This is a genomic window from Paraburkholderia sp. BGA-UO-ETr-F12, from assembly GCF_059567945.1.
Genome location: NZ_JCAQOZ010000063.1, coordinates 1 through 57,336, shown reverse-complemented (window position 1 = coordinate 57,336; position 57,336 = coordinate 1). Strand labels below are relative to the sequence as shown.

The 57,336-nt window shown below is 60.3% G+C and carries 52 protein-coding genes and 3 tRNA genes (1 of these 55 only partly in view); 27 read left to right on the top strand and 28 right to left on the bottom strand.

Going from position 1 to position 57,336, the window contains the following annotated elements; all coding sequences use genetic code 11:
* The 6 genes from gsiB to poxB all read left to right on the top strand — a co-directional run.
* Positions 1-1,045, top strand: the 3' portion of a protein-coding gene (gene gsiB, locus AC57B6_RS31045) for a glutathione ABC transporter substrate-binding protein GsiB (protein WP_496422762.1). Its footprint begins 518 nt before the window's first position; 1,045 of the gene's 1,563 nt are visible here — the last part of the coding sequence; the start codon falls outside the window, past its left edge; the stop codon is at positions 1,043-1,045.
* Positions 1,046-1,146: 101 nt separating this feature from the next.
* Positions 1,147-2,067 carry a glutathione ABC transporter permease GsiC gene (gene gsiC, locus AC57B6_RS31040; protein WP_030101158.1) on the top strand — a complete coding sequence of 307 codons (921 nt, stop codon included), beginning with the start codon at positions 1,147-1,149 and terminating at the stop codon, positions 2,065-2,067.
* A 7-nt stretch (positions 2,068-2,074) separates the two neighbouring features.
* Positions 2,075-2,980, top strand: coding sequence for a glutathione ABC transporter permease GsiD (gene gsiD, locus AC57B6_RS31035; RefSeq protein ID WP_496422761.1), 906 nt, complete (start codon positions 2,075-2,077; stop codon positions 2,978-2,980).
* The gene (locus AC57B6_RS31030; protein WP_496422760.1) at positions 2,977-4,038 is read left to right on the top strand and encodes a DmpA family aminopeptidase; all 1,062 of its coding nucleotides are present in this window, start codon (positions 2,977-2,979) and stop codon (positions 4,036-4,038) included. Before gsiD ends, AC57B6_RS31030 begins: the two co-directional genes overlap by 4 nt.
* Positions 4,039-4,047: 9 nt before the next feature.
* Positions 4,048-4,881 carry a M55 family metallopeptidase gene (locus AC57B6_RS31025; RefSeq protein ID WP_028197866.1) on the top strand — a complete coding sequence of 278 codons (834 nt, stop codon included), beginning with the start codon at positions 4,048-4,050 and terminating at the stop codon, positions 4,879-4,881.
* A 151-nt stretch (positions 4,882-5,032) separates the two neighbouring features.
* Positions 5,033-6,757 (top strand): ubiquinone-dependent pyruvate dehydrogenase, encoded by a 1,725-nt coding sequence (gene poxB, locus AC57B6_RS31020; protein WP_491563550.1) that lies wholly within the window; start codon positions 5,033-5,035, stop codon positions 6,755-6,757.
* Positions 6,758-6,800: 43 nt separating this feature from the next.
* Here poxB and AC57B6_RS31015 read toward each other — a convergent pair whose 3' ends face one another.
* Positions 6,801-7,787 (bottom strand): alpha/beta fold hydrolase, encoded by a 987-nt coding sequence (locus AC57B6_RS31015; protein ID WP_030101162.1) that lies wholly within the window; start codon positions 7,785-7,787, stop codon positions 6,801-6,803.
* A 214-nt stretch (positions 7,788-8,001) separates the two neighbouring features.
* Here AC57B6_RS31015 and AC57B6_RS31010 point away from each other — a divergent pair, with 214 nt between their 5' ends.
* Positions 8,002-9,387, top strand: a complete 1,386-nt coding sequence (locus AC57B6_RS31010; protein WP_028197863.1) for an amino acid permease — start codon at positions 8,002-8,004, stop codon at positions 9,385-9,387.
* Between the two features lie 234 nt (positions 9,388-9,621).
* Here AC57B6_RS31010 and AC57B6_RS31005 read toward each other — a convergent pair.
* Positions 9,622-9,714, bottom strand: a tRNA-Leu gene (locus AC57B6_RS31005).
* Positions 9,715-9,748: 34 nt separating this feature from the next.
* Between AC57B6_RS31005 and AC57B6_RS31000 the strand changes: the two genes are divergently transcribed.
* The 9 genes from AC57B6_RS31000 (at position 9,749) to AC57B6_RS30960 (ending at position 22,947) form a co-directional block, all read left to right on the top strand.
* Positions 9,749-10,846: a site-specific integrase gene (locus tag AC57B6_RS31000; protein ID WP_496422759.1), complete on the top strand. Its 1,098-nt coding sequence runs from the start codon at positions 9,749-9,751 to the stop codon at positions 10,844-10,846.
* 495 nt (positions 10,847-11,341) lie between these two features.
* Positions 11,342-12,319: a hypothetical protein gene (locus tag AC57B6_RS30995; protein WP_496422758.1), complete on the top strand. Its 978-nt coding sequence runs from the start codon at positions 11,342-11,344 to the stop codon at positions 12,317-12,319.
* 607 nt (positions 12,320-12,926) lie between these two features.
* Positions 12,927-14,420 (top strand): DUF3696 domain-containing protein, encoded by a 1,494-nt coding sequence (locus AC57B6_RS30990; RefSeq protein ID WP_496422757.1) that lies wholly within the window; start codon positions 12,927-12,929, stop codon positions 14,418-14,420.
* Between the two features lie 9 nt (positions 14,421-14,429).
* Positions 14,430-15,416: a hypothetical protein gene (locus AC57B6_RS30985; protein ID WP_496422756.1), complete on the top strand. Its 987-nt coding sequence runs from the start codon at positions 14,430-14,432 to the stop codon at positions 15,414-15,416.
* A gap of 638 nt (positions 15,417-16,054) precedes the next feature.
* On the top strand, positions 16,055-17,413 hold the full coding sequence (locus AC57B6_RS30980) for a metallophosphoesterase (RefSeq protein ID WP_496422755.1): 1,359 nt from the start codon (positions 16,055-16,057) through the stop codon (positions 17,411-17,413).
* The gene (locus AC57B6_RS30975; RefSeq protein ID WP_496422754.1) at positions 17,410-18,444 is read left to right on the top strand and encodes a GTPase-associated system all-helical protein GASH; all 1,035 of its coding nucleotides are present in this window, start codon (positions 17,410-17,412) and stop codon (positions 18,442-18,444) included. The genes AC57B6_RS30980 and AC57B6_RS30975 overlap by 4 nt, the downstream gene beginning before the upstream one ends.
* Positions 18,441-19,460, top strand: coding sequence for a TRAFAC clade GTPase domain-containing protein (locus AC57B6_RS30970; protein WP_496422753.1), 1,020 nt, complete (start codon positions 18,441-18,443; stop codon positions 19,458-19,460). The genes AC57B6_RS30975 and AC57B6_RS30970 overlap by 4 nt, the downstream gene beginning before the upstream one ends.
* Complete coding sequence (locus AC57B6_RS30965; protein ID WP_496422752.1) at positions 19,457-20,308, top strand: TRAFAC clade GTPase domain-containing protein; 852 nt, start codon at positions 19,457-19,459, stop codon at positions 20,306-20,308. Before AC57B6_RS30970 ends, AC57B6_RS30965 begins: the two co-directional genes overlap by 4 nt.
* Complete coding sequence (locus tag AC57B6_RS30960; protein ID WP_496422751.1) at positions 20,248-22,947, top strand: GAP1-N1 domain-containing protein; 2,700 nt, start codon at positions 20,248-20,250, stop codon at positions 22,945-22,947. The genes AC57B6_RS30965 and AC57B6_RS30960 overlap by 61 nt, the downstream gene beginning before the upstream one ends.
* 200 nt (positions 22,948-23,147) lie before the next feature.
* On the opposite strand, the gene AC57B6_RS30955 is transcribed toward AC57B6_RS30960, so the two are convergent.
* Together AC57B6_RS30955 and AC57B6_RS30950 are read right to left on the bottom strand one after the other, a co-directional pair.
* Complete coding sequence (locus AC57B6_RS30955; protein WP_496422750.1) at positions 23,148-23,675, bottom strand: DUF4411 family protein; 528 nt, start codon at positions 23,673-23,675, stop codon at positions 23,148-23,150.
* Positions 23,647-24,792, bottom strand: coding sequence for an ImmA/IrrE family metallo-endopeptidase (locus AC57B6_RS30950; protein WP_496422749.1), 1,146 nt, complete (start codon positions 24,790-24,792; stop codon positions 23,647-23,649). Before AC57B6_RS30950 ends, AC57B6_RS30955 begins: the two co-directional genes overlap by 29 nt.
* Before the next feature lie 197 nt (positions 24,793-24,989).
* Between AC57B6_RS30950 and AC57B6_RS30945 the strand changes: the two genes are divergently transcribed.
* Positions 24,990-25,235, top strand: coding sequence for a DUF29 family protein (locus AC57B6_RS30945; RefSeq protein ID WP_496422748.1), 246 nt, complete (start codon positions 24,990-24,992; stop codon positions 25,233-25,235).
* A 106-nt stretch (positions 25,236-25,341) separates the two neighbouring features.
* On the opposite strand, the gene AC57B6_RS30940 is transcribed toward AC57B6_RS30945, so the two are convergent.
* Positions 25,342-25,812 (bottom strand): helix-turn-helix domain-containing protein, encoded by a 471-nt coding sequence (locus AC57B6_RS30940; protein ID WP_496422747.1) that lies wholly within the window; start codon positions 25,810-25,812, stop codon positions 25,342-25,344.
* A gap of 369 nt (positions 25,813-26,181) precedes the next feature.
* Between AC57B6_RS30940 and AC57B6_RS30935 the strand changes: the two genes are divergently transcribed.
* Both AC57B6_RS30935 and AC57B6_RS30930 read left to right on the top strand, forming a co-directional pair.
* Positions 26,182-26,454 carry a hypothetical protein gene (locus AC57B6_RS30935; RefSeq protein ID WP_496422746.1) on the top strand — a complete coding sequence of 91 codons (273 nt, stop codon included), beginning with the start codon at positions 26,182-26,184 and terminating at the stop codon, positions 26,452-26,454.
* A 54-nt stretch (positions 26,455-26,508) separates the two neighbouring features.
* Entirely contained in the window at positions 26,509-26,850 is a 342-nt protein-coding gene (locus tag AC57B6_RS30930) for a hypothetical protein (protein WP_496422745.1), read from the top strand.
* A gap of 46 nt (positions 26,851-26,896) precedes the next feature.
* Here AC57B6_RS30930 and AC57B6_RS30925 read toward each other — a convergent pair whose 3' ends face one another.
* From AC57B6_RS30925 to hemN, 7 genes are all read right to left on the bottom strand, one after another.
* On the bottom strand, positions 26,897-29,164 hold the full coding sequence (locus AC57B6_RS30925) for a DotA/TraY family protein (protein WP_496422744.1): 2,268 nt from the start codon (positions 29,162-29,164) through the stop codon (positions 26,897-26,899).
* A gap of 1,279 nt (positions 29,165-30,443) precedes the next feature.
* Positions 30,444-31,415, bottom strand: a complete 972-nt coding sequence (locus AC57B6_RS30920; RefSeq protein ID WP_496422743.1) for a site-specific integrase — start codon at positions 31,413-31,415, stop codon at positions 30,444-30,446.
* Between the two features lie 377 nt (positions 31,416-31,792).
* Positions 31,793-33,277, bottom strand: a complete 1,485-nt coding sequence (gene pilV / locus AC57B6_RS30915; protein ID WP_496422742.1) for a shufflon system plasmid conjugative transfer pilus tip adhesin PilV — start codon at positions 33,275-33,277, stop codon at positions 31,793-31,795.
* A gap of 616 nt (positions 33,278-33,893) precedes the next feature.
* Complete coding sequence (locus AC57B6_RS30910; protein WP_496422741.1) at positions 33,894-34,748, bottom strand: TrfA; 855 nt, start codon at positions 34,746-34,748, stop codon at positions 33,894-33,896.
* A gap of 65 nt (positions 34,749-34,813) precedes the next feature.
* On the bottom strand, positions 34,814-34,957 hold the full coding sequence (locus tag AC57B6_RS30905) for a hypothetical protein (protein ID WP_496422740.1): 144 nt from the start codon (positions 34,955-34,957) through the stop codon (positions 34,814-34,816).
* Between the two features lie 570 nt (positions 34,958-35,527).
* Positions 35,528-35,612 (bottom strand) — tRNA-Leu (locus tag AC57B6_RS30900).
* Between the two features lie 106 nt (positions 35,613-35,718).
* Positions 35,719-37,110 carry an oxygen-independent coproporphyrinogen III oxidase gene (hemN, locus tag AC57B6_RS30895; RefSeq protein WP_496422739.1) on the bottom strand — a complete coding sequence of 464 codons (1,392 nt, stop codon included), beginning with the start codon at positions 37,108-37,110 and terminating at the stop codon, positions 35,719-35,721.
* Between the two features lie 233 nt (positions 37,111-37,343).
* On the opposite strand from hemN, the gene AC57B6_RS30890 reads away from it, so the two are divergent.
* The 3 genes from AC57B6_RS30890 to AC57B6_RS30880 all read left to right on the top strand — a co-directional run bounded on the left by AC57B6_RS30890 (position 37,344) and on the right by AC57B6_RS30880 (position 39,279).
* Positions 37,344-37,667 (top strand): YkgJ family cysteine cluster protein, encoded by a 324-nt coding sequence (locus AC57B6_RS30890; protein ID WP_406867475.1) that lies wholly within the window; start codon positions 37,344-37,346, stop codon positions 37,665-37,667.
* A gap of 100 nt (positions 37,668-37,767) precedes the next feature.
* The gene (locus AC57B6_RS30885; protein WP_030101177.1) at positions 37,768-38,361 is read left to right on the top strand and encodes a DUF1439 domain-containing protein; all 594 of its coding nucleotides are present in this window, start codon (positions 37,768-37,770) and stop codon (positions 38,359-38,361) included.
* Positions 38,362-38,442: 81 nt separating this feature from the next.
* Entirely contained in the window at positions 38,443-39,279 is an 837-nt protein-coding gene (locus AC57B6_RS30880) for an undecaprenyl-diphosphate phosphatase (RefSeq protein ID WP_030101178.1), read from the top strand.
* An 84-nt stretch (positions 39,280-39,363) separates the two neighbouring features.
* Here AC57B6_RS30880 and trmB read toward each other — a convergent pair whose 3' ends face one another.
* Positions 39,364-40,158: a tRNA (guanosine(46)-N7)-methyltransferase TrmB gene (trmB, locus tag AC57B6_RS30875; protein ID WP_406867474.1), complete on the bottom strand. Its 795-nt coding sequence runs from the start codon at positions 40,156-40,158 to the stop codon at positions 39,364-39,366.
* Positions 40,159-40,527: 369 nt separating this feature from the next.
* Between trmB and AC57B6_RS30870 the strand changes: the two genes are divergently transcribed.
* The gene (locus tag AC57B6_RS30870) at positions 40,528-40,911 is read left to right on the top strand and encodes a hypothetical protein (RefSeq protein WP_496422738.1); all 384 of its coding nucleotides are present in this window, start codon (positions 40,528-40,530) and stop codon (positions 40,909-40,911) included.
* A gap of 130 nt (positions 40,912-41,041) precedes the next feature.
* Here the strand turns inward: AC57B6_RS30870 and AC57B6_RS30865 are convergent.
* The 5 genes from AC57B6_RS30865 to AC57B6_RS30845 form a co-directional block, all read right to left on the bottom strand.
* A tRNA-Gly gene (locus tag AC57B6_RS30865) sits at positions 41,042-41,115 on the bottom strand.
* Between the two features lie 85 nt (positions 41,116-41,200).
* The gene (locus AC57B6_RS30860) at positions 41,201-41,764 is read right to left on the bottom strand and encodes a YggT family protein (RefSeq protein WP_030101189.1); all 564 of its coding nucleotides are present in this window, start codon (positions 41,762-41,764) and stop codon (positions 41,201-41,203) included.
* 217 nt (positions 41,765-41,981) lie between these two features.
* Positions 41,982-42,302 (bottom strand): EthD family reductase, encoded by a 321-nt coding sequence (locus AC57B6_RS30855; RefSeq protein WP_028197816.1) that lies wholly within the window; start codon positions 42,300-42,302, stop codon positions 41,982-41,984.
* A gap of 77 nt (positions 42,303-42,379) precedes the next feature.
* Positions 42,380-43,318 (bottom strand): Rossmann-like and DUF2520 domain-containing protein, encoded by a 939-nt coding sequence (locus AC57B6_RS30850; protein ID WP_406867472.1) that lies wholly within the window; start codon positions 43,316-43,318, stop codon positions 42,380-42,382.
* Positions 43,319-43,374: 56 nt separating this feature from the next.
* Entirely contained in the window at positions 43,375-43,605 is a 231-nt protein-coding gene (locus tag AC57B6_RS30845; RefSeq protein ID WP_496422812.1) for a hypothetical protein, read from the bottom strand.
* 504 nt (positions 43,606-44,109) lie between these two features.
* Between AC57B6_RS30845 and AC57B6_RS30840 the strand changes: the two genes are divergently transcribed.
* Positions 44,110-44,412, top strand: coding sequence for a hypothetical protein (locus tag AC57B6_RS30840; protein ID WP_030101191.1), 303 nt, complete (start codon positions 44,110-44,112; stop codon positions 44,410-44,412).
* A gap of 145 nt (positions 44,413-44,557) precedes the next feature.
* On the top strand, positions 44,558-45,523 hold the full coding sequence (locus AC57B6_RS30835) for a threo-3-hydroxy-L-aspartate ammonia-lyase (RefSeq protein WP_028197813.1): 966 nt from the start codon (positions 44,558-44,560) through the stop codon (positions 45,521-45,523).
* Positions 45,524-45,614: 91 nt separating this feature from the next.
* Here AC57B6_RS30835 and AC57B6_RS30830 read toward each other — a convergent pair whose 3' ends face one another.
* The 3 genes from AC57B6_RS30830 to AC57B6_RS30820 form a co-directional block, all read right to left on the bottom strand.
* A complete protein-coding gene (locus tag AC57B6_RS30830; RefSeq protein ID WP_030101193.1) occupies positions 45,615-46,292 on the bottom strand; it encodes a LysE family translocator in 678 nt (225 codons plus the stop codon).
* Positions 46,293-46,414: 122 nt separating this feature from the next.
* Positions 46,415-47,983, bottom strand: coding sequence for a UbiD family decarboxylase (locus tag AC57B6_RS30825; protein ID WP_496422737.1), 1,569 nt, complete (start codon positions 47,981-47,983; stop codon positions 46,415-46,417).
* 21 nt (positions 47,984-48,004) lie between these two features.
* Positions 48,005-48,097 (bottom strand): hypothetical protein, encoded by a 93-nt coding sequence (locus AC57B6_RS30820; protein WP_127837939.1) that lies wholly within the window; start codon positions 48,095-48,097, stop codon positions 48,005-48,007.
* Between the two features lie 494 nt (positions 48,098-48,591).
* Here AC57B6_RS30820 and AC57B6_RS30815 point away from each other — a divergent pair, with 494 nt between their 5' ends.
* Positions 48,592-49,770, top strand: coding sequence for a transglycosylase SLT domain-containing protein (locus AC57B6_RS30815; RefSeq protein ID WP_496422736.1), 1,179 nt, complete (start codon positions 48,592-48,594; stop codon positions 49,768-49,770).
* A 130-nt stretch (positions 49,771-49,900) separates the two neighbouring features.
* Here the strand turns inward: AC57B6_RS30815 and AC57B6_RS30810 are convergent, their stop codons facing one another.
* The 4 genes from AC57B6_RS30810 to ribBA all read right to left on the bottom strand — a co-directional run bounded on the left by AC57B6_RS30810 (position 49,901) and on the right by ribBA (position 53,368).
* Positions 49,901-51,097, bottom strand: a complete 1,197-nt coding sequence (locus AC57B6_RS30810; RefSeq protein ID WP_028197809.1) for a pyridoxal phosphate-dependent aminotransferase — start codon at positions 51,095-51,097, stop codon at positions 49,901-49,903.
* Positions 51,098-51,243: 146 nt separating this feature from the next.
* On the bottom strand, positions 51,244-51,678 hold the full coding sequence (gene nusB / locus AC57B6_RS30805) for a transcription antitermination factor NusB (RefSeq protein ID WP_028197808.1): 435 nt from the start codon (positions 51,676-51,678) through the stop codon (positions 51,244-51,246).
* The gene (gene ribH, locus AC57B6_RS30800; RefSeq protein ID WP_006050161.1) at positions 51,675-52,181 is read right to left on the bottom strand and encodes a 6,7-dimethyl-8-ribityllumazine synthase; all 507 of its coding nucleotides are present in this window, start codon (positions 52,179-52,181) and stop codon (positions 51,675-51,677) included. Before ribH ends, nusB begins: the two co-directional genes overlap by 4 nt.
* Positions 52,182-52,231: 50 nt before the next feature.
* Positions 52,232-53,368: a bifunctional 3,4-dihydroxy-2-butanone-4-phosphate synthase/GTP cyclohydrolase II gene (ribBA, locus tag AC57B6_RS30795; protein WP_028197807.1), complete on the bottom strand. Its 1,137-nt coding sequence runs from the start codon at positions 53,366-53,368 to the stop codon at positions 52,232-52,234.
* Positions 53,369-53,483: 115 nt separating this feature from the next.
* Here ribBA and AC57B6_RS30790 point away from each other — a divergent pair, with 115 nt between their 5' ends.
* On the top strand, positions 53,484-53,696 hold the full coding sequence (locus AC57B6_RS30790) for a hypothetical protein (RefSeq protein ID WP_496422735.1): 213 nt from the start codon (positions 53,484-53,486) through the stop codon (positions 53,694-53,696).
* Positions 53,697-53,705: 9 nt separating this feature from the next.
* Here AC57B6_RS30790 and AC57B6_RS30785 read toward each other — a convergent pair whose 3' ends face one another.
* The 3 genes from AC57B6_RS30785 to hemL all read right to left on the bottom strand — a co-directional run bounded on the left by AC57B6_RS30785 (position 53,706) and on the right by hemL (position 56,888).
* A complete protein-coding gene (locus tag AC57B6_RS30785) occupies positions 53,706-54,341 on the bottom strand; it encodes a riboflavin synthase (protein ID WP_496422734.1) in 636 nt (211 codons plus the stop codon).
* 15 nt (positions 54,342-54,356) lie between these two features.
* A complete protein-coding gene (gene ribD / locus AC57B6_RS30780) occupies positions 54,357-55,526 on the bottom strand; it encodes a bifunctional diaminohydroxyphosphoribosylaminopyrimidine deaminase/5-amino-6-(5-phosphoribosylamino)uracil reductase RibD (protein WP_106352541.1) in 1,170 nt (389 codons plus the stop codon).
* Positions 55,527-55,604: 78 nt separating this feature from the next.
* The gene (hemL, locus tag AC57B6_RS30775; protein WP_106352542.1) at positions 55,605-56,888 is read right to left on the bottom strand and encodes a glutamate-1-semialdehyde 2,1-aminomutase; all 1,284 of its coding nucleotides are present in this window, start codon (positions 56,886-56,888) and stop codon (positions 55,605-55,607) included.
* Positions 56,889-57,336 lie beyond the last annotated feature (448 nt).

Below are 57,336 nucleotides of genomic sequence, written 5' to 3'. Positions count from 1 at the left end.
TTCGCCTGATGCGCTGAAGAAATACGGCAAGGACATCGCGTTTCATCCGGTGGGCACGGGTCCGTTCGAGTTCGTGAAGTGGGACCCGGCAGGCGACCTGACAGTGAAGAAATTCGCCGGCTACTGGAAGAAGGGTTATCCGAAGATCGATGCGATCGACTGGAAACCGGTGGTCGACAACAACACGCGCGCTGCGTTGATGCGCACCGGCGAAGCGGATTTCGCGTTTCAGGTGCCGTTCGAGCAGGCCGCGCAATTGCAGTCGAGCCCGAAGGTGGATCTGATCGCGTCGCCGTCGATCATCCAGCGCTATATCAGCCTGAACGTCAACCAGAAGCCGTTCGACAATCCGAAGGTGCGTGAAGCGCTGAACTATGCGGTCAATAAGGACGCGCTGACCAAGGTCGCGTTTGCCGGTTACGCAACGCCGGCCGACGGCGTCGTGCCGCAAGGCGTCGACTACGCGGTGAAGCTCGGCCCATGGCCGTACGATCCGGCGAAGGCGCGCGAACTGCTGAAGGAAGCAGGCTATCCGAACGGTTTCGAAACGACGCTGTGGTCTGCCTATAACTACTCGACCGCACAGAAGGTGATTCAGTTCGTGCAGCAGCAACTGGCGCAAGTCGGCATCAAGGCGCAGGTCGAAGCACTTGAAGCAGGCCAGCGCGTCGCGAAGGTGGAAAGCGCGCAGGACCCGGCAACCGCGCCGGTGCGGATGTATTACGCCGGCTGGTCGTCGTCGACGGGCGAAGCGGACTGGGCGATTACGCCGCTGCTCGGCTCGGTCTCGTTCCCGCCGAAGATGGTCAACACCGCGTACTACAAGAACGATACGGTCGACAGCGACCTGAAGCAGGCGCTCGAAACGACCGACCGCACCAAAAAGGCGGCGCTCTATAACGATGCGCAAAAACGCATCTGGGCCGACGCCCCGTGGATTTTCCTCGTCAAGGAGAAGGTGGTGTACGCGCGCAGCAAGCGTCTGTCTGGTGCGTATGTCGCGCCGGACGGCTCGTTCAATTTCGACGAGATCGCGATCAAGTGATGGGTTGACCGCCCGGCGTCGCGTGTTCCAGACACACACGCGGCCCGGGCGGCTGCTTTTCGACGAATCTTCGTTGCCTGCCTCATTGCCGGATTGGTTTCATGCTGAACTTCCTCGTCAAACGTATCTTCGGCCTGCTGCCGACGCTCTTTATCGTCGCCGTGCTGGTGTTCCTGTTCGTGCATCTGCTGCCCGGCGATCCTGCGCGTCTCGCGGCAGGTCCCGAAGCGGACGAAGCAACCGTCGCGCTGGTGCGTGCCGATCTTGGCCTCAATAAACCGATGCCGGAGCAATTCGTCAACTTCTTCGTGAAGATCGCTCACGGGGACTTCGGCACGTCCACGCGCAGCAAGCGGCCGGTCAGCCAGGAAATCGGCGAGCGTTTCATGCCGACGCTGCTGCTCACGCTCGCGAGCATGGTGTGGGCGGTGGTGCTCGGCATGGGCATCGGCATCGTCTCGGCGGTGTGGCGCAATCGCTGGCCGGACCGGCTCGGCATGACGCTCGCGGTGTCGGGTATTTCGTTTCCCGCGTTCGCGCTCGGCATGCTGCTGATGGAAATCTTTTCGGTGAAGCTCGGCTGGCTGCCTATCGTCGGCGACGGTTCCTGGCAGAGCTACGTACTGCCCTCGCTCACGCTTGGCGCAGCAGTAGCGGCGGTGATGGCGCGCTTCACACGCGCTTCGTTCGTCGAAGTGATGAATGAAGATTTCGTGCGCACCGCACGCGCCAAGGGTGTGCCCGAACGGCTTGTGATCGTCAAACACTGCCTGCGTAACGCAATGATTCCTGTCGTCACGATGATGGGGCTGCAGTTCGGCTTTTTGCTGGGCGGCTCAATCGTGGTCGAAGTGGTATTCAACTGGCCAGGGCTTGGACGTCTGCTGGTGGACGCCGTGGCCATGCGCGACTATCCGGTGATTCAGGCTGAAGTGCTGTTGTTCTCGCTCGAATTCATCATCATCAACCTGGTTGTCGACGTGCTGTACGCCGTCATCAACCCGACTATCCGTTTCAAGTGAGGCCCGCATGAGCATCTCAGCTACCGAGGCGAATGCGGCCAAGGCCGCTCTTGTAGAAAGCGCGATCCGCACGCCGTGGAGTGAATTCTGGCGCAAATTCCGTAAGCAGCATGTGGCGCTCGCCGCCGGCATTTTCGTGCTGCTGCTGATCGTGGTCGCGATCGTCGCGCCGCATGTCGTACCGTACGATCCGGAAAATTTCTTCGACTACGACGCGTTGAACGCAGGGCCGTCAGCCGCGCACTGGTTCGGCGTCGATTCGCTGGGCCGCGATATTTTCAGCCGCATTCTGGCGGGTTCGCGCATCTCGCTCGCGGCCGGTTTCCTGTCGGTGGCGATCGGCGCGGTGATCGGCACGTTTTTCGGTTTGCTGGCCGGTTACTACGAAGGCTGGTGGGACCGCATCACCATGCGCGTCGCCGACGTGCTGTTCGCGTTTCCCGGCATTCTGCTGGCGATCGGCGTGGTCGCGATTCTCGGCAACGGCATGATCAATGTGATCTGCGCGGTGGCAATTTTCAGCATCCCGGCGTTTGCGCGGCTCGTGCGCGGCAACACGCTGATGCTCAAGCAACTTACGTATATCGAAGCAGCGCGCAGCATCGGCGCATCGGACTGGACCATCATCGTGCGGCATATTCTGCCGGGGACGATTTCGTCGATCGTGGTGTACTTCACCATGCGCATCGGTACCTCGATCATCACGGCGGCGAGCTTGTCGTTTCTCGGACTCGGCGCGCAACCGCCGACGCCGGAGTGGGGCGCGATGCTCAACGAGGCGCGCGCCGATATGGTGACCGCGCCGCATATCGCGCTGTTTCCGAGCCTGGCGATTTTTCTCACCGTGCTGGCTTTCAATCTGCTCGGCGACGGTTTGCGCGATGCGCTCGATCCGAAGCTCGACCGCCCATGAGTTCGGCTGAAGCTTCACGCGAAGGCGCGCCGCATATCGGTGTGCTGCAGCGCGGCCCGCTTGGATCGATTGCCGATGTGAAGGGCGTGACGGTCGGACATTGCACGCTCGATGACGGAGCGGTGCAAACCGGCGTCACCGTGATCCGCCCACACCCTGGCGATCCTTTTCTCGCGAAGGTGCCCGCGGCTGCTTCGGTGATCAACGGTTTCGGCAAAAGCATCGGGCTCGTGCAGGTTGAAGAACTTGGCGTGCTGGAGACGCCGATTGCGTTGACCAATACCTTTGGTGTTGCCGCGCTCGCGCAAGCGCAGATTCGCGCTGCCATTCATGCCAATCCGCCAATCGGCCGCGAATGGTCGACCGTCAATCCGCTGGTGTTCGAATGCAATGACGGCTACCTGAACGATATTCAGGCTTTGGCGGTAAGCGAGCAGCATTACAACGACGCCTATGAGGCGGCGACCACAGACGTCGCGAGCGGTTCGGTCGGCGCGGGCCGCGGCATGTCGTGCTTCGACCTGAAGGGCGGAATCGGCAACGCATCGCGGATCGTCGACGTAGCAGGTCAGCGTTATACGGTCGGCGCGCTGGTGTTGGCGAACTTCGGCCGCCTGCCGATGTTGACGATCGACGGCACGCCGCTGGGTCGCGTACTCGCCGAACGCGCAACCCGAGCCGCCTCGAAACCCGAGCAAGGCTCGATCATCATGATCGTCGCCACCGACGCGCCGCTCGACGCCCGCCAGCTCAGGCGTCTGTCATTGCGCGCCGCAGCGGGTCTTGCCCGAACCGGTTCGGTATACGGCCACGGCAGCGGCGATATTGCGCTGGCGTTTTCAACGGCCTACACCGTGCCGCACGAATCCGATTTCGTCGCGTTGCCGCCCATGCTTGCCGATGCACGCCTCGATCCGCTATTCCGCGCCTGCGCGGACAGCGTCGAGCAGGCGATCGTCGATGCGCTATGGTGCGCGACTTCGGTCACGGGGCGCGACGGCCATCGTCGCCTGTCGCTGCACGACACGGCCCCAGACCTCGCTCAACTTCTCAACTGAACCTTGCTGATGAAAGTCCTGATTTCCGCCGACATCGAAGGTGTGGCCGGCGTGTTCCACCCCGAGCAAACGCGCGCGGGTAATGGCGAATACGAAGCTGCGCGCCGCTGGATGACGCTCGAAGCCAACGCCGCGATCGAAGGCGCATTCGCAGGCGGCGCGACTCACGTGTGGGTCAACGACTCGCATGGCGGTTTCCGCAATCTGCTACCCGATCTACTCGATGCGCGCGCCCAGGTCGTGCTCGGCAAACCGCGTACGCTCGGCATGATGGCGGGCCTCGAGTACGGCGCGGCGCTGGTGTTCATGATCGGCTATCACGCCCGCTCTCAAACGCACGGGATTCTTTCGCATACGATCAACAGCTTCGCGTTCGCGCGTGTCTCGTTGAACGGTGTCGAAGTCGGCGAGGCCGGATTGTATGGTGCGCTGGCTGAAGAATACGGTGCACGGGTCGCGCTTTTATCCGGCGACGATGTATTCGCCGAGGAAACCGCACCGCGCTTTCCAGGCGCGCGTTTCGTGATTACCAAAAGCGCGACGGGGCATGCAAGCGGCGTGACGCAGACGCCGGCGAGCGCCCGTGCTGCGATTGAAAACGCCGCGCGCGAAGTGGTGCGGCATCACATCGACGAGGGCCATGCGCCGCAAGCCACGCGCGCTGCCGTAAAACCTGTCGAATGCGACTTGCGTGTGCAGACCACCGCGCTTGCCGACCTGTTCTGCCAATGGCCGACGCTCACGCGCGTCGATGCCGTCACATTGCGCTTTGGCGCGGAGTCGGTCGAACATGCGGTGCGCATGCTGAACTGCCTGTCGGCCATGTCGTTCATGCTGCGTTGAGCCGTATGACGAAGCGGGACACCAGGCAAACTCGGCCATTACCAAGCTTACGTTTCCGTAAAACGCTAGCGGCGCGGTGACACGTTTCGCGAGGAAGCGGTACGCTCTGGCATTCCAGAGGTACCGTCTCTCTCACTTAGCGGAGCACAGCATGGGTAAGCAGACTATCGCGGATTATCTGGCCAGAACCCTGGCGGCAGCAGACGTCGAACGGATTTGGGGCGTGACGGGCGACAGCCTGAACGGCCTGTCCGACAGCTTGCAACGGCTTGGCTCGATTCGCTGGATGCATACGCGCCACGAGGAGGTCGCGGCCTTCGCCGCCGGTGCCGAAGCCGCCGCCACAGGCAAGCTCGCCGTCTGCGCGGGCAGTTGCGGCCCAGGCAATCTGCATCTGATCAACGGCCTGTACGACTGTCACCGCAATCACCAGCCGGTGCTTGCCATCGCCGCGCACATTCCCTCGTCGGAGATCGGTCTCGGTTACTTCCAGGAAACGCATCCGCAAGAGTTGTTCAAGGAATGCAGCCACTACGTCGAACTGGTGACGAACCCGTCGCAGTTTCCGCGCGTGCTGGCGCGCGCGATGCATACGGCGATCGAAGAACGTGGCGTCGCGGTGATCGTGCTGCCGGGCGATGTTGCGCTCAGCGAAGCACCCGACGAAACACCGGCATGGACCGGCACGCTCGAACGCTCGAGCGTGGTGCCCTCCGGCGCGGATCTCGACCGGCTTGCCGATCTGCTCAATCAGGCCGGCGGCGTGACGCTGCTATGCGGCAGCGGCTGCGCCGGCGCGCACGACGAAGTGGTGGCCTTCGCCGATCAGCTCGCTGCGCCCACCGTGCATGCATTACGCGGCAAACAATACGTGGAGTGGGATAACCCGTTCGACGTCGGCATGACGGGTCTGATCGGTTTCAGTTCCGGCTATCACGCGATGATGTCGTGCGACACGCTCGTGATGCTCGGCACCGATTTTCCGTATCGCAACTTTTATCCGTCGCATGGCAACGTGGTGCAGATCGATCGGCGCGGCTCCGCGCTCGGCAAGCGCGCGCCATTGAAGCTGGGTCTTGTCGGCGACGTCAAGGCGACCTTGCAGGCACTGCTGCCGCTGATCAAACGCAAGACCGATCGGCGCTTTCTTGAGAACGCCCGCAAGCACTACGCCGATACACGCAAGGACCTCGACGATCTTGCCCGGCCGTCTGATCCAGGGCGCGCGATTCATCCGCAATATCTGACCAGCATCGTCGACAAGGTGGCGAACGAAGACGCCGTGTTTGCCGCCGACGTCGGCACGCCGACGCTTTGGGCCGCGCGTTATCTGACGATGAACGGCAAGCGCAGTCTGCATGGCTCGTTCAACCACGGTTCGATGGCCAACGCGATGCCGCAGGCGCTGGGCGCACAGGCGGCCGAACCGGGGCGCCAGGTGATTTCGCTATCGGGCGACGGCGGTTTGTCGATGCTGCTCGGCGATCTGCTCACCGCGCGTCAACTGGATCTGCCCATCAAGGTGGTCGTGTTCAACAACAGCACGCTCGGCTTCGTTGCGATGGAGATGAAGGCCGGCGGCTACCTTGAAAGCGGCACCGATCTCGCCGCCACCGACTTCGCGGCGATCGCGCGCGGCGCGGGCATTTATGGCGCGCGGATCGAACTGTCGGAGAATATCGAGCCGGCCTTGCGCGAGGCCTTCGCGCATCCCGGGCCCGCGGTGATCGATGTGGTGACGGCCAAGCACGAACTCGCACTGCCGCCGAAGATCCAGTGGGCGCAGGCGAAGGGTTTCAGCCTGTACATGCTGCGGGCGGTGCTCAATGGCCGCGGTGACGAAGTGGTCGAACTGGCGACGACGAATCTACGCTAACGGACGTTGGAGCCGGCCGCGCGCGGTTTACTGTTTTGCTGTCTTACTGTTGCCGGCTCAACTCGCGCGCGGCGCGATCGATCACATCCGCCACAGCACCCGCGTGCGACACCGACACGAGATGGCTCGATGCGATCGGCACGATCTTCGCCCCCATCCGGTCGGCCATGAATTTTTCGACGGCGGGCGACACCGCGCGGTCCCGTGTGGTCAGTACGTACCACGACGGTTTCTCTCTCCACGCGACCTGGCTGACTGTTTCACTGAACGCTGTCGCGGCGATTGGGACTTGCGCCGTGGCCAGTACGCGTGTGAGATTTTCGGGTACGTCGGCGGCGAAGTCGGCATGGTATTTCGTGCGGTCGAGCCACAGGAAGCCCGCCGGGTCCGCGACGATGCTTTGACCCGCGGGCATCGGCGCCGCGCGCTTCAGCAGGTCCGTGGTCGATTCATGCAGGTCGGGCGCAATCGCCGCCACATAGACGAGACCCGCGACGTTCGGTGCGTTCGCGCCGGCTTGCGTGATCACGACGCCGCCCCATGAGTGGCCCACCAGAATGGTTGGGCCATCCTGGCGCGCGAGCACACGGCGCGTGGCCGCGACATCGTCGGCGAGCGACGTGAGCGGGTTTTGCACCGAACTCACGTGATATCCCTTCTGCTGCAACTTCGCGATCACGCCGTTCCAGCTCGATCCATCGACGAACGCACCGTGAACCAGCACGACGTTGTGCACAGGGCCGGTCATTGGCGCGGCGGGTGGTGCGGGAGCGGCGGCTCCTCGCGTGGCGGGTGCGGCGGGCGTGGGGACGGTCGCAGCAGGCGGCGCGGGCGCCGCAGGGATTGCGGGCACCACGGCTGGCGCGGCGGATGGCGGGACCGGGACCTCCGGTGCGCTCGCCTCCATCCCGGGCATGTCGGCCGGTTCGGCGGCGGGTTCTGCCGCAGGCGCGGCGGTTTGCGCGAGCGCGGCGCCCCCGGCGAAGCAGAGACACAAAACAGCGGCGCAAAGCAGACGTTTGGGCGACATGTTGAATCTCCGCAGGCTGAGACCTCGACTAGGGCAACATACCGAAGCGCTTCGCCAGTGACAATCACTATCCTCGCCGTTAAGTGCGGCGCAGAACCAAGCGCGGGTTGGCCCCAGTATTGAGCAAATATCGGCCGCGGTAAAATTTCAGGTTCTGCCGGGGCGGGCCATAAGTCTGATCGGGCGATTGATATCCATACACTGGGGCGCAATTTTGAATAGTGCACAGCAGCAAGACGGCCTGAAGCGCGGGCTTAAGAATCGCCACATCCAGCTGATCGCGCTGGGCGGGGCAATCGGCACCGGCTTGTTTCTCGGCTCCGCCAGCGTATTGAAGGCAGCCGGCCCGTCGATGATTCTCGGTTACGCGATCGGCGGCATTATTGCCTTCATGATCATGCGCCAGCTTGGCGAAATGGTCGCGCAGGAACCGGTTGCCGGTTCGTTCAGCCACTTCGCATACAAGTACTGGGGCGACTTCCCCGGTTTTCTGTCCGGCTGGAATTATTGGGTGCTGTACGTGCTCGTGAGCATGGCCGAGCTGACCGCGGTCGGCACGTATGTGCATTTCTGGTGGCCAGGGGTGCCCACATGGGTCTCCGCGCTGGTGTGCTTCGCGGTAATCAACGCGATCAATCTTGCCAACGTCAAAGCGTACGGCGAAACGGAATTCTGGTTTGCGATCATCAAGGTGGTAGCGGTGATCGGCATGATCCTGTTCGGCGGCTATCTGCTGATCAGCGGCCACGGTGGCCCGCAAGCGTCGATTACCAATCTCTGGGCCGACGGCGGCTTTTTCCCGCACGGTTTTCATGGCCTCTTCATGATGCTCGCAGTCATCATGTTTTCGTTCGGTGGCCTCGAATTGATCGGCATTACGGCGGCTGAAGCGGCCGATCCGCAGAAGAGCATTCCGAAGGCGGTGAATCAGGTGATTTACCGGATTCTGATTTTCTACATCTGCTCGCTAACGGTGCTGCTCTCGCTGTACCCGTGGAATCAGGTGGCGGCTGGCGGCAGCCCGTTCGTCATGATCTTCTCGCAGATCGGCTCGACGCTCACCGCGAATGTGCTCAACGTGGTGGTGCTGACTGCGGCGCTGTCGGTGTACAACAGCGGCGTGTACGCGAATAGCCGCATGCTCTACGGTCTCGCGGAACAGGGCAACGCACCGCGTGCGCTGATGAAGGTCGACCGGCGCGGCGTGCCGTACATGGCGATCGGTTTGTCGGCGCTCGCCACGTTCACCTGCGTGATCATCAACTATCTGATTCCCGCCGAAGCACTCGGTTTGCTGATGGCGCTGGTGGTTGCCGCGCTCGTGCTGAACTGGGCGCTGATCAGCCTGACGCATCTGAAGTCGCGCAAGGCGATGGTGGCGGCGGGCGAGACGCTCGTGTTCAAGTCGTTATGGTTCCCGGTCAGCAACTGGATCTGCCTCGCGTTCATGGCGCTGATTCTCGTGATTCTGGCGATGACGCCGGGCCTCTCGGTTTCGGTGTGGCTCGTGCCCGCATGGCTCGTTGTGATGTGGGCAGGCTATGTGTTCAAGCGCCGGCGTGCGGCGCTGCATGGCGGCGCGCGGGTGGCCGGGCAGTAAGGCATGCGGGTGGCGTGAGCGGCGGAGGTTGCGCGCTCACGCCGTTTGCGTTTTCCGTGCAGCGCGCGGTCAGCAGGATCGATTCAGATTCTGTGGTGCGCTGACGATTTATCCCGCCTGATGTTTCTGGAGCGCAATCGGGACGCCAGAAACAACAAACCCCGCAGACAGCAGGCGCTGGCGGGGTTTGAGAATAAAGCCGAATAGCGGTCAATCGGGATTAAGCAAATTCTTTGGTGCCCAGGGCCGGAATCGAACCGGCACGCCTTGCGGCGGGGGATTTTGAGTCCCCTGACTTTGATGGCGGAGAGGCCCACTGTACAATCTGTTTCCAATATTCCGGCCGAATTACTGGGACAAATTGAGAAAAAACAAGACAATCGAACGGGGAATCTACCAGCGCGGCTCGTTCTCATTCCAGGTCAAGCTGATGGTCGACGGACACCGGATCGTCGGGACGTTCGACTCGCTCGACGAGGCGAGGGCGTTTCGGGACTCAAAGCGCGCTGCGTTGACGTTGGATCCGGACGCGAAGCGTTTGCTCGAAACACGTGCGAAGCGCAACGATGTGAAAGCAGCGACGCTGTCGACGATCCTCGACCGATACAAGAAGGAGATCTCGACGAAAAAAAAGTCGTCGGAATCCGAGGCGCATAAGATCGCCCGGATTCAACGCAGCGCACTTGCGAAAAAGAGCCTTTACCGCATCACTCCGGAGGACGTTGTTGCCTTCCTCAATGGCCTGCACCGAGAACAGCGCGGGCCGATGAACGGAGCGGCGCTATCCGATTCCACCAAACGTAAGCTCGCTGCGCTTCTGTCGCACGTCTTTATGATCGCGCGGAAGCGCTGGCGGATGGACGTCAAGAATCCTGTAGGGGAGATCGAGCTGCCGCGTTCTGGGCGGTCCCGAAACCGCCGACTGGAAGAAGGGGAGGAACTGCGCTTGTTCGCCGAGCTCGCGAAGGCTCGTAAAGCTGCCGTGGTGCTACCGATGGTTAAGCTGGCGATCGAGACGGCCATGCGGCAGGGTGAACTTCTCGGGCTGACCTGGTCGGACTTGCGGATAATGGGTGACCATGGGACAGCTATTCTTCACGATACGAAAAACGGTGAGGCGCGGATAGTTCCTTTGACGGCTACCGCTTGCGAAATCCTCGGCAACATGCCGCGACCGCTGAAAGGTGGCCCGATTTTCCCGATAAAGACGTCTGAGTTGCGTTCAGCTTGGGAGAAAGCATGCGAACGCGCCGATATCGAAGGGCTTCGATTTCACGATCTAAGGCACGAGGCTACAAGCCGGCTGTTCGAATTGGGGTTGGATCGAATCGAGGCAGCCTCGATTACCGGCCACAAGACGCTACAGATGTTGAAGGATTACACCCATCTACGTGCCGAAGGGCTGGCGCGAAAGCTAAACAAGGCGAAGTTGCCGCCGGAGCCGGGCAATGCGAGCTGATGGAAGTCCTTCGGGTTGAAGATGCAAATTCGTTCTTACGGCCGCCGGCCGCGGCAGATGTTAAAACGTGGCCCGATTATGCCGCCGGCGCCAGCGTCACGGTCGCAACGATCCGGTACCTTAAGGTTCTGGACCGTGCGATTAGTAGCCAGATCTTGTGTTGACTCTGGCCAATTGATTAGCCACCGTCCTCCTGCAGAGCTTTAGCCTACAAGCGGTTGCGTAGGCTCGCACGCAATTCTCCCCTGTAACGCCGCTGACTAGATCGTTTGGTTTGTAGATATGACGATCACGATGGACGCTTAACAGACATCTCACTGGGAATAACCGCGATCTGCCTTCGTTTGCAGTTATGCAGCGTCTCGCCATAATTGTTAATCAGAATGCATTTTTCGACGCGGTCTGCGTGCTCGTGATCAGGTCCGTCATCACAATCACTTAAGAAGTGTCGACGACAAGCCGTAAAAGCGTTATCCGCCACAACCGCAACAATCAATGCAATACACTAGCCAAGATCAATATTTTCCTGTTTGGCCTCGTGAGGGCGAACCGTTCGACGCCGTCTCTGCTCGCATCAAAGCCCAAAAATTCACTATCGATGACGACCTTCTTTACGCGTCGTTGATGTGGACCACGGACATCGGAAATGATCAAAGAATGAATGGGGTATGGCAATCAAAGCACTCCACGGGTTACGTGCTCCTTACGTTCCTCGTTCGACAAGCGCTGGGTTTGTATCGATTCCCATACTGCGAAGACCGAATCCTGTCGGGGTATATGCCCGACGAGCGGCGGGTCAACTTCGCAACTTTGATTCAAACCTTGTCGCCTGAACGGGTTGCTGCGCTAGTCGCGGAGATCCGCGCGCTTTATTCGCATACTCAGAAATGTCTTGCGGGCGCCGGACTCAAAGCCGTGACGCTGGGGCGCAGACTTTATTGCCAGTCGGGAGGCAATATGGCCCGAGCTGATTACGGGCACACATTTGTCGCGCTTTGGCGATCCGCCAAAACTCTAGGCTTGAGGGAAATCTCTGTCGAGATGGACTCCCTGAACGCGTTTGGTGACGATGGTGCATACCAGCACTTCCCAATCGCTTTACGCGTAGAAGTGCCCGCTACCGATATCCTATATTGCACGAATCTGGTTGCGAACCGCGAAGAACCAGAAGGAAGTTTCCATAAGCGAGGCGCTGGTGAGTCAGGGGAGTGGCAAGTCATCAACCGTTCTCCCACGGGCGTTGTGGCGCTTCCAGTTGACGCGATTCATGTTGATGAAGACAAGCTTCAACCGTGGAAGCGGTACACGAATCCGGACCACGCCCGAAAGTTCTTGGAAGAATATATGCCCGTGCATGTCGAGCCGACCAGAGGGCGATTGACAGCACATCGTTACACCGGAAGGGGCTACACGCATACAACTTGGGGCAAAATCGCGGGTGCGTGGGGCATGCTTCGAGGACATTTCGACTAGCATCTAGTGCAGCGCGGAACTCATCAGGTGTATAAGCCAGGACGTCATCGGTCAGACACCGTCAGATCCGGCGACGGCTGCTCAACCATGCAGGTGGTGAAAGGCGGCATCCGACCCACTTCGGCCCGTCGACCCAGGACGATCTCAACGGCGGCTCCCAAGGTACAACGGCCGCGCGTCGATCTGCATAAGGAGGTGGGCGCAATCACGAATCTTGGGGCATGCGCCAGCGTTCGCTGCTTATCTCTGCGGACACGGATCGAATCACCATCGCTGTCTCGAAACGTATTTTCCTTCCTGCGAGCAAGTGGATCGTCAACAAAATGTGTCGAATCAGATTCACCCCGACCCAGAGTTGGCCGCCTCTCCTCTATCTCCCACGAGCCTAAATTTCTCGAAAGATCTAAAGTAGCATTCCAACAGGCCGTTAACCCTTTGATGGGACGGTATGTGCCCGACGCTGGATGCATCTAGAGTAGGTGCCGAACATTTGGTCGCGAAAGGCCGTGGCAGAAAGACGATCCGGCTCTGTGCGGCAGATCGTGTGCTCGGTGATTAGTGGTGACCGTTCCACAAAATTCAAGCGTCCCTCGCTAGTTGAATAAATATGATAAGTGAACTCAGGATTCGAAATTTCAAGGTTTTTGGTGCAAAGCAGCATTTAAAGCTGGCACCGATTACTCTAATTTTTGGCCCAAACTCAGGCGGAAAAAGTACCGTTATTCAGTCACTCCTCCTTCTTAAGCAGTCAATTGAAGCTTCGCAGGGGGTAGCCCAGCGATTCCTCACGCCCAACGGGCGCTGGGTAGATTTGGGCCAATCGAAATCCATGCATCATCTTCATCGGCTTGAGGATGGAATTGAGCTTGGGGTAACCTACACCAATAGAAACCTCAGCTCTCCATTCCTGAAGCCAAGCGACACATATTCGCTGGATACCTTGTTTCGAGATTCCGGAAATGCACACTCTCGACCGCTTCCAGAGCTGGTCGAAGCGCAGTTCTCGCTGCTTAGCAAGGAGGGGGGAGGCTTCGGCACAAATATTGAACGTTCTTTCCATTCGGATAGCCGCATTCAGCGGGACGAATTCGACGATCAACAGTACCGAGAAAATCGATTTCGCTTTCGTTCATACGATGATGCGACTAGCTTGATGCGATTTGCTGCAGAGCGACTGCCGGCGATTGCGCAGCGATCTCGAGTGTTAGATGCCTTGGCAAGGCGTGATTTCGATAACTTGCGTATTTCGTTCCGATCCCCCCTGTCTGTCGGTGGCGGAACTTTTTTGCCCAGTTTTATACGCAGCCCTCAAGAAAAGGCGCTTTCTTCGTTTAATGGTCCGTTTTCAGAAGTCAATCGGCTATTGACTGGCTTTGCTCGAAGCTATGAACGAGCATTTTCTTTGATTTCATATTTGGGTCCGCTGCGGTCTCGCCCCAAACGGATTTACGAATTTTCGCGGCAATATACAAATACAGTGGGTGCCAGCGGTGAATTCGCCATTGATGCCCTTGCACAGCGGAATCAACCAGATGACGTCGATGTTTCGATCGTTGGATTGGTCAATGAATGGTTCAATTCGTTCGAGATCCCGTACACGGTCGAACTCAGCGGCGTTGGCGACGAAGTTTTGGGAGACATAGCCAAACTTACTCTAGTTGATAAGCGTACAGGTGTGCGCGTTGCTGCAACGGACGTGGGATTCGGAATCGGTCAAATTCTGCCGGTCGTGCTGGAAGGCATTCTCGCATCAGGTCCCCCTGGGCGTCCCAAAGCTCGTAAAACCATTTGTGTTGAACAACCCGAACTGCATCTGCATCCTCGCCTGCAGGCCAATATAGCGGACTTCCTCATAGACACGCATGAAGTTGGCGGCTGCCAATGGATTATCGAAACACATAGCGAGTCGCTCATGCTGAGATTGCAAAAGCGAATTAGAGAAGGGCGATTGAGCAGGGATAAAGTTGCGGTCCTCTACGTGGATCCAATCGGAGCCTCAGGAAGCGAAGTTAAACCACTTCAAATGGACGAGGCAGGAAACTTTATAGATGAATGGCCTGGCGGATTTTTCGAAGAGTCCTTTCGCGAGATGTTTTTCTAATATCAAAACATGCCAGTAATTTTTTCTGTCGACCCCGAGGCTATTACTGACTCGGCAAATGATCTTTCTCAAATCGTAGAGATGCATCGCCGGGTACTTCTTGATTGGAGGGATCTCGGTCTTTTAGTGCATCCCGGCGCGAAATTGAGTGAATCGCCAATCCTTAAGGCTATAGAGCAATTGCCTGTCGCGGTAAAGAAGCTTTGGTTTATGGCACTTCGTTATAACAAAAGGAGAGCATGCACTGCGCCTTGGAGCGGAACTTTCGAGGAAGACACCTGCGCTTCGTTACATCGGGAATGGGAACTTGCTCTGTTGCAATCAGCACGGGCTACTTTGATTGCAGACCTTGAAGACGATCAGATTAGCAAATGCATTCCTGCGCTTGGAGGAATGGAAATATGTCGCTTTCACGGATTCGGACAATCAAAGAAGATGACCGAGTCAAGGAGTGCAATGACCAGTAGCTTACAGGCCGGAGCAAACTGTCGGGACGAGTGGGCACGCCGATACGGAAGTTGGGTCCGCGCATGTGATACAGCCTCCTTGGTTGATCGTTACGCGTTGAAAGACCATGTTCACTGCGAAAAAATCGGAAAGAAATCTGGTCTGTGGCTTGCATTAAATAGTTTTTTTCTCCGAAAAAGGGAAATGCCGGTTGGTCTGGAAATCATCCTCGGGGATCAAGATATTGGATTTTCTGAAATCGAAGACTTTTCTGAGCGCCTAGAAAGAGATCTTGCAGGTGGGGGAATAAGGTCGCTTAAGCTTATCATTGCACCAGACTCGGCTTTTAGGGACCATTGTCACCATCGATATATGCGATGCGACTATGCAGTGTTCGGATTCGATCTCGGATTTTCCGCATTCTCTGGGGACCAGATCGGCAAGGATTGTGTCGTATGGAAAAAGGACCGTGCCGAAGACCCTATCTTCGACGGCTCCGAAAAACATCTGATTCAGTCGTGCAGCACCAAGAAGGTAATCTTTTCTTGAGGGGACGTCCGCCACAAGAAATCAAGCCGAGGCAGTGATATGCATGTCGACACGTCGACTGTCCTATCCGGTTTCCGTCTATCCCATGCCAGTCCGGCGTAGTTCGCCGCAGCGCATCGATAGCGGTGCGGCCTTGGCATCACGTACTCAGATCGGCGCGTGAAGCAACGTTCGCTTTCGGCAATCGAATGCCCGTTTGCTGGGCGGAGCGACCGTTTGAATGTCCGAGCGGCGCGACGAACGAGTGGCTCTTCATGGCCGAACTGGGACCGACAACTAACACCGTCTGTCAAATCAAGTCCAGACTTCTACACATCAGGCAATGACGGGCGTCGATGAGCGCCGCCGTGGAGTTGACCGTTCCACCTCGACCCATTCCAGACATTCGTTCATCGATCTTGAAACCGCTGCTTTTGACAGAAGCAGCGGTTCCCTCGCTACAAGCCAAACGCGCACTGTCACGCCCTTGGCTCTCATCCTCGGACCGGCACCGGCCAGTCGGGGAGGTGCGGAAGTTACTCCGTCAGCGATCGTCGGTTCCTTCAATAGGCCCGCTCTAGCCCCACGATCCGTAGAAATGGGATGGGTCAGTAGCTATACTCTCGGTCGGCGCTCGATGTTAATGACTTGGAGGGTAAATGTCGGCGATTTTCGTCCATGTTTCGGACATTCACTTCGGACAGGAACGTGATCATTCAGTTCACATCCACGACGACGTGAAAGCCCAATTGATCGAGGACGCGGCGGAGGTCGTGGCGGGTCTTCCCGGCGGTGCCGCACAGGGTATCTTGGTAACGGGGGACATCGCCCAATCCGGCACTTGGGATCAATATGAGGTCGCAAGTCGTTGGCTCGACGAACTCGCCGACCGTATCGCGTGCCCTATTCACCGTGTGCAGATGGTCCCGGGTAACCACGATCTCGACCGGGCGAAGTTGTCGACCGGGGGCTCGCAGCTTCTGGATTTCATCCGTGCGGGCGGACCCGCCGAGTACGAAAAGGTTTTTTCGAACCCCTATGACCGTGCGGCTCTGCTCGCCCGTTTCGATGACTATGGCCGCTTCAGCTTCGGCTATCGGTGCGGCCTCGACGAGGAGGCCAAGTTCGCCTCGAACCTACGCATCGAGGTCGGGCCCGGTCGCTGGATCAGGTTTGTCCGCCTCAACTCGTCGTTATTGTGCACCGGCAACGAGCGCGAAGATAATCCCGAGTTGATGATTGGCTCGCGACAGTTCACGATCCCGAAAAAGGCCGGCGAGGAGAACATCGTCCTCGTTCACCATCCGCTGCATTGGTACAAGGATTCAGCGGACGTGTGTCAGTATGTCCGCGCGAGAGCGAGGGTGTTCATTTCCGGTCACGAGCACAACCCCAAGGTCGATGTCGACACCGTCGTTGATGGGACCGATGTCCTGATGCTCGCGGCAGGCGCTGCCGTTCCTTTTCGATCGAACGAGACCTACACCTACACCTACAACATCATCGAGTTCGACTGGGATGAGGCAAAGGATGCGCTGGCGGTTACCATGCATCCTCGTGCTTGGAATCCCTTGGAGACCTGTTTCGAAGCCGACAACAAGCGACTCGGTGGGAAAGAACCCCGATTCACTTTAGGATCGCCCAATTTCAGGAAGTGCGCAAAGGCCGCAACGGCTGTCGACCGTGCGACGGTTGGTTACACTGATTCGCCGGCCGAGTTCGTCGCCGAAGAGGTCCCGGCGGAGAGCGCTGAGACCAGCGAGGGAGAGATGCCGCTCATGCAGCCGACTGTCGAAGGCTACGAGCTAGCGCTGCTCCGGTTCTTCCGTGATCTGGTTGAGAGCGAGCGGCTCCGGATCTTGGTTGAACTCGACGCCATCCCCTCTGACTTCGATGAGCGGATGACGCAGGGAGTGGAGCGCATGCTATTCGACTGGCTGGTTGGCGAGGGCCGGCTGCCGGACGTGATTACGCAAATTGAGAAAATGACAGTGGAACGGAAGAAGGGGAACGCGTGACTGACAACTTTCCAGTGCACCTGCGAATCACGGGTCTGGTGCCATCAAACGACGACGTTGATTCACGTAGGGCGGCAGTCGCCAACCTGGCGGCCACATGGGGCAAGATCAAGGACGCCAACGGGATCATCGAAAAGGCGGCCGCCATCGCCAAATCCCTCGGTGGCGACGGTGTACCGGAGGCGGATTTCGGCACTGAGATCCAGACCGCCGTCCAGAAGCATGCCTCCGCGTTCCTCTATGCCGAAAAGCCACTCGAGGTCGGCGTCTGCGCTGGCATGGCTGCCGTGTCGATGATGAATTCAGAACCTGGGAACCATGGCTGGACGATCGTGGACGTCTACACGAACGCGCTTTGGTCCGCGCTCGCCTTCCAGCCTGTTCTCGGGGAAGAGAAGCGGGAAAATCTGCGACGCGAGGTTTTTGATCGAGCGCAGCGGCGGAGCCTGGACAGTGCCGAGAAAGCGCGAGAGCGCACCACCGTTGCCGAGCCGATCGAACTCATTGTAACGATCGCCGAGGAAGATAAAAAGGTCACGACGAACTTCAAGAAGGCGGCTATCGACACGATCGAGGCGCTTCGCCGTAACGCGACCCTAGATCGGGAGGAGATCGACTTCATCTGGTGGTCGCAGCTCAGCCGCAGTAAGCTGCTCGACCGGCCGCTGGCGCAGATCTCCGAAGCGCCCCGACTTGTCGCATCCGGAATCGAGGCTTCCAACCAGCTGCGTCGCCTTCCTGCACAGGTGCATCGCGATCTCGTCCTGCGCACCGTGGACGCGGATCCTGAACTCGATCTGGCGGAGCTGCTCGCTGAGATTGGGGAAGATCGAAACGCTCTCGCAGGCGGTACCCAAAAGCAGACGGTCACTACCTATCCGACCGTTTTCCCGCTTCTCAACGCTATCGTCACAGGTGCGGCCGAGTGCGAGGGCGCAAAGGAGAAGCGCAGGGCATCTACCTGGGGTGCCCGTGCCCTCCTGGAGGGCGCGCTTTCTAGGATGATGGCGGTGGGGATTCCCAGCAAATGACTTCGGCCTGCAACTTCGAGGGTTGCACCTTCGGTGAGACGGGCGCCTGCGCCCTAGAGCGCGATCCTGCGACCTGCGATCATCGCGTCAATGCCGCTAACGAACACACCCTCGCCAAGGCGCAGCTATCGGTCGACGCTGCCGACAGCGACATCACTGGCTCGCCTGTGCTTGAGCGTCCGGCGGGGGCGGCGACCTTTCCGCCCAGCCACACGCTCGGCCCGGACGCGGTTTCGAGCATGATGTCGTCGCGCTACGTCACGATCGTGGGCATTCTCGGCGATCCCGATTCGGGGAAAACGGCGTGCCTCGCGAGCACCTATCTTTTGGTCGCCAACGCCATGCTCAAAAACTGGACGTTCGCCGATAGCAAGAGCCTGATGGGGTTCGAAGAAATTGCCCGGGGCGCACGCGACTGGAACGAAGGTTCGCCGCCTGACCAGATGACCATGCATACTGAGATGACCGACGATCGGCGCGCGGGCTTCCTTCATCTGCGCCTTGTGCGAAAGTCAGACGGAAGGCGTGTCGATTTGGCATTGCCAGATCTTCCGGGAGAGTGGACGACCAAGCTGGTGACGAACGCCCAATCGGATCGCCTTGAGTTCATGAAAGCGGCGGAGGTGATATGGATCGTACTGGACGGTCGCGGGCTAGCGGACAGGGAGCGTCGTCAGGGGATAATTTCCCGTGTCGGGCAGCTCGGCGGCCGACTGAAGACGATGTTTCGCGATCGCCTTCCGCGCGTGATGATCGTCATTACCCACCGGGATGACGGCGAGGTTGTGGAAACGGTATCAGTGCGTCTAATAGCAGAGCTGCAGCGGAAGGAGGTCGAGGCGGCCATTGTGGAGGTCGCCCCTTTCTCCGGTAACGACGCGGTGCGGGCTGGATTTGGCATTCCTGATCTCATCGACGCCACTGTCGGAGCGGCGCGGCCGCCACCTGACTTTTGGCCGGACAGCGCCCAACGCGAGAACCTGCGATCATTTATCAGCTACAGGAGGGATCGATGAGCCGCTCAGTCGTTCTGCTCGGTGGCCCTGACTCAGGGAAGACCAATTACATTGGCCGAGTGTGGCCTGCACTCGACGCCAAGAAGGGCACTCTTCAGATCGCCCAGCAACCAGACGACATCACATTCGTGCTGGAGGTGACCGATCACCTCAATTCTGGAAACTTTGCCCCGCGAACGGATCTTGCCGACGCGCGTCGGGATTTCGAGGTGATCGTCTCGGAGGAGAAGGGCGGCGCAGAGACGTCGATCGTCATCCCCGACATCTCTGGCGAGCTATGGCTCAACGCAGTTAAGCATTACGAGATTTCCACGGATTGGATGGACGAGTTGCGTCGTGCCCACGGCGCAGTGCTGTTCGCCCGCGTCGCCTCCGATCAGGATGTTCGGCCGCTGGACTGGGTTACCTCCAAGAGGATGATGTCGAAAATACGGACGCCACAGGATCCGGGTCTACCGACGCAGGTCATGCTGTGCGAACTGATTCGCTTTCTCGAGATTTCGCTCGTTGATCGCCCAGATGGTGGACGTCCTCGCGTTTCGATCGTGGTCAGTGCGTGGGACCTTGTCGACCACGAGAAGTTCGGTAAGGGGCCACGGGCGTGGTTGGAGCATGAGTATCCGTTGCTCGCGGGCCGGCTCGGCGATGTCACGCGGCTCAACATCCGGGTTTTTGGGCTGAGCGTGGTGGGCGGAGACCTGAAAACCGACAAGGAGTGCCGTGACGCTGTGCAGGAGGGGGGATTGGATGGTCGCGGTTGGGTATCCGTCCAGGATGCCGGTGGAGAGTGGGTTCGGAACGAAGATCTGACGCTTCCCATCGCCTGGGTGATCGGTGCCCGAATGTGACTGTGATCGATCGTCAAGTCCATGGATACCGGAAGGGCCATCAGCTACTCGCCGGATCCGTACAGCTCTCAAGAGAAGATCAGTCAATGATCGACCAGCTGTCGGACGTCGCGGGCCCATTGCGCCCGCGCGAGAGGTTCGAGCCTTATCTGACAGGATATCCGCTTCCGAGCGGCAGCCACTATGTGTTGGCCAGGACGTGGCAAGATCTCACGGTGACTCGTGCCGGATGCGTGCGGACCATAAGCCTGATCATTCCCGCCGCTAGCTGGGCCGCCGCCGAGGACCTCTCACCTTTCATCGAGCTTCTCGATTTCGACCGGCTGCCGGAGGACAAGGACGCCAAGTCGGTGACGCTGCCACCCGCGTCGATGAAACCGCTTCCGCCCGCGGCGGACTTCAACGGGAGTGAGCTTCTGGAGGCACTCTTCCTTGAGGATCCGGGCCCGGTGGTTGTGTTCGACGCAATATCGCCGGAACTAGTGGCGACGCGTTTGCTCACGTCCCTCTGGACATCCATGCGCCGGCGGTTCGCCGTATCGACGTTTGCGCTATCGCCGCGCAAGATCGGCGGTCGGGATTTCAACCTCGTCTTTGCACCGAAGGACGCTCGCTCCAAGTTTTCGGATTGGGACGGCAGACGGATAGATGGACGCTCGTCGCAGGACGCACGTCATCGATGGACCGGAACGATCGTCGGTCGCGTTTTCGATGCCCCCCATCCGCGGTTGCTCCCTTCGGGTGACGAAGGCATCGTGGCCGAGTTCGGCGACGCCGGTGATCACGCCGCTGCGCTCCGCATCGCGCTGCTCTGGGACGAGCTGCTGATGAAGCTAAATTCGACGCCAACGGCGGCGCTGGGGCTGCTCGACATCGCAAATTCGGGGAAGGTGCGCGGGAGCTTTGCGTTGAAAGCACTGGAACCGTCACTCGCGGACGCGGTTCGACGCGCGCCATTCGTCCTGCCCCAAGACGAGGCTTGGAACTTCCTCGCCGCAATAGCGAGCAAGATGAATGGGCGATCGATTCCACTCGGGATCGAAGCGGTCGGCCTAGCGGTCGCTGATCTCGCCGGACGCGCACCTGAGGGTGCCGTCGCCCTGCTTTCTCATCCGGACGATCGAGGTATCGTGAGGAGATTGCTTCCGATCATCGCGAACGGCATCGGTGACAACTTCACGAATCGTGCGGAGCAGGCGCTCTTGTCAGCTCCTCCGGAAGTGCTCGGAAGTCTTGTGGCCGAAAGCGCCCGGCTGGCTGAAAAGGTCGCGAACGCCCCCCCCTTGATCGACCGCTTCAGTGAGATTCTTCCGCAACTCAATGCTCTCCTCGCCGCCGCGGTCGGTCAGGAACTGCTGCCGCATCTGGTGCTGGACTGGCAGTTTCCGGCCGCTTGGCCGCTGGTAAAGAATCTTGACGGTGAGCAACTGGCGGCCGAGTTACGACACCTCGGCTCCGTCAACGATTTCGCTGCGCCCAATATCGCAGAACTATGCCTTCGGCAGGCACGTGAAATCGGTGCGAAACGAACGATCCTATCCACGCTCAGCGGCTTGCCGGGTTCCGAGCGTCGCGACGATTTGCTCGCTCGCGCCTTGGATCCTTCAGTTGAAGACGCGGCGTGGCTGCTTGAAAACGCGGGATTGTCCGTCGATGATTCGATGAGGCTGCTTACTGCTCTGCTTCGGCAGGCTGATGATCAACAGCTTGAGGCGATTCTCAGTGACGGCTGGATTGGAGCGGACGCCACTAGAGTCGCGGCACAGACGGCACCTGATCTTCTACAGCGAATCATCTTCATCGATGCCATCTCGCTCGAAGTATTCGTTCGCCTCGTGGGCAGCGTCTTCGCGGATGCTAATGCGGATGAAAAGGTGACTATCAGCGAGAGAGCGCTTCAGCGCTGTCTTGGTCAGCATTTCGGCGGTGACGAAATTGCCTTCATCTGTACTATGCTTGGCGGTGTGGGCGAACGCCTTGATGGCGCATGGGCTGCACGCTTAGGTTTTGCGCGCGAGGTCAGCGCGTCGATCGCAAGCCGTAACATGGTGGCGTTCCACAATGCGCCGCAGTCGGCGCGCCTCGCAATTGTATTGTCGATCGTGGATGTGGCGCAGCTTCTTCGCGATAGACGTGCCTTCGATCTTGACGAAACAGCTGCGGACGCGTGTGCTCAGCTCCTGTTGGAGGCAGAGCGGACCGCCCCGCGCGCGGCGCTGTCCGCTGCCGGACATCTCCTTCCTGTGGTCATGCGGCAGCGGGAGGGTCCTGTCTCTCTCATGGTCGTTGCGGCGTTCCCGATGATCTACAGCGAGTTGGCGAAGAAGGACGATGCCCCAGAATTGCTGAAGTTCGTGCCGTTTTTTGATTGGGATCGGTGTAAGGCTGCTCGGCAGGAGCTGGTGTCCGCCTTCATGTCGTCGTCCTGGGCGCCAGGCGATCTTGCGCTCACAGCGTGTCGCTGTTTGGATGTTTCGAGAATTCTGCGCAGGACTTCGAAGGCCTATGGCGGAGAGGCATATCTCAACCGCATTGCATCGGACCTCTCGCGATTGCCGGATGAATGTCGTAGATCTGTTGAGGAGATAATCGCTTCTATTCGAATGGACCGGTCTTCGAAATATGACTGGAACGATTGAGGAACGAGAATATGAATAAATCGCGGGCGGCGGAAGAGTCGGCTAGGATTTCGCCGGGTACGGTTCGGATGGGATAGTGTTGTGCTGAGGGGCGTTCGGCCTTGACGGCCTGCCCTGCGACAGGTTTGTGACGGGGCGTCGAGAAATCTATAGGTTACTCTGGTAGCGATAATCCGTATTCAGTTTTGCCTGCGGCCGTCCTACATCTGAAATGAAAACGTCCCATGCGCGTGGAGATGAAGCAGCTCAAACAGCGTAATAGTTTTCACGCCTAAGGCGGTAGCTGCATCAGGCAATTTGATCGATCTCTTGCTGGCAGGTTCGGCTTTCTCGTTGGTAACCACTGTGACATCTGTCTGCGTAGAGGCGTATGCGATCAGCCATGCATCAGCCGACTTCACGTCTAGGAACTTATCTTGTGCCGCTTGGAGATACGTTGGCGTACGAGTAGTTGCCCAAACCGCTAATTTTCCCCATTGTGCTGTCGCTGGCATGCTTGACACGAAAAAGTCCGACAACTCGGGGCGTTGTGACCAAGCATGCAGCAGATCCTCTTGTTTGCCGACCTGAAGCTCGTCCCGCACCTTATCGATGCTGAGAACCTTTCCGACTTGATGAGCTTGTAAGATCCAATCCCAAAACGCCCCGCAATACTTGGGGTTGTAGTGGAGATTCTTCGCGCTGATCAAGACATCGGAGTCAAGCAGAAAGCGCTCGTTGCTTGGCATGGAAGACCGCTACGTTATTTGGGTTCGTATTGAGCAGTTGGCCTGCTTCCCGGAAACTGATCCCGCCGGACGTCGCCAGCGCTGCAACCTTGCGCGAAAACGACTTGCTGTTGCGGACAGCCAGTGTCAAATAGAAATCGCCGCCGCTTTCCTTGCCCTTGCTGGCCGATCGCTTGCGTGCGTCTTGATAGAACGCATCGTATATATCATGTGCCACAAGCTGCAGGTCAAGCGCTCGTCGCGCAATCACTAGGCTGCTCACGCGGAACTGCTGTCGCAGCAACGAGATCTTCTCGGGTACCGTGCCTTGAACTGCCGACCATGCTTTTGCAAATTCGATCTGTGGGACGAGGACCTCGGCGGCGATCGCGTTGCAAAGTATCTCGTGCTTGTTTTGGCTCCCCGGGGCGCTATCAGAGATACCGGATTCGCCGAGCCAGATATGCGCCAGCTCGTGCACCAGCGTAAACGTCCAAGCGGCAGGCGCGTCTGCCCCATTGACAAACACCACTGGCGCCAAATCATCGTTGATTACGAAGCCGCGAAACTCAGACACGGAAAGCGGGCGGTGAGTGTTGTTTCCTACGATGCCGTTTTTGAAAATGAGAACCCCGACGGCTTCTGCTTTAGTGACGAGGTACGAGTAGAGATCATCGGCGTTGCGAGCCGCAACACTGTTGAGTTCAAGCTTCAAAGTACCGCGAATATCATCCGCAACGGTCCCAGCCTTGACCCGTTGCCCTGCGAAGCGACCGACGAACGGAAGTGGGGCCGCGCCCTCGCGCAGGAGATACTCCCGATACCAAGCCTGCTTGAACTCGATGTCGTCGAAAACATCGTAGAAATCTTTGCTCAGCGGGTGTTTGTCTGGCAGAGTCCGAAAGTCCGCGATGGGTAACGGCTCGCGTTGAGGTGGTGGTTCCGGCAGGAACAGGTATCCAAACGGGACGCCGGCTTCCTTCGCGAACTTGATCGCCTGCGCAGCAGTAAGCTCGCCGCGCTCGATGTTTGCAGCAGCTCGCGTCGAGACGCGCTCCGCCAGCTCGCGTAAGGAGCTGCCCGCTTGGTGGGCAGCCCAGTCGAGCACAGGCGGGGATAGATGAAGGGCGTCGGTCATTTCAGCGCAGGGCGGTTTCCACGAATTCTAGCATCGGCCGCCGCCGTTGTTTGGGCCTCCGGTGATCGACGGCAAGGTGAGTATGCCTGGGCGTCTGACTGGACCAACTGGCTGGAGGGTCGTTTCCCTCACTGATCGTTGCAACACTCATGTGACGCATTGCCGATTGCAACCCGCTACACTGGCCTGGCCTTCGCTTGCCTGCATGGTATGGAGCAATCCCGGAAGAACGAGACATGATTCCCCGCCTGCTCAACGACGCGCCGAGCCTCGGTCAAAACTGGCCTGAGGCATACGCCGAAGCGTGGGACATTGCGCGAGAGAACGTCTGCTACGCAACAGGACTCGCTGCAGAGGTCCTGCCGCACGAATGCCCGTATAGCCGTGAGCGCGCCCTTACAGTAACTTTCTGGCCGGGCGCCGCGACGAATAACGCAGGATAAGCATTCCAGGCCATAGGCCGGACCCGTCGACGTCGACCACGCAACGGCGCATGGAGCATCGCCGGCACTGTTCTGCGCGCCACTTTGCGTGTGTACGGGCCTTCATTTACCAAATCCTCCGGTAGCAGCCCAACGCATCCGACCATTCCGAGAGAGTCCGCCAGATGCGGGACAGTTCGTCGCCCTGTTGGGCTACTTCCTCGACAGCGGCGACAAGCATCGCCGGCGGCGCCTCATCGAGCAGCACCGCGATATGCGATTCGAAGCCGGCGGGAATGGTGCCGCTCGTCAGAGCCTGCCTCAGAAGATCTTGGGTCAAGGGCTCTCGATGGCTCACGCTTGCCGTTGTGGCGCACCGTTGCAACGCACTGCCTGACTTCCGATAGCTGTTGAGGCTCATCCCCACGACCCGCAGGAGGGCCTGCGCATGGTTCCAGCTCATATCCTCGAGTGTCCCAGCTTCGAGCTGCTCAAGCGTACCTGAATCGATCCCTGCGAGTTGCGCCAGTTGCCGGACAGAAAGCCCGAGCTCGACACGCCGTGCGTAGATCAATGGTCCGAGTTCGTAGAGGTACATGGTCCTACCCGAGTTCGCAATTGTCGCGATGCAGGCCTACGCAAACAGCCATCCAAACGGGATGGCCGAGGACGCCAGTCATTCGTCCGCCGGCGGTGGATTGCGCGGCGGTTTGGCTCGCTGGATAAGTTGGCGCAGCCACTCCAACCCAAATTGGTCAATCTTCGTCCATTGCTCGGCCGAGAGCCTTATCGAGCGCTGGACAAGCCTCTGCCCATCAGGCAGTCGAGGGCGGCCGCCCGGGTGTCTGGGTTTTGTATCCATACCGCTCATTGTACACAGGAAAATGAATCACAAAAACCACTTGCGGCTCTAAGGTTTGTGAATCACAATAACTAGACCAATGCCCCAACCTAACGGAGCACGACGATGGAATTGAATGTAGTATCGAACGCGCTGCTCGACGATCTGTTGACCGAAGCGGACCCTGCCCTTGAATTTAGGTCGCAGCGCCTCATTCGCAAGATGCGGCGCCCGCTACGGGTGTCCGCTGAACGAGTTGCAAGGGCGTGTAGAGACCCGCGAGAACTATCTTGCGTGATTCAAGAGGAGCGGCACCGCTTGCAGCTCTGCGGGGGCTCGGTCGCGAGCGCCTTTGAGATTTTCGCGCGCAACGTGTGCGACGGCGCCCAAAATGCCTGACTCACAGAGCAACGGAGAGCTCGACCTATTGTTAGTCTCCAGCCGGATTTCGACATGAACACAAGTGACTACAACCGCGGTGCCTCAGACGCTGCTTGGGCGGCATCGCTACAAACGAAAAGCCAAACCAAAGCAGTTGCACAGCAATGGCGCAACTACAGCGAAACGCTTCGGTTGCAGCTAGAAGAGGCACGGCTTGCCGAGCTCAGCCGCGCTGCCGAATTGGCCGGCCGCGACGCGCAGCAGAAGGCCCTGCGCGAAGCGCTTCGGCAGATCAATCCCGGACATCCGTTACTCCGCGCCTTGCCGGCGCTTGGCAACGAGGCAATGGTTCAGCACTTCGCTGCGAACGGATACATCTTCGATCCAGAGAACCGTCTGCTCAGCAAAGCCTAGGTTGTGCAGACGCAGGGCATAGCGTACGCAAGGTTCCTCTTTAACCTCAGTCCATGGGGGGCTGCGATCGCGGGTTTGGCAACAGGTCCGTGAGCGGCGGAGCGCTAGCGCTCGGTATTGCTTCTTCGCTCGCCCCATTCCCGAGGCCTGCGAGAACCCCCTGCGCCGCGTTTTTTGAACCACCGCTGAAATGACCCAAGGCTTCGTAAGGCTCTTTGTCCGCGACCCCGTCTGCGCCAAGGCGACCGCCGATAAATCGCAATACGTTGTCCGGTACCCAGTTCGTGAGTGTGAACACGCCGTGCATGACGGTCGTCATGATGATTGCGTAGATCGCGACGTAGGCGATGAAGCCAACGATACCGGTGAGGCTGTTGTGCTCGGCCCCGGCGACGGCTGTTGCATAACTGAGGTTCACGAACTCCGAGATAGGCTGAGCCAGCCATATCGATCCGAAGAATCCAAGAACAGTCAGCGCCGGGCGCATGGCAACACCGAGCAGCAACATATAGCCAGGACCCGCCTGACCCACTGCGTCATGACCTTCCGGGTGCGCGTGAGCGACACCGAACAGCTGCGCAGCGATCACCGCTTCGAAGACAAGCACGAACCACTTGATGACCGCAGCAATGCCGGAGATGTACGGGATCATTGGAATGTAATACGCGCAGATCGCGCCAAAGCCCAGCACCAGCAGTACCAGCGAGGTCACTATGCCGCTGATCGAAGACAGCGCTGCGCCGATGTCAAACACATTCCCGATCGTTAGCTTTGAAGCATTGGATGCCGCGAGGCCGTTCGCTGTAAACGTTGCCGCGATTAAAGCTTCGCCGCCACCGATAATTGTGTCCCCGACCGATTTCACCTGAGCCACATGCGACATGTTGCCCCCGGCCAGACGCTGGGTGAACTGGTTAATCGCCGCGATCGCGGGACGTGACAGAAGTCGTTTCATGTCCTCCCATGAATGCGGCACAGTGACGGCATCATCGGCCTGCTGCTGATACGCGTCCTGAACTGCCGCGCTATGGTTCTTGATGTATTCGTCAGCGACGGTCATCGCGTCTCTGTAGTCGACAAGCACATCACCGATCTCCTTGTCGTCGATACTCACCGGCTTCGATGAAGGGAGCGTGTTTAACGCGCTCTGCATCGCGTCATTTAACTGGATGAGCTGGTTGTACCAGGTGGCCACATAAATCCAGCCGGCGCTCTTGGCATCGTCGAGGAACTTGGCCCGATTGGCGCTTTGATTGGACGAGTCCAGCGCCGTTTTCGCGGCGGCGAAGAGCGTATTCTCATACGCAGCGGCCGCTTGCTCGATGGCGCCCGGCGCCGGTTTCTGGCCTGCAACGATTTGCGCAGCCACCGGCCGCAAAGAGGCAATCATCGCGCGCACGCCGTCCGCGTGTGCCTGCATGATTGTTGCCTTTGATATGGTGGAGTTGCCGTCTCCTTGAGAGGAGGCGGCGGACCGGCTCCAGCTGAGCGAGCCGCAGACAGCCGGGTTCGTGTAGGAGTTGTCGTTAGCTGCCCAATCGTAGTCGGTGACCGTGTACGTGGTGTTGGCGATCGAGTTAGCTGCCGTCGCCAGAGCACCAAGCGGTCCGAACGCCGCACCGGCCGCGCCGGCGGTGAGCACGTCGCCAAATCCGACCTCGCCGGTATTACTAAGCGTTTCGTTGTGCTCCTGTTCGGTGATCCGGGTTGTGCGCCCGGACGCCTGATACTGCTGATTCATCGCCGCCATGCAGGTTTCAAATCGCAGAATATTTGCTGCCAGTGGGCGAGTCTCGGGGAGGTTCGGACGCGCAACGAGGGACGAGCTCTGGACATAATCCAGACCCGCTGTCAGCGTCGCGTCGCCAATCCCCACACCCTGAATCGCAAGCCAAAGCACCAGAACCTGTATCAACGAATAGCCTGACGCGAGCGGGAGCAACATCCCTGTGCCGGCGACAGCGCGCACGGGAACCCACACGGACGACATCCGATTGCCAAGGAATTCGCCATCGTGCGCTGAGTCGACCGTCCCTTTGACGGTCGTGTAGACCATGTAAAGCATGCCAAGAAACAGAACGGCGGAGTTGAATGGCTGCAACATGGCGCCAAGCGCGGAATCAGTTGCGGCGTTTCTCGCGTTGCTGTCGGACACGATCGAATCAACGACCGTACCGAACACCTGTCGCAGATATGCCACTGCTGCGTCGCCAGCTGGCGGTGAAAACGCGTGCAGGTTGATAGTCGCGCCGCTGTCGGCAAACGCCAGACCGGACGCAGCGAAAAGAACAGCGAGAAGGAGGACTTTTTTCATTTTGTGACTCGTCAGGCGACACGAGCTAGCCACAGCATTGCAAGCGCGATGATTGCGAGCAGCCTGAGGTTTGCACTTAGGTTCAGACGTCTGTCCAGCGCTTCGACCCGTTCCCCCACGGTCGACTCGAAAGGCCAGCGCCACGCCCACAGAGTCGCCAAGTCGGTAATCAGCAAATAGAAGTACCAGGAGCCTCCAACAAGCAGTGTCACGACTGCGACAGGGTTCCGACCCACGGTGATCCAGACCACTGCGCCGGCGGCCAGGCCCATATACGCGATGGGCAGATACCACCAGTCTCTACGACCCATAATGACTCGATGAAGGCCGAAGGGGAGCCAAAACGAGACAGCGACTAGGACAGCGTAGGCCAATCCCGTCCGTAGCAGCCAACGGACGGTCGCTGAATTGGGGGCTTTTATAGATCTTATAGGCATCGCGTCATTTTCAAAGGTGAAAGTTCATGGGGAATTAATTTCGTTATAGCCTAACAAAACTCCATTAAAATCAATGGTTTGCTATGGATATTATATTTATATAAAACAACGAAAGTCATGCTTTTACTATTCAGAAATGACTTTGGCGTTATGTGAGCCCCAAAGGCTTTCACCTTTCCCTGTAAGACCCCAATGTCCCAAAACGATGCAGAGTGCTCGAATAGTCAATTACCGCAAATAGGCCGCGGCAGGCCGAGAGCAGTGCTCTCTCGCCATTGGCCTTGGGCCGTGGGTCAAGGGCGCAGCGGGCGTAGCCCGTGGCTCAACGAGCCACCCTTGACGCGCGGAACGAGGCCCAACGCTCCCGGCATGTCCGGGGGATGCAACGCAGCCCCCGGACAGCGCCACGCGGCGAGCGGACTTTGACTTTGATCCGGTGACAGATGGCTACGATTTTGGACAGCGAATGGTGAAAGTTTATGGGGAGCCGGAGGTCCGTTCGCTGCCTCTGTTTAGCCGCCGCCCGCAGAATGCCCACGGCAGCAAGCAAGCATCTCACGTCCGCCCGCTCCGAATTTCCGGCGGCGGTGCCAAGCCCAGTGCAGGTGGCTGGAGGCGCTCGAACTCGCATTTCGACTCTTGGTCGACCTGCTTGGCTTGCGCCATTCTCGAGGGAACACAACTGAGGTCCGCACATACCGGCTCATGCGCGAGCGTGTCGGGATCCGGCACACCGCACGGGTTGTCGCTCAAGGGGACAGCCAGGCTTGTCCCGCAAACGCTGAAGCCGAGCGCAAGTGCAAAAACTAGGCGTTGTTTCGTTTTCATCACCGAGTACGTGGTTAAGGACGATGGGACTGCACACGCCGGGACGGATGCGCCCGGGCTTTAGCACGGACACGATTTGCGTCGGCATCAGTCGGCGAGACCCTGACCGCGGACTCCCCGCTAACGGCTCGCGCGTAATGACGCCCGGCGGTTTCATCGGTGGCCTGTCCGAGTAACGCAGCAACCTCTGCCTGCGTACAACCCGACGACTTAGCATCAGCCGCAAACTGGTGCCTGAGGGAGTACAAAGTTGGGTACCGTTTGCGACGCTCAAAACACGCCCGCGTTGCCCGCTTCATGTAATGCATCAGGCACTCTTGCAGCCGTTCGTACGTCATCTCGCGCAGGTACCCCTCAAGCATCTCCATCATGTCCGTTAGCGCCTCCATATCGGCCGCCGTCGCCTTCGACAGATCCAGCGTCCGGAACTCGCCGTTCGCCCGACCATTCGTTGCTTTCCCGTTGCGCACCGTCAGGCACGTTCGCCCGCCAATCTCAGTCAGGCCGGCGTGTTCCCATTCGCTGGGCCGCAGTCCTGTCAATCGGGCGGCGAGCAGCCAGGTGCGAAGGGCGTTCGCAAACTTATGCCGGCCGACATTGGCGCCGAGGTAGTCGACGAACTTGTCGAGGTCCGCGCGCCTGAAGTGCTTTTGTTTGGTAGCCGAAGTTCGCGTGCCATGCTTGAGCGTGCCGGTCGATGGCTCCGAGTCAAGCGCGGCAATCGCGGCCTTCAGCTCTTCAATGGCGACGGATTCGTTTGATTCGTTGGCGAGGTCCTGAAAGTGGCTACGGAGAGCGTTTTTGTATTGCTTCCACGTGTTCTTTCCGATCGTTGGCTTCCGTCCTATCAGGTGATCGACGATGGCCGTTGGGGGTATCGAAAGGGGTGAAAAGTAGCCGAGTTCACGGGCAGCTCGGGAGCGGATCTGCATTGCCTTGATCGCGTACGCCGCTTCTGTTTTCGGAGTTCTAGTAATGCTGGGCATCGGAGTTATTTGCTTGGTGTCCGTACGTTACTTGGCGCTCCAACGTCGCTCCGGTGGAGCGCCATCGGAGCGCCAAGTAACGTCGCTTGGTTGCTGGGTTGCGTCACGTGTGACTCTGGATGACGGAACAATCTGATCTGGAAAACGGACGGCATAATAGTCCGTGTCCGAATGCGTCACATGTGGCGCGCAGAGCAAGATGTGGTCGGCCGAACCGGTCACATGTTGCCCTCCCGGATAGTCATCGCGACGCGATTGGGTCACATGTGAATCAATGGCTCCAGCGAATGCGCGTCACGTGTGACCCAACGATTGAGCGCCAAGGCGAAATTGAGTCACACGTGATCGATCGTCGCCTCGGAGCGCGGACAAGTCTTTTAAACACCGGCGCCAGGGAGGTTAATGCAGTTGACGACGATGTTGGGATCTGCCCACTTCCCATCTGGCCAATAGAGGTTGGTACCCCACCAGTTGTTGGCTCCATCGGTAACCACCTGTTGAAAGCCGCCCTCCGGTCCACCCGACAACTGCCCAAGGCTGCAGTAGGCGTGCACGCCTAGATACTGCTGGGAGGCGTTGATCGGGACCGAGTAGGTGGTAACAGAAAACGCCCCGCCAAGGCTTTTCCACACACCGTTTTCGCAGAACAGTGGCCCATTTCCATCTCGTGCCATCAGACCGTTCTGAGCACACGCTCCGCCAGCCGATGCGCCGCCGCCGCTCACATATTCATCGGTGTAGATCCGATTTGTAGCATGCAGAACGCCGCTACCGCCGCCCCCTCCAATCACTACTTCACCACCCGGGTTCCACGGCTTCAAATACAGATTGTTGTTCGGCGCCGTATCGTAATACCCCGTTCCAGTTGCCCGCAGCACCCCCGCGATGTTCGCATCGCCATTGATCTGTGCTCCAGTTGCCGTTACCGTTCCCGCTGAAATAACATTGCCGCCCTGATCGACGGAGAATAGCTGCGCATTCCATGGGCTGTTCACAAGACGGAACGCCCCATTGTTGTTCTCCAAGTAGACCGCTTGGCCGTTGTTGCCGACTAGCCCCAAGACACCGCCTTCGGCCACCTGGTTGAAGCTGATCACCTTGCCATTGGCCAACGTTACGGAAGGAGCGCCAACCGAACCATTGGCCAGCACCCGCAGGCTCTGCGAGCTGATCTGGTTGGCGTTATTGACATTGTTGTTGTCCATGTCAATCGCAGTGTTCATCTGATTGAGCTCAGGATGTCCCGGCACCGCCTTCCGATATAGATAGTCGCTGACGAGAGCGCCGTTCTGAAACATCAACGAATAGACCATGTGCCCCGCGCCCGGTGAGCTCGGAATAGTCTTCGGCCCCCACGCACCATAAGTACCGACCGCTACGTTTGGATTGGTCGACGAGATATAGCCGCCGGCACCCCCAACCAGCTGCGAGATTTTGCGCATGTTGCGCTCGCTGATCGTCTGCCCGCTCGATGTCACAATCATCGTGTCGAGGGAGCCAGGGATCGTCTGATAGGCCTGAACGGTTAAGGTCTGGGCGTACGGATTCCTGGCAGAAAAGCCGGTCGCGAACAATTGCGGATATTGTGTCTGCAACATCGGCACGGTAATCGTCGCCGGGGTCGTGGCGCCTGCGTTGGAAAGAACGACTGCGTAGTTATCTTTAATGTACTGCGCGGCGGCTCGTACTACTTGCTTATCGTGGTCGGCGGTCGCCTGATTGACCTTGTTGTCAGCGTCGTCCGCTAGCCAGCCCCAGACGGCCGGCATGAGCAGACTGGCGACGATCAGGACGCCTAGCCCTTCCACAAACGTGATTGCACCTCTCTGACGCCTAAGACTTGATCTCGATTTCATGGCCATGAATACCTGGTTGCGCGCCCTTGCTGGGACGCAAAAATGTCGTAGAAGAAAGGCCCGCAGCGCACTCGCGCCCGCCCGTGGACGGCTGCGCTGCCCACACCGCGATGGTGTGGACAGCCCCGGCCGAGCGGCCGGGGTTCCGCACCCGCCCACCGGCTCCTCGCGGCCGTAGCCCTTACGGGCCTGACGCGGCCCTGAAGGGCCTTGCCCCAATGAGAAAGAAACATCTCCGGTGGTGGGCTGGCCACAGGCGTGCTTCGAAGTCCGAAGATCCGCGACCCTTGAGCTGGGCGAGCCGGAAGTGAAGGGCGACCATTGGGTTGCGGTGGCCGGCGTGGAGAAAGGACGGTGGTTGTCCACAAGGAATTGCAGGTAGAAAGAAGGTAGAAGAAAGGTAGAGGGCGTCTAGAGATCCGGAATCCCAATGCAGGTGCGGTTTTCCGAGTGGTGGGCGGAACGTCATTACGATAAAACGGAACGCTATTACGACGAAACGGAACGCCATTACGATCGGGGCGGAACGCCATTACGACGCGGAAGTGGCCGTCGCGCTCGCCTGGTTTCGAAGGAAGAGCATCGTGCGCCGGCGAACGAACGCAGCATTCGGGCAGGTGACTCATAGCCTTGTCCATACGGCCTGCTCCTTGCCTTTACTACTGTGCTCGATCCGACCACCGGCGATGATCTCGCATCGCTCCAGTTCTTCCATTGCCCTGCTCACGGCACCCCGAAATTTCCGTACGGGACTGGTGTATAGGGCTCGCTCCATTAGAGATTCGAGGCTGTGTCGCTGTATCGTATCGGCGGAGGTGGAGATTAAGCGCTGCAGACTTTTGGCTAGGTCCTGCCCTCGGCTAATTCGCAAGCGCTTCTCCCAGTCGATGAGACCATATTCGCGATTGCTGAAGATTTGGCGCCACCGTGGGTCGAGAACAAGCCTGTATTCCTCGAGTTCCTCGTTGTAATCGAAGCCCCCAAGCATCTGTATGACACGGCTCGTCGGGCTGCAGCCAATGCTGTACTTCGTTTTGCCGTCTTTGGCGCGCACCTCGATTGCAATCGTGAAGGTGCTCAAAGCGATGACACCGCGGTGAAGCCAGTCATAGCTGGCGCCGCTTGTATTTCGCCCAAGCGCGCGTAGAAATTTAGCGCGGTTGATTATCACTGGAGTGCCTAACGGCAGCTTCGACGCAAGGAAGATCGCGTGCAGCCAGATGTCCGCGTGATCTTCAGTGAGTTGCTTACCCCAGCCTTTGAGCATGGCCGTCTCTTTCTGGTATAGCACCGTTCCATCGCAGATCCGCTTCAGAGCCGTCGGCGCAAAGATAGGAGAGCGGCTAAGGTAGTTCGGCATGGCTCGCAGATGCTCGTCCAGGCCGGGCAGGAAGAGTTGCTGCGGTTGCTGGTGTTCACGTGCGGCTTCGGCGCGCGCTAGTGCTTCTGCTGAGCGTTGCCGAAGTAGGGTATGCACACAGCGTGTGCTATCGAGGTCAAACGCAGTTGCCCGGATTGCTTGTTGTCGAGCGCTAGTACCTTTCATTGGGTACCCCGCTCACGCGCGAGTAGAGCGGCTTTCGTTGGCCGACCACGTTGTTTCTTATCGATGCCGAGCTCGTCGATATAGCGGGCGAGGTCGGTTTTTTTCACGAGACGCTTGCCGCCTAGCAGCACGGTTTTCACGGGGAACGTTCCGGCGTGCAGCTTATTGCGCGTCGTCTGCTCTGCAAGGCTCAGACATTCGCCGGCCTCGGTAGCGCGTATTAACAGGCGACCGGGGAACAACGTCTCGAGTAGGTCGAGAGTGGGGCTATGATTTGTTGGCACGGACTTTCCCTAACGGCCCGGTGCAACCGGGTCGGCCCACGGGCCTAAGCTAGGAAAAGTCGGGAAATTGGAGACAGCGGCGCCGTGCAAGCGAGATAGGTTTGGCCCGTGGACCTCTTAATCTCTAACGCTCAATCTGATGAGCGCTCTCTGCACCCGCATCCGCATAGTGGCTTGCCGCTTCTCCACCGACCAAGGAGTCGACCCGACGTCGACTATTGATGGGCAGTTCCCCGCAGTTGATCTCATCCCTGCAGGATAGGGGAGTGTGACCTGCCTCCCCGCAGCATGGGAAGGAGTATTGCAAAGGATACGTTGAGCGTCAACGTATAGCTGTGTGACAAACTGGGAAATTTTTTCGCGAAAAAGAGGGTATTTCGCGGTATCTCAAGGTAGCAGGAGGGACGCTAACTCTTTGATTTTACTTGGTGCCCAGGGCCGGAATCGAACCGGCACGCCTTGCGGCGGGGGATTTTGAGTCCCCTGCGTCTACCAATTTCACCACCTGGGCAGGTCTTGCAGCACACGCGCCAGACTTTGGCGCGCGGCGAAGACGCAGATTATGGCCGAAAATTCGACGGCGAGCAAGCCGCCCGCCTTCTTCGGTTGCCCGGCGGTCAAACCGTGCGTGAAAACCGTTCGAGCGTCTGCTGGCCGAGGTAGCGGTCGAACACCATCGCGATGTTGCGCACAAGCATGCGTCCGGCCATCTGCACTTCGAGCTTGTGGCCGCTCACCGACACCAGCCCGTCCTGCTCGAAGCCGCGCAGGCGCTCCAGCTCCGGCTCGAACGTATCGGCGAAGCGGATGCCGTACGCAGCTTCGAATTCATCGAAACGCAACTCCAGATTGCACATCAATTGCGTGATCACGTCGCGACGCAGACGGTCGTCCGCCGTGAGGCGCACCCCCCGCGTGATGGCGAGCTTGCCGGCATCGATTGCCGCGGCGTAGCCGGGTAAATCCTTAACGTTCTGCGCGTACACGTCGCCGACTTTGCCGATCGACGACGCGCCGAAGCCAATCAGATCGCATTCCGCGCGCGTGCTATACCCCTGGAAATTCCGATGCAACGTACGCCGCGCTTGCGCGCGTGCGAGTTCGTCCGTGGGCAGCGCGAAGTGATCCATGCCGATGTAGACATAGCCCGCGCCCGTCAGCCGCTCGACCACCCGTTGCAGGATCGCGAGCCGCATGGCCGGGGAGGGCAGCGTGGCCGGATCCATCTGCCGTTGCATCTTGAATAGCTGCGGCATGTGCGCGTACGCAAACACCGAAAGACGGTCGGGCGCGAGCTCAATCATCGTGTCGAGCGTGCGGCTGAAGCTGTCGACCGTTTGATGCGGCAGCCCGTAAATCAGATCGACGCCGATCGAGTGGAAGCCCGTGGCACGCGCGGCTTGCATCACCGACACGGTCATATCGAGCGGCTGAATGCGATTGATCGCCCGCTGCAGCACCGGATCGAAATCCTGTACGCCGAGACTGAGCCGGTTAAAGCCCAGCGTGCGCAAATGCGCAATGGTCTCGGGCGATGCTTCGCGCGGGTCGACTTCGATCGAATATTCGCCTTGGCCCTGGGTATCGGGCAGCAAGGTGAAGTGCTCGCGTGCCGCGGCCATCAGTTCCGCCATTTCTTTGTGCGACAGGAACGTGGGCGTGCCACCGCCCCAGTGCAATTGCGACACGGGGCGCCGCGTGTCGAAACACGCTGCCTGCAGTGCCATTTCCCGCTTCAGACGGTCGACGTAAGGACGCGCATGCGCGCGGTTTTTCGTGGCGACCTTGTTGCAGCCGCAGTAGAAACACACGGTGTCGCAAAAGGGGATGTGGAAGTACAGCGAGAGATCGATGGCCGATGCCCCTGGGTCGGCGGCGGCACGTAAATAGTCGGCAGGATCGAACTCGTCGCGGAACTGGAGGGCGGTTGGATAGGACGTATACCGTGGGCCATTCGCGTTGTACTTGGCGAGCAGGTCGGGGCGGAATAGCAGGTTGGCGGTGGTCATGGGGCGCTCGGGTTGGACAGCCACCGTTGAAGAGGCACGAGCCGGCGGGGTTCTCGGCACCGGATCGAACAGCACAAACGCCTCTTGAGCGTGGCCTTTCGTATCCATCGAGTTTACGTGGGCGGTCCTCGGCCGGATTGTGTAAAAAGGTCGCACGCGACGCGATGGCACAATGCGGGTCTGGCGCTGCGTTGCATGTTGTGTTGCGTGTTTTTGAGTTCAGGAAGAATGTCGTGAGTGATGTGTCGAGCCGCGCTCTGAAGCGCGAGTCCCCGTTCAACGTGACCGGTCACGCGTGCCGCCCCGATTGCGGCGCGTGCTGTGTCGCGCCATCGATTTCAAGCCCGATCCCGGGCATGCCGAATGGCAAGCCGGCGGGAGTGCGCTGCGTGCAACTTGGTGACGATCTGCGCTGCGCGATCTTCGGCCAGCCGGAGCGGCCGGCGTGTTGCTCCGGTTTGCAACCGCAGATGGACATGTGCGGCGCGAGCCGTCATGAAGCGCTCGCGTGGCTCACCCAACTGGAAACACAAACCCAGCCGGCGGTGCGCCGCTAGCGCCTGAACGAGATTCCGCCATGCCATCCGTTCCATCCGTTCGGACAGATAAGCCGCAACCTAACCGCATGCACGAAAAGGCTTCCACAGGAGATTTCGCATGACTCAACCCGCTGCGCCGACCCGGCGCCGCTTCCTGCTTGCAGCGCTGACAGGCTGCAGCGCGCTCGGCATCACCGTGTCGCTGGCGGCGTGCGCGACGCCGATCTTTCCGTTCATCCCCTCGCATTACACGTTCTCGCAGCAACAGGTGCAGGACGCGGTGCAGCGCAAATTCCCGTATCAGCGCACGGTTTCGCAGGTGTTCGAGGTCGCGCTGACCAATCCGGTGGTCGGCTTCCTGCCGGACGCGAACCGTGTTTCGGTGAAGCTCGACGCACGGCTCGTGAGCCCGTTCATGCAGCAACCGGTCGATGGTGTATTCACGCTGTCGAGCGAACTGGCCTACGACGCGGCCAGCAAATCCGTCGTGCTGAAGTCGCCGAACGTCGACAATGTCAGCGTGAGCGGGCAGGCTCAGGCTTACACGCAGCAGATCAATGCCGCGGCAGCCCTGCTCGCCACGCAGTTGCTGACCAATTACCCGATCTACACGTTCAAACCCGAACAGTTGCAATTTGCCGGGGTGAACTACGAACCCGGTACAATCACGATCCTTACAAACGGCATACGCGTGCAAATCGTCGAGAAATGACGTCGCGCGCGGCCGGCAGGGTCGCGCGGGTGCCGTGCGGGCCCTGTTCGTTCCGACTATCTACAGCGATGAGGGTCACGGATGGACTGGCTAATGGCTTGCAAGGCGCTGATTCTGGGCGTCGTCGAGGGGTTGACGGAATTTTTGCCGGTGTCGAGCACGGGCCATCTGATCGTCGCGGGCAGTCTGCTCAATTTCACGGATGACCACGCGAAAACCTTCGATGTCGTGATCCAGCTCGGCGCCATTCTGGCCGTGTGCTGGGAGTTTCGCCGCCGCATCGGCAGCGTGATGGCCGGTTTGCCCAGCCGGCCCGACGCCAGGCGCTTCACGCTGAACGTGATCATCGCGACGATTCCGGCGGTCGTGCTCGGCTTGCTGTTCGAGAAGAGCATCAAGGCTGCGCTGTTTTCGCCGGTGCCGGTCGCGTTCGCGTTGGTGGTGGGCGGGGTGGTGATCCTGTGGGCGGAAGCGCGCCAGCGCGCGCGAGGCCAAACAGCGGCGCGCGTTCAGCACGTCGACGATTTGAGCCCGCTCGATGCGTTGAAAGTCGGCCTCGCCCAATGTTTTGCGTTGATTCCGGGCATGTCGCGTTCGGGGTCGACGATCATCGGCGGAATGCTGTTTGGTCTCGAACGGCGCGTCGCCACCGAGTTTTCCTTCTTCCTCGCGATTCCGATCATCTTCGGCGCGACGGCTTACGAACTCTATAAAGACTGGCATCTGCTGTCCGTCGACGCCCTGGGCAGTTTCGCGCTGGGCTTCGTGGCGGCCTTTATCAGCGCCTTCGCCTGCGTGCGCTGGCTGCTGCGCTATATCTCCGCGCACGACTTCACCGTGTTCGCGTGGTACCGGATCGGCTTTGGCCTGCTGATCCTGCTGGTCGGCTACAGCGGTGCATTGAGCTGGGCGGATTGAGTTTTCAGCCGTTTTTGGAAGCATGAAAAAAGGTCCGCGTTCACGGACCTTTTTCTTTTTGCAGGCGGGGTATCGCGCGTGTTTTTACGCCGTGGCGCGCTTCCTGAACACCAGATCCCACACGCCATGTCCTAGCCGCAGCCCGCGACGTTCGAATTTCGTTACCGGACGATATTCGGGACGCGGTGCGTAGCCGTCGGCGGTGTTTTCCAGCGCCGGTTCGGCGCCCAGAACTTCGAGCATCTGCTCGGCGTAGTTTTGCCAGTCGGTTGCGCAATGCAGATAGGCACCCGGCTTCAGACGGGAAACCAGCAGCGCGACGAACTTCGGCTGGATCAGCCGGCGCTTATGGTGGCGCGCCTTGTGCCAGGGGTCTGGAAAGAAGATATGAACGCCGTCGAGGCTGTCCGGGGCAATCATCTGTTCGAGCACTTCGACCGCATCGTGCTGAATGATGCGGATGTTCGACAGTGACTGCTCGCCCATCAACTTCAGCAGCGCGCCGACGCCCGGCTCGTGCACTTCGACACCGAGAAAGTCGTCGCCGGGACGGTGCGAGGCGATTTCCGCCGTGGTCGCGCCCATTCCGAAGCCGATTTCCAGCACACGCGGCGCTGCGCGGCCGAACACGTTATTCCAGTCGGGTTGTTGTGGGGTGAAGGGCACGACGAAACGCGGGCCGAGTTCATCCATCGCGCGGCGCTGGCCGGTCGAGACGCGGCCCGCACGCGTGACAAAGCTGCGGATGCGGCGCCGGTGCAGGGCTTCTTCTGACGGGGCACCGGTATCGGTTTCGGTATCGACCGGTTGGCCTTCGATTGCGGAGGAAGGCGGCGGGAGTTGGTCCGGCAGGCCGGCGTCGTTTGGATCGTGGATCATGGTCGATGCTGCTACAAGGGTGAGGGCATGGCGGCTTGCGTGGCCCGTTGCGAGGTGCCGTTGCGCTGGCGCGGGACGGGGCGCAGTTCGCTCGAATCGCTATGCGTTGCCGCTGCCACTACAAAAAAGCCGCCTTCATGGGGGGCGGCTCGTGCTGATTTCTGCTGAAGGCTCAGCAGGAAGGTGGAGCGGGCGTTGCAAGTGCGCGTAAGGTAGCACACCCGAAAAGGGTGCGTCCAGACGGTGACCGGCTTGACCGGGCCCGAAGCCAGAGTCGAGATTACGTTTTCATAACCATGATTACAATTCGTATGTTTTAATCGAGTTGTAAGCCATCCCTTGTAACGGTTATCAAAACGAAGATTCATTATGGGTAAATACGCACACAACCATCGTCAGACGAAACCCGCCAAAATCGGCTGGACCGCGGTCGACCCAACCGCCGTTCCGACGACTTCCCGGAATGCGCTTCGCAAAGCCATGGCCATTGAAGGCGTGCCGCTCACGCAATTCAACGATTTACTGTGGATCATGGCGCAGGAGTCCGGCGGCGCAGTAGGCATGCGCAACGGCAAGTCGGCCACGCGCGGCATGTATCAATTGCTGCCGTCGCAATGTGAATTGAATCCGAATGGCGAAAAATCATTCGGCAATGCAGTCGAGGAATGTCAGGGTGGGATTCGCAATATTCTCGGCCGGTATCACACTGCGGCATCGGCGCGGCTGGTGTGGGAAGCGAACCACTGGTGCTGAAGGCGGTGCGGGTTCATCGCAGCGATGTGCGATTTCCTGAAATGATAGAGCGGGAGTAGGTGGCCAACACGGCAGACGCAGATTCCTTCGCGAAGCCGCCCGGTCAATCGCCAGGCTGGCTGAAGGGATCTGGAGCGGGCGATGGGAATCGAACCCACGGCTCTAGCTTGGGAAGCTAGGGTATTACCATTATACGACGCCCGCAGAGCGCATAATTCTACTCGGGAAGGGGCGGTTAGCGCAAATCACACCACCGCTACCCTTACCCGCAAGGCGCGCGGAGCGCCGCTCAGATGACGAAGTAGGTCAACTGAACGGCCGCACGCGTCACCACCATCAGCAGCACCTGCACGATCACGAACAGCAGAATCGGCGAGAGGTCGAGACCGCCGAGTTGCGGCACCACACGGCGCAGCGGATTCAGGAACGGTGCGGTCAACTGGTACAGGATCGGCATGGCCGGTGAGCGCGGATTGAGCCAGGACAGCAGCGCCATCAGAATCGTCATCCAGATGATCAGATTCAACGCCCACTTGATGACGGTCAGCACGGCAACGATCAGCAGCGTCGGCACCAGCGTGAGCGGATCGGCGCCCGTGAGCACCACCATCAGCACCACATAGACGATTGCCGCGATCAGCGCCGCGGCGAGGCTCGCCCAGTCGATGTGGCGGGTACTGTGCAGGACGTGCCGCAAGGGCAGCACGATCCAGTTGGTGACCTGCAGCACGGCGTTCGTGACCGGATTGTACGGCGGCATGCGCACGACCTGCAGCCATGCGCGCAGCAGCAACGCCGCGCCGAACAGCGTAAAGACGGTATTGAGCAGAAAGCGGGCGATATCGCCAAACATCTCGTGTCCTTATCCTTCGAAGCGCGGCTGTCGATCAGCCGCAGGGTGCCGGCGCTGACCGATCGTTGCGCCTGCATGTTCATGTGTTTTACCTGCGCCGATTCTGCACGAGGGCGCCTATGCGCCCAAATGGGGACGCAGTGGATCAATTTCCAGATGTTCGAATGACACTAGTCGGCAAACTGTAGGCCGACAAGCCGCATCCGACCATGGGACATCACACAGAAATCTTGATTTCGCTGATCAGAATTGTGCCGTTGCCGCCGTCGGTGTAATTCGGAATGTCGGCAACCAACTGCTCCGAGGCCGACTTGAAGACCTTATAGAAATCGTCCGCGCTTTCGAACAGGAAGTGGCCTGCGGCGACATACGGCGGCGGCGTTCCCGGCGGCCCCGCATTGATACCGACGTCGACCGACCAGCCTTTCAGCGACGGTCCGAACAGCCTGGCCGCAAGCGGCATATGCGTGACGCAGTAATAGTCCACGTCGAAGTGGCCGTTTTCCCGATACGGATAGAGGATGCTGACCTTGATCATTGTGCGTTCTCGTCTGTTGGTCCCGAAGCGCAGCGCAGGCGGATTGCGCGCGGCGCCGGACGTCACATTATCACGGCTTACTTGACGCTTGCACCTGCGGCCGCCTGATTCAGCGAGCGGTTGAGCGATTCTTCCACCGTCTGGGCAATTGTCCCGATCGCGGCGGGCGGTTTGGCGCGCCGTTCGGCCAGTCCGACCGCGCGCCGCGTCAGCAAACCGTACAGCGCCGCATGGTCGCCGCCGAGGCCTTCGAGCAGCGCCAACTGCTTCTGCACGACGCCCGTATCGCCGCGCGACACAGGACCGGCGAGCGCGTTCGGCAGGCCTTTGTCGCGGGCGGTTTCGATGGTGCCGGAGAGCATCGGCAGCAGCGCGCGCAGCGCGTCGTCTTCATCGAAGCCCAGCGTGCGCCATAGCGCGACGCATTCGGCGAGGCTGCACAGCGCGAAGCTGGCGGCGTAGTGCGCGGCGGCGTGGTACAGCATGCGTCCACCCGGCGGAATCGACAGCGGATGGCAGCGCAGCGCGACGGCCAGTGCCGTCAATGCGTCCTTGAGCCCGCCATCGGCCTCGATCGTCACCGAGCAGCCGGCGATCCGGTCGAGGTCGGCGAGATCGCCGCTAAAGAGGTAGAGTGGGTGAAAGCCACCGATCGAAACACCCTGGTCGCGCGCCGTAGCCAGCAATTCCACCGGCGAGGCGCCGCTGCAATGCACGAGCGCTTTGCCGTGCGGGGCGCCTGCCGCGTCGGCCGTGAACCGCAGTGTGTGCGCTGTCGTACCGATGCTGTCATCGGGAACCGCTAAAAAGACGATATCGGCGGCATCGACGACCTGTTGAGGGTCGCCGTATGCCGCGCAAGATTCGATTTGACTGGCGAGCCGGCTGGCTGAGGGTGCTGTGCGGCTCGCCACCGCCGTGACGGCGTAGCCGGCGCGTGAAAAGCTCAGCGCGAGACAGCGCGCGAGCCGGCCAGCACCGATGAAGCCGAGGCGCGGCAAAGAGGGCTGGGACATGGTTGCCTGCTCCAGACGGGATGCTTGAACGGGAAAGCAGAAGTATCGCCCATCCATTAAGCAGTGGCGTGTCCTGCCGCCGGCATTCCTCTGATCAGTGCGCGCGCGATATGGCGCATGCGGTCGGTCATCCGGCCTTGCGCGCCCCGCAGGTCTGAAAACTGCTCACAATTTCTTTTAAGCGTTTCTTTGTAGTTGCTGTTCTGGGTTTTTCGTCTCGCAGTCAGATTCGGGAGGTAACGATGAATATTTTTTCTTACCGAAAGCACTTGCGGTTTTTGACGCACTCGCAGCGCCGTCGCTGGTGGGACCAGAAGAAGCGCTTGACCCCACGCGTGCGCATCAGCGGCGCGTATGTCCCGCCGAACGTCTCCCGAGAATTTGCCTATGTGAAGGTAGGCTGAAGCTACTGTCTGCTCGTAGGTAAGAAATGCCCGGCGCTATTGCGCCGGGCATTTTTCATTTCGGCCGTCAGAATTGAAGCTAATTTGTAATCAAAGATTACTGACGAACGCGGCCCATAGGCCCTCAGGAGCCGCGGGACCATAGCTTCACATCCGTCTGCGCGCCGGCAAACACGCTGGCAAACCCTTAGTTGTCAGTCCGTTCTCTATCCGTTGAGCTGTGCGTCCCGCTGGCGCAATGTCGGCGCACATTCCGGCCTGGCGCCGCCGATTGCAATTTGCAACAAATGCGCACATCTATGTACGGGCTTTTTCGATACATTGATTTCATAGCATGCAAGGCATGCGAAGTCGGCGACCTTAGTGGGCCGCGCCAGGAGAACAAAAGTGAAAAAGATCGTTCCGTTTGTCGTTGCCGCCGCACTCGGCGTGGGGTTCGCCACTGCTGCCGAAGCGCACGTTTCCGTCGGTATCGGTATTGGCATTCCAGTCGCACCGGCGTACCCGGTTTATGCCGCGCCGCCGCCAGTCTATTACGCGCCGCCGCCTCCGCCTCCGCCGGTAGTGTATGCGCCGGGTTACTATGCGCCGCCTGCAGTCGTGGTGGGTGGGTACTATGGCGGTTATCGCCCTTATTATCACCACGGCTACTACCGTGGTTACTACGGTCACGGCTACTATCGCCGCTAATCGTTGCAGGACCACAGAGTGTGTCGACGGCGTAACGCCGGCTTGATCGCCGGGTTACGCCGTCTGTGTTTTAGCGCGGCATACCAAAGCATCGGCGAAGCTGGGAGAATGGCTGTTTCGCCACCGCTTCTGGAGAGTTTTGCCGATGCAAGTGCTACCCGCCCCCACCTTTGATGACGTGCTCGACGCCGCCGCGCGTCTTGAAGGCGTCGCCCACCGTACTCCCGTTCTGACGTCGAACACGTTCAATGAACGCACGGGTGCGTCGGTATTCTTCAAGTGCGAAAACTTTCAGCGCATGGGCGCCTTCAAGTTTCGCGGCGCCTACAACGCGATTTCGCATTTCGACGCGGAACAACGCAAAGCAGGCGTGTTGACGTACTCGTCGGGTAACCATGCACAAGCGATCGCGCTATCGGCACGCCTCGCCGGCATTCACGCGACGATCGTCATGCCGCACGACGCGCCCGCTGCCAAAGTCGCGGCCACCAAAGGCTATGGCGGCGAAGTAATCAGCTACGACCGTTACACGGAGAATCGCGAAGAGATCGGCCGGCGGCTCGCCGAAGAGCGCGGCATGACGCTGATTCCGCCGTACGACCATCCGCACGTGATTGCGGGGCAGGGCACCGCGGTGAAGGAACTGATCGAAGAAACCGGCCCGCTCGACATGCTGTTCGTTTGCCTTGGCGGCGGTGGCCTGATTGGCGGCAGCGCATTGTCGGCGGCGGCCTTGAGCCCAGCGTGCACCGTGATCGGCATCGAGCCCGAAGCGGGCAACGACGGCCAGCAATCGCTGGCGCGTGGCGAGATCGTGCATATCGCCGCGCCGCGTACGATTGCGGATGGCGCCGCCTCCACGCATCTCGGCGACTACACGTTCGCGATCATTCAGAAGCTGGTCGCACAAATCGAAACGGTCAGCGACGCGCAGTTGATCGAAACCCTGCGGTTCTTCGCGCAGCGCATGAAGATCGTGGTCGAGCCGACGGGCTGCCTCGCGGCTGCTGCCGTGCTCAACGGCATCGTGCCCGTGAAGGGCAAGCGCGTGGGCGTGGTGGTGAGCGGCGGCAACGTCGATCTTGAGAAGCTCGCGCAGTATCTGGCCTGACAGGCTGCCTGAGCGTTTTTTACGACGCGCAGTGTAAGGCTGTGCAGATCGACATTGATGAAATACGGCTCGCTCAGGCGGGCCGTTTTTTCTAGCTTACCGCGTGCGCGGTCTGCACGATCAGATCGCGATAACCGTTCACGATCACGCTATACGAGAAGTATGCGAACAGCAGTGCCGACAACACGTGACAAGCGCGCAGCAAGCCGGTGCCGGCGCGTTTGCGTCCGTGACTGCCGAGTCCGCAGATAAAGATCGTCCAGCACAAGCCGCCCAGGAAGAAGCCGCCGAGGAACACCGGCGCCGTCGTCGCGCTGGTGGCGCCGGCTTTTGCAATCAACGCGCCGCCCACCGCGGCAAACCACAAAATCGCCGACGGCGACGACATCGCCAGCAACATGCCGCGCAAGAACCCCCGCCATGGGGAAAGCTGCGGCGCATTGGCATCTGCTTCTCCGGCAACGGCAGGCGCCGAAGCCGGGAACAATGCTTCACGCGCCATCTTCCACGTGAGAAACAGCAGGATCGCCGCGCCGCCGATCCACACCACCCAGCGTACCGATTCGAACTGCAGCAGCGCAGCCATTCCCGCGAGCGCGAGCGCTGCGTAAACCAGATCGCCGAAACAGGAACCCAGGCCCAGCCAGAAGCCCGGCTTGAAGCCGTGCGACAGCGTCAGCGAAATCATCGCGACGTTGACGAGACCGATATCCAGACACAACGACAACGACAGAAAAAAACCATCCGACATCATTGAAAAGGCATGCATCCGCGCAACTGCTCCATCGGTTTTTTTCAGACTTGTTCGAGCGGGAGCGATCCGGCAGGTCAATGGATCGCTTCGATGCCGACAGAATCAAGGAACTCATTGGTGTGATTCGAGGCCTGTTTCTACAGTCCCAACTCATCCCACAAGGTGTCGATGCGCTGTTTGACCGCGCTGTCCATCTCGATCGGGCGGCCCCATTCGCGATCGGTTTCGCCGGGCCATTTGTTGGTGGCGTCGAGCCCCATCTTCGATCCGAGGCCTGCTACCGGCGAAGCGAAATCCAGATAGTCGATCGGCGTGCGATCGACCAGCACGGTGTCGCGTGCCGGATCGATGCGCGTGGTGATCGCCCAGATCACTTCCTTCCAGTCGCGGATATTCACGTCCTCATCGACCACGACGATGAACTTCGTATACATGAATTGCCGCAGGAAGCTCCACACACCGAACATCACCCGTTTCGCGTGGCCGGGGTAGCTCTTTTTCATCTGCACGATCGCCATCCGGTAGCTGCATCCTTCGGGCGGCAGATAGAAGTCGGTGATCTCGGTGAATTGCTTCTGCAACAGCGGCACAAACACTTCGTTGAGCGCGACGCCGAGCACGGCGGGCTCATCCGGTGGTTTGCCGGTGTAGGTGGAGTGGTAGATCGCGTCGCGCCGCATCGTGATGCGCTCGACCGTGAAGACGGGAAACCACTCCTGCTCGTTGTAGTAGCCGGTGTGATCGCCGTAAGGGCCTTCCAGCGCGTGTTCGTAAGCGGCCGACGCGCCTTTGGCCGGACGTGGCGGCGCGTCAGCCGGAGCGGGCGAGGGTATGCCTTCCTGCGGATAGATGAAGCCTTCCAGAACGATCTCCGCGCGCGCGGGCACCTGCAAGCCATCGACCCCGGGCGTGATGCACTTCGCGAGCTCGGTGCGTCCGCCGCGCAGCAGTCCGGCGAACTGGTATTCGGAAAGCGTGTCGGGCACCGGCGTGACCGCGCCGAGGATGGTTGCCGGATCGGCGCCGAGAACTACGGCAACGGGATATGGCTTACCTGGATTCTGCAGCGCGAACTCGCGAAAATCGAGCGCACCGCCGCGATGCGCGAGCCAGCGCATGATCAGCTTGTTACGCCCGAGCAGTTGCTGGCGATATATGCCTAAGTTTTGTCGGCTCTTATTCGGGCCTTTTGTGACGGTCAGGCCCCATGTGATCAGCGGTCCTGCATCGCCTGGCCAGCAGGTCTGAATCGGCAATTTTCCGAGGTCGACGTCGTTGCCTTCCCAGACGATTTCCTGGCAAGGCGGCGCGCTCACCGTTTTAGGCGCCATGTCCCAAACCGCCTTCGCGAGCGAGAACAGTTTGCCCGCGTCCTTGAGCCCCTTCGGCGGCTCCGGTTCCTTCAACGCGGAAAGCAGGCGGCCGACGTCGCGCAGCGACTCCAGCGCAGCGCCATCGCCTTCACCTGGTTGCGCGTCGATCCCCATGCCGAGCGCGACGCGGCGCGGCGTGCCGAACAGGTTGCCGAGGACGGGGAACGCATGCTGCTGCCGGCTCTCGAACAATATCGCCGGACCGCCGGCGCGCAGGACGCGGTCGCACAGTTCGGTCATTTCCAGGACGGGCGAGACGTTTTGCGAGATACGGCGCAATTCACCGATCGTTTCGAGACGGCCGACGAAATCGCGCAGGTCTTTGTATTTCATCTGGTGCGGTAGAGAGCCGGGCTAACGGCAAAAAGAAAGGGCGCCGCGGGATTTCACGGTGCCAGAACGATTGTCGATTTTACCTGTGTTGGCACGCGCACGTAGTTTGGCCAAATCGCCTGCTCTGGACGACCTATTCGAGATAGCTCAAGAAGCGCGCGCCACGCGGTTCTGAACGGACTGAACACTGTTCATTATTACAATTAGTTATACATTTGCCTATCTATAGTGTTGACGATCTATAAAACCCTGCATAGAATCCGTCCACATTGGTTGCAGGGCGTGAACCTTTTTACCACTGCCCCCGGTCCCTTTTGACGCAACGCGTCACCGTTTACCGAACCCCTGCACGGTATCTGACGGCCTTACTGAAGTCCTAGCCAGCGCCAACTGACGCTGGTTTTTCGCGTGGGAGCTACCGCCTGCATGCTTTTTTGGCATGCCGCGGACATCTTTTCAAGATGGCTCCCCACAAACGGTATGTACCGTTTTCCCGACGTCGCTGCTGCCCTAACCAGACAGAGCGCGCGATGTCTTGATTCTGCGAACGTGTGTTACCGCCTGTTCAAGGGGCGGGGTTCGCGGATCATGCAACATGGGAGATCTGAATGAACGCCTGGTTATCGTGGCGTCCCGATGAACGTATTGCGCAAGTTGTGCGTGGTGCGTTGCGACGCGGGACGCGAATGAGTCATCACCTGTTCAGCATCGTCGGCGGTATCGCTGTCGTGCTGGCACTTGCGCTGTGGCTGATGCCAACCTGGCGCGGCACCCTTGCCGCCCGGTTGATGCCGGTCATTTCCGCCGCTGTGCAGGCCGGCCCGGCCCGTCTGCTGCAGGGCAACCCGCTGCCCGCCTTCGGGCCGCCTGGCGCGTCCTCCTCTGACGACGCGCTGTCCGCGAACTCGGCCGGTAACGATGCCACGGGCGGCGCGAACAGCGGCGCCACCGTCAGCAACACCAGCTACGACGGCGCTTTCGACGGCAGCGGCACGTCCGGTATGGGCGTGGCTGCACTGAACGGACTCGATCCGCGCACCATGCAGAGCGTCTCCGCGCTGGCCCGGCTGATTCCGGCGCAGCGCGTCTCGGCCGACGCACGCGACGATCGCGTGCTGGTCTCGACCCGCGAGCAGAATCTGGTTGCGTCGTACCTCGCGCGGCGTTACCGCGTTGCTCAGGAGCCCGTTAGCGAGCTCGTGAAGGCTGCGTTCGACACCGGCCGCGAAGTCGGCCTCGACCCGCTTCTGCTGCTCTCCGTGATGGCAATCGAATCGGGCTTCAACCCGTACGCCGAAAGTGGCGTGGGCGCACAGGGCCTGATGCAGGTAATGTCGAAGGTTCATTCGGACAAGTTCCAGTATTTCGGCGGCGAGAGCGCCGCGCTCGAACCGGTTGCGAACATCAAGGTGGGTGCGCTGGTGCTGAAGGATTGCATCGCACGCGGCGGTTCGCTGCCGGGCGGTTTGCGTCTCTACGTCGGCTCGACCTCGCAGGACGACGGCGGCTACGGCGCCAAGGTGATGGCCGAGCGTAGCCGTCTGCGCGACGTGGCGCGTGGCCGCAAGGTGCCGATCAATGCCCCGCAGGCTCCGGTTATTACGGCGTCGAACGCGGCCCCGGCTGCTGCTACGGCTTCGGCCAATGGCAAGCGTGTGCAGGTGACGCTCGATGCGAGCCATCCGCTTAGCGCGGCAACCACGGTGAAGACGCCGGTATCCGAGCAGGACGACGCGAGCTCCAACGCCACGAAGCACGTGGCGTCAGCTTCGGAGTTGGGCGCCTGAGGTTGGCCTGACGCCCGGTTCGCCGCCGGGCGCGGAAGCTTGCAGGTATAGGAAAAAGAAAGGACACCCACGGGTGTCCTTTCTTTTTTGTGGCTGCGCACGACAGGCCGCAGCACTTGTTCCAGCCCTGTCAGTGTCGTCCAAAAAGCTTTGCCAGCCGTTCGACAGCTTCTTCCAGCTTCGGCAGGGCGGTTGCGTACGATAGCCGGATGTACTCCTTCGGCGCGTGCGTGCCGAAGTCCATGCCCGGCACCAACACCACACCTGCGTCGTGCAGCATTGCTTTGGTCAATGCCGCGCTGTCTCCGGCCGCCTGATGGGCGACCGTGCGGCAATCGGCGTACACGTAGAATGCGCCGTCAGGCATCACCGGCACCGAGAAGCCCAGCGATTCGAGCGCCGGCGCAATGAAGTCGCGGCGACGCTTGAATTCGATGCGGCGGCCTTCGTAGATGGCGATCGTTTCCGGTTCGAAGCAGGCCAGCGCCGCATGCTGCGCGAGCGCCGACGCGCAGATGAACAGGTTCTGCGCGAGCTTTTCGAACGCACCGACCATGCCGGGCGGCACCACCAGCCAGCCCAAACGCCAGCCGGTCATGTTGAAGTACTTCGAGAAGCTGTTGACGGTGATGACGTCGTCACCGAACGAAAGCGCGGAGACAGGCTTGGCGTCATAGCTCAGGCCTTGATAGATCTCGTCGACGATCGTAAAGCCGCCGCGCGCCCGCACAGCCTTGACGATGCGTTCGAGCTCGGCGGGTTCGATCGATGTGCCGGTCGGGTTCGACGGCGATGCGAGCAGCACGCCGCGAGTGCGCTCGCTCCAGAGGCGCTCGACGTCGGCGGCGGTGAGCTGGAAGCGCTCGGCCGGCCCGCTTGGCACCATCACCGGCTTGCCTTCGGCCGCGATCACGAAATGCCGGTTGCAGGGGTAGCACGGGTCTGGCATCAGCACTTCGTCGTCGCGATCGACCAGCGCCGCGCAAGCCAGCAGCAGCGCGGCAGACGCGCCGGCGGTAACGACGATCCGTGCCGGATCGACGCTGACGCCGTAGAACCCGGCGTAATGCGCCGAGATCGCCTCACGCAGCGCGTGCAGCCCAAGTGCGTTGGTGTATTGGGTGACGCCGCGGCGCAGGGCGCTCGCAGCCGCTTCGATGACCGGCTCGGGCGCGGTGAAATCGGGTTCGCCGATGCCCATGTGGATGATGTCGCGTCCATCGCGCTCGAGCAGCGCGGCTTCCTTAGCCAGTTCCATCACGTAGAAAGGCTGGATGGCGTCGACGCGGGCAGCAAGCCGCACCAGAGGTTCGGTCACGGAGTTCATACGATCAAATCCAGTTCAGAAGCAAAAGCGGGACGGCGCGTGGCGCATGGGTTCAGCCACGTGCGCTGCGGCGTCCTCGCAGGCGCCCGGCAATACGGGGCTGAGGCATGGAGCAGGCGCATGACCCTAGGTCACGCGCCTCACTCTCAATGCTTGCGGGCTGCCTGCGTTTCGGCGGCGCGCAGTTGCGCCGACAGTTTGTCCAGCACGCCGTTCACGTACTTGTAGCCGTCCGCGCCGCCAAAAGTCTTGGCGAGTTCGACCGCTTCATTGATCACCACGCGATAGGGAATATCGAGGTGATTCTTCAACTCGAACGCAGCGACCAGCAGTACCGCACGTTCGACCGGCGAAAGCTGATCGATCGGGCGGTCGAGGCACGGTGCGATGTCCGCGGACAGCGCTTCCGAATCGCGGATCACGCCGTGCAGGATGGCGTCCAGATGTTCGTGGTCGGCCTTGTCGAAGCCTTGCGCACCGCGCAGTTGCGCGTCGATTTCACCGCCGGGCGAACCCGACAGCAGCCACTGATAAAGTCCCTGCGTGGCCAGTTCGCGGGAGCGTCGGCGTGCGCTCTTCATGCCTCTTCCTCTTCTTCGTCTTCTTCTTCGTCGTCACCGCCGAGTTGTTCGAGCGCGACGGCGAGATTCGCCATTTCAACGGCCACGCGTGCTGCGTCACGACCCTTTTCAGTCATGCGCGCGACGGCCTGCTCGTCGTTTTCCGTGGTCAGCACGGCGTTCGCAACCGGAATGCCAAAATCGAGGCCGATACGCGTGATACCCGCACCGCTTTCGTTCGACACCAGCTCGAAGTGATACGTCTCGCCGCGAATCACCGCGCCCAGCGCGATCAAGGCGTCGAATTGCGCGCTTTCGGCCAGCTTTTGCAGCGCCAGCGGGATTTCCAGCGCGCCCGGCACGGTGACCAGTAGCACGTCTTCGCCCGTCACGCCGAGGCGCTCCAGTTCTTCGATGCACGAGTCAGCAAGACCGTTGCAGACGGGTTCGTTGAAACGCGCCTGAACGATGCCGATACGCAGTCCGTCGCCGTCGAGATTCGGTTGGTATTGTCCGATTTCCATGTGAATTCCGTAGTGTTTTGAGTGAGCGCCTAAGCGCGTGAATGGTCGGATCAGCCTTGTTGCGGAGCTTGAGCTGCGCTGCCCGGCATGGGTACGAAGCCGGTGACCTCAAGGCCATAGCCCGACATGCTGCCAAGCTTGCGCGGATTCGACAGCACCTGCATTTTTCCGACACCGAGCTCGCGAAGAATCTGCGCACCGATGCCATACGTCTTGAAGTCGACCGGCCGGCGTTTGAGCGCCTCGGCTTTTTCTTTCGAGTCGAACGCCTTGAACACGTCGACCAGATGATCCTTCGAATCGCCGCAATTTAGCAGCACGATCACACCGAGGTCGCGCTGGGCGATCTCTTTCATGGCCGCATCCAGCGTCCACGAGTGGGTCGATTTGCCGACTTCGAGCAGATCCAGCATGGACAGCGGTTCGTGCACGCGTACCAGCGTTTCCTGCTCCGGGCTCGGCGTGCCGCGCACCAGCGCGATATGCGGCTGGCCGCTCGGCTGGTCCAGATACATCACGGCGCGAAACGCGCCGTGCGCGGTTTGCATGGTGCGTTCGCAAATGCGCTCGACGATCGATTCCGTCTGGCTGCGGTAGTGAATCAGATCCGCAATTGTGCCGATTTTCAGCTCGTGCTCTTTGGCGAATTCCATCAGATCCGGCAGGCGCGCCATCGTGCCGTCGTCCTTGATGACTTCGCAGATCACCGCGGCCGGCGTGAGGCCTGCCAGCGCGGTGAAATCGCAGCCGGCCTCGGTGTGGCCGGCGCGCACCAGCACGCCGCCGGGCTGCGCCATGATCGGGAACACGTGTCCCGGCTGCACGATGTGATCGGCCTTGGCGTCCGGCGCGACCGCTGCGGCGATCGTGCGGGCGCGGTCGGCTGCCGAAATGCCGGTTGTCACGCCCTCCGCTGCTTCGATGCTGACGGTGAACGCCGTGCCGTACTGCGTACCGTTGCGGTAGGTCATGAGCGGCAGGTTCAACTGTTTGCAGCGCTCCTGCGTGAGCGTCAGGCAGATCAGGCCACGGCCGTAGCGGGCCATGAAGTTGATCGCTTCCGGCGTGACGAATTCGGCGGCGATTACGAGGTCGCCCTCGTTTTCGCGGTCTTCTTCGTCGACGAGGATCACCATCCGGCCTGCTTTCAGTTCGGCAATGATCTCTTGAGTGGAGGCGAGCGTCATGTTGGCGGAGTTTTTCGGAGAAAGCGCGTATTTTACGCCACGCGCGCCCTCAAGTCGCCTGGGCCGGACGGCATAGGCCGTTTGGCCGGCTGGCGTTGAGCCGCCACGTGCCGGTATGCTCGACAAAACGATGGGCCTGAAGGTCGGCGTGATCGCGACAATCGTCGTCGGGAAAAGGGAAGGCGGATGCGATGCGCAGAAGATGCGCAGTGAACTGCGCGTGAAGGTGTGGCCGATGTCTGCCGGCCCGTTTGTTGGGGTGCGGCAGGCGTACCCCGACGCCTGCAGGTGTCCGTCACCGGGCCGTAGGGTTAGCTGGGCCTGGTGACGCGTTCTATCATTTCAACGAGTTATGGTCGTCCTGAGACGCGCTGAGCATCCGCTCCACATACCGCGCAATCAGATCGATCTCCAGATTGACCGGCGAACCCTCGCGCAAATTCTTGAGCGACGTCACCTGCACGGTGTGCGGAATCAGATTGATCGAAAACTCGCAGCCATCGTCGCGGTCTTTCACCGAGTTGACGGTCAGGCTCACGCCATTGACCGTGATGGAGCCTTTGTAAGCCAGGTAGCGGCCGATCTCGCGCGGCGCCAGCACACGCAATTCGTGCGATTCGCCAACCGGGGCAAAATGCGTGACCGTGCCGAGGCCGTCCACGTGTCCGGAGACGATATGGCCGCCGAGCCGATCGTGCGCGCGCAGCGCCTTCTCGAGATTGACCTCGCCAGGCTCGCCCAAGCCTGCCGTGCAGTTCAGGCTTTCGCGCGACACGTCGACTTCAAACGAATGCGTGGTTTTCCCCACGACCGTCATGCAGGCGCCCTGAATCGTGATGCTGTCACCAAGCTGGACATCTTCGAGATCGAGACCGCCGGCTTCGACATTCAGGCGCACGCCCGCGTCCCCGTCCGTGCCGAGGGGTTTGACTGATTCGATGCGGCCCACCGCCGCGACGATTCCTGTGAACATCGTGCTAATCCTTGATCAATTCGAAGTTGGTTGGGGTGCGGGCCCGGTGTCGCCCTCTATGGCCGGTTGCGGCACGGAGCGGGGCACAAAGCGCGCGAGAATCCGCAGATCGTCGCCGATCCGGTCGACCGCGTGGAAATTCAGTTGCGTGCGGCCTTCAAGCGTCTCCGGAGCGTTGAGATTGAACATGCTCATCGAGTCCATGCCGAGCAGGCTGGGGGCGAGATAGACCAGCAGTTCGTCGACGCAACCCTCGCGCAGCAGCGAGCCATTCAGCTTATAGCCCGCTTCCACGTGCAGTTCGTTCACGTTACGCTCGCCGAGGACTTTCAGCATGGCAGGCAGGTCGACTTTGCCCGCCGCGTTCGCCAGTTGCACGATTTCCGCGCCGCGTTCGCGCAGCGCGCTCGCCCGCTCTGCATGACGCTCGTCGAGGGTGCCGCAGAAAATCAGCGTGGGTGCGCCGGCCAGAATTTGCGCGTTGGGCGGCACGTCGAGCTGGCTGTCGATCAGTACGCGTTGCGGCTGGCGCGGTGTGTCGACAGCGCGCACGGTCATGCGCGGATCGTCTTCCCTCACCGTACCGATGCCCGTCAGAATGGCCGACGCGCGGGCGCGCCACGCGTGACCGTCGGCGCGTGCCGCTTCGCCGGTAATCCATTGGCTGATGCCCGACGGCAAGCCAGTGCGGCCGTCCAGCGAGGCAGCGACTTTCATGCGCACCCACGGGCGGCCACGCGTCATGCGCGACACGAAGCCGATGTTCAGTTCGTGCGCTTCGTTGGCGAGCAATCCGCAACGCACTTCGATGCCGGCGTCGCGCAGCATCTTCAGGCCGCGCCCGGAGACTTGCGGATTCGGATCTTCCATCGCAGCGACCACGCGTTCGACCTGCGCTTCGATCAACGCATTGGCGCACGGCGGCGTGCGGCCGAAATGGCTGCACGGTTCGAGCGTTACGTAGGCAGTAGCACCGCGTAGATCATGGCCGCGCGAGCGTGCATCCTTCAACGCGCGTACTTCGGCGTGATCCTGGCCGGCCGGTTGCGTGAAGCCTTCGCCGATCACCTCGCCGTTCTTGACGAGTACGCAGCCGACACGCGGATTCGGGTCGGTCGTGTACATGCCGCGTTTGGCCAGCGCGAGCGCGCGTTCCATATGGACGAAGTCGGTTTGCGAAAACATCGTTATCCGGTCGGGTGCGGTGGCAGGCAGTATCAGGTTTCGGTGGCGGGTTTCGGTGGCTTCCGTGTCGCGTCGGTCTCAGACGGCGAGCGAGGCGAACGCGCTGCGCGCCGCGTCGATCGTGGCGTCGATGATCGCGTCGTCGTGTGCGATCGAAACAAAGCCCGCTTCATAGGCCGACGGCGCGAAGTACACGCCCGCGTCGAGCATCTTGTGGAAAAACGCATTGAAGCGCGGCACATCGCTCTTCGTGACTTCGGCGAAGCTGGTCGGGACCGACCCGGTGAAGTAGAGGCCGAACATGCCGCCGAGCGAATCGGCCGAGAACGGCACCTTCGCTTCGCGCGCGACATTGGCGAGACCTTGCGCGAGACGCGTGGTGCGAGCGGCGAGCGTGTCGTAGAAGCCCGGCGCCTGGATCAGTTGCAGCGTTTTCAGGCCTGCGGCGACTGCGATAGGATTGCCCGACAACGTACCCGCCTGGTAGACGCCGCCGAGCGGCGCGAGGTGAGCCATGATGTCGCGCCGGCCACCGAAGGCCGCCGCCGGCATGCCGCCGCCGATCACCTTGCCGAGGCAGGTCAGATCCGGCGTGATGCCGTAGACCTCTTGCGCACCGCCGAGAGCGACGCGGAAACCGCACATCACCTCGTCGAAAATCAGGACCGAGCCGTACTCGGTACACAGGCGCCGCAACGCTTGCAGGAATTCAGGCGTGGCGCGCACGAGGTTCATGTTGCCGGCCACCGGTTCGACGATCACCGAGGCGATCTCGTTGCCGAACGCCTTGAACGCTTCTTCGAGTTCCGCGACGTTGTTGTACTCGAGCACCGTGGTGTGCTTGGCGATATCGACCGGCACGCCGGCTGACGTCGGATTGCCGAATGTGAGCAGGCCCGAGCCGGCTTTGACCAGCAGGCTATCCGCGTGGCCGTGATAGCAGCCTTCGAACTTGACGATGCGGCTGCGGTTCGTGAAGCCGCGCGCGAGACGCAGCGCGCTCATGGTCGCTTCGGTGCCGCTCGAGACCATGCGGACCTGCTCGATCGACGGCACCAGCTTGCAGATTTCTTCGGCGATTTCCACTTCCGATTCGGTCGGCGCGCCGAAGGAGAAGCCGTTGGCCAGTACTCGCTGGACCGCTTCCAGGACCTCCGGGTGCACGTGGCCGAGGATCATCGGGCCCCACGAGCCAATGTAGTCGATGTAGCGTTGGCCGTCGGCGTCCCAGAAGTAGGGGCCCTGCGCGCGCTCGATGAAACGCGGGGTGCCGCCAACTGAGCGAAAGGCGCGGACCGGGGAGTTCACGCCGCCCGGGATGGTGCGCTGGGCGCGCTCGAAGAGGGTTTCGTTGTTTGACATGGTGATGGGCGGAGTTTGGGTTGCGCAGCGGCATGCGAGTTGTGGGTCTTGCGCTTCGCGCAGTGCCGGCTGGTTGGTGGGGAAATTGTACCGGAGTCGGGGGAGGAGGTTTTGGGGCTTGTGAGGTTGCCTGGGTGGGGGCTGTTGGTCTTTCCTTGTTCTGGTGTTTTGTTTTGGTTCTTTGGCCTTTCCTTGGTGTGTTAGTGGTCTATTGGCGTTGCCCCTGTGCGGGGCGGCACTTACTTTCTTTGCCGCCGCAAAGAAAGCAACTGTATTGAAGGTCAAGTGTTTGGGGTTCATTCGATCATGATTTCGGCGGACTCCAGGGCGTAGCGTCACGCATCATGGCGTTGAGCCGGATGAGCAGTTTGCGCATGCCAGCGACGAAGGCGACCTTGGTTTTTTTGCCTTTGTCACGCAGCCGGTCACAAAACGCCTTGATGTCGGG

Coding starts and splice junctions, on each gene's coding strand:
- AC57B6_RS31030 (WP_496422760.1), top strand. CDS start 2,977: ATGAGTTCGGCTGAAGCTTCACGCGAAGGCGCGCCGCATATCGGTGTG.
- ribH (WP_006050161.1), bottom strand. CDS start 52,181: ATGGAAATCGGACAATACCAACCGAATCTCGACGGCGACGGACTGCGT.
- AC57B6_RS30870 (WP_496422738.1), top strand. CDS start 40,528: ATGGGTAAATACGCACACAACCATCGTCAGACGAAACCCGCCAAAATC.
- AC57B6_RS30880 (WP_030101178.1), top strand. CDS start 38,443: ATGGACTGGCTAATGGCTTGCAAGGCGCTGATTCTGGGCGTCGTCGAG.
- trmB (WP_406867474.1), bottom strand. CDS start 40,158: ATGATCCACGATCCAAACGACGCCGGCCTGCCGGACCAACTCCCGCCG.
- AC57B6_RS30965 (WP_496422752.1), top strand. CDS start 19,457: ATGAGCCGCTCAGTCGTTCTGCTCGGTGGCCCTGACTCAGGGAAGACC.
- AC57B6_RS30920 (WP_496422743.1), bottom strand. CDS start 31,415: ATGCCCAGCATTACTAGAACTCCGAAAACAGAAGCGGCGTACGCGATC.
- AC57B6_RS30830 (WP_030101193.1), bottom strand. CDS start 46,292: ATGCATGCCTTTTCAATGATGTCGGATGGTTTTTTTCTGTCGTTGTCG.
- poxB (WP_491563550.1), top strand. CDS start 5,033: ATGGGTAAGCAGACTATCGCGGATTATCTGGCCAGAACCCTGGCGGCA.
- hemN (WP_496422739.1), bottom strand. CDS start 37,110: ATGACCACCGCCAACCTGCTATTCCGCCCCGACCTGCTCGCCAAGTAC.
- AC57B6_RS30995 (WP_496422758.1), top strand. CDS start 11,342: ATGCAATACACTAGCCAAGATCAATATTTTCCTGTTTGGCCTCGTGAG.
- ribBA (WP_028197807.1), bottom strand. CDS start 53,368: ATGACGCTCGCCTCCACTCAAGAGATCATTGCCGAACTGAAAGCAGGC.
- AC57B6_RS31025 (WP_028197866.1), top strand. CDS start 4,048: ATGAAAGTCCTGATTTCCGCCGACATCGAAGGTGTGGCCGGCGTGTTC.
- AC57B6_RS30980 (WP_496422755.1), top strand. CDS start 16,055: ATGTCGGCGATTTTCGTCCATGTTTCGGACATTCACTTCGGACAGGAA.
- AC57B6_RS30885 (WP_030101177.1), top strand. CDS start 37,768: ATGACTCAACCCGCTGCGCCGACCCGGCGCCGCTTCCTGCTTGCAGCG.
- hemL (WP_106352542.1), bottom strand. CDS start 56,888: ATGTCAAACAACGAAACCCTCTTCGAGCGCGCCCAGCGCACCATCCCG.
- pilV (WP_496422742.1), bottom strand. CDS start 33,277: ATGGCCATGAAATCGAGATCAAGTCTTAGGCGTCAGAGAGGTGCAATC.
- AC57B6_RS30790 (WP_496422735.1), top strand. CDS start 53,484: ATGCTCGACAAAACGATGGGCCTGAAGGTCGGCGTGATCGCGACAATC.
- AC57B6_RS30970 (WP_496422753.1), top strand. CDS start 18,441: ATGACTTCGGCCTGCAACTTCGAGGGTTGCACCTTCGGTGAGACGGGC.
- AC57B6_RS30785 (WP_496422734.1), bottom strand. CDS start 54,341: ATGTTCACAGGAATCGTCGCGGCGGTGGGCCGCATCGAATCAGTCAAA.
- AC57B6_RS30925 (WP_496422744.1), bottom strand. CDS start 29,164: ATGAAAAAAGTCCTCCTTCTCGCTGTTCTTTTCGCTGCGTCCGGTCTG.
- AC57B6_RS30985 (WP_496422756.1), top strand. CDS start 14,430: ATGCCAGTAATTTTTTCTGTCGACCCCGAGGCTATTACTGACTCGGCA.
- AC57B6_RS30810 (WP_028197809.1), bottom strand. CDS start 51,097: ATGAACTCCGTGACCGAACCTCTGGTGCGGCTTGCTGCCCGCGTCGAC.
- AC57B6_RS30825 (WP_496422737.1), bottom strand. CDS start 47,983: ATGAAATACAAAGACCTGCGCGATTTCGTCGGCCGTCTCGAAACGATC.
- AC57B6_RS30935 (WP_496422746.1), top strand. CDS start 26,182: ATGGAATTGAATGTAGTATCGAACGCGCTGCTCGACGATCTGTTGACC.
- AC57B6_RS30940 (WP_496422747.1), bottom strand. CDS start 25,812: ATGTACCTCTACGAACTCGGACCATTGATCTACGCACGGCGTGTCGAG.
- AC57B6_RS30860 (WP_030101189.1), bottom strand. CDS start 41,764: ATGTTTGGCGATATCGCCCGCTTTCTGCTCAATACCGTCTTTACGCTG.
- nusB (WP_028197808.1), bottom strand. CDS start 51,678: ATGAAGAGCGCACGCCGACGCTCCCGCGAACTGGCCACGCAGGGACTT.
- AC57B6_RS30955 (WP_496422750.1), bottom strand. CDS start 23,675: ATGCCAAGCAACGAGCGCTTTCTGCTTGACTCCGATGTCTTGATCAGC.
- ribD (WP_106352541.1), bottom strand. CDS start 55,526: ATGTTTTCGCAAACCGACTTCGTCCATATGGAACGCGCGCTCGCGCTG.
- AC57B6_RS30930 (WP_496422745.1), top strand. CDS start 26,509: ATGAACACAAGTGACTACAACCGCGGTGCCTCAGACGCTGCTTGGGCG.
- AC57B6_RS30990 (WP_496422757.1), top strand. CDS start 12,927: ATGATAAGTGAACTCAGGATTCGAAATTTCAAGGTTTTTGGTGCAAAG.
- AC57B6_RS30850 (WP_406867472.1), bottom strand. CDS start 43,318: ATGTCCCAGCCCTCTTTGCCGCGCCTCGGCTTCATCGGTGCTGGCCGG.
- AC57B6_RS30950 (WP_496422749.1), bottom strand. CDS start 24,792: ATGACCGACGCCCTTCATCTATCCCCGCCTGTGCTCGACTGGGCTGCC.
- AC57B6_RS30835 (WP_028197813.1), top strand. CDS start 44,558: ATGCAAGTGCTACCCGCCCCCACCTTTGATGACGTGCTCGACGCCGCC.
- AC57B6_RS31015 (WP_030101162.1), bottom strand. CDS start 7,787: ATGTCGCCCAAACGTCTGCTTTGCGCCGCTGTTTTGTGTCTCTGCTTC.
- gsiC (WP_030101158.1), top strand. CDS start 1,147: ATGCTGAACTTCCTCGTCAAACGTATCTTCGGCCTGCTGCCGACGCTC.
- AC57B6_RS30855 (WP_028197816.1), bottom strand. CDS start 42,302: ATGATCAAGGTCAGCATCCTCTATCCGTATCGGGAAAACGGCCACTTC.
- AC57B6_RS30815 (WP_496422736.1), top strand. CDS start 48,592: ATGAACGCCTGGTTATCGTGGCGTCCCGATGAACGTATTGCGCAAGTT.
- gsiD (WP_496422761.1), top strand. CDS start 2,075: ATGAGCATCTCAGCTACCGAGGCGAATGCGGCCAAGGCCGCTCTTGTA.